This window comes from Micromonospora sp. NPDC048999 (genome assembly GCF_040649295.1).
GTDB lineage: Bacteria > Actinomycetota > Actinomycetes > Mycobacteriales > Micromonosporaceae > Micromonospora.
Genome location: NZ_JBEZFI010000001.1, coordinates 1 through 57,373, shown reverse-complemented (window position 1 = coordinate 57,373; position 57,373 = coordinate 1). Strand labels below are relative to the sequence as shown.

The following is a 57,373-nucleotide window of genomic DNA, read 5'->3' as shown; positions in this document are numbered from 1 at the left end:
GACCCTCGCGGTCGGAATGTTCGGGCTGGTGGCCGGCGAGCGTAACAACAACTTCGGGATGTTCGCGGCGGGCACTCTGCTCACCGCGATCCCCACGGTGCTGGTGTTCCAACTGCTCCAGCGCTACATCGTCTCCGGCCTCACCTCCGGAGCGGTCAAGGGATGAGCATGCTGCAACCGCACCACGACGGATCCGCCACCTACGTGCCCGAGCAGGAGCCCGCGCTCGGGCAGACCGTCCCGGTCTTCGTCCGGGCGCCGGCTGGCGCCGACGTCCGCCAGGTGCACGTACGCACCACCGGCGACGGCGAGCCGCGCTTCGTCGAGGCCGTGGTCGACCGGACCGAGGGCGGTGACGTGTGGTGGCGGGCCGATGTCGAGGTGCGCAACCCGGTCAGCAACTACCGGTTCCTGCTCGCCGGTGCCAAGGGCTACCGCTGGCTCAATGCCGCCGGCCTGGTCGACCACGACGTGCCCGACCACGGTGACTTCAAGCTGGTCAGCTACGCCCCGCCGCCGGCCTGGGCCCGGGACGCGGTGATCTACCAGATCTTCCCGGACCGGTTCGCCCGCTCCGCCGCCGCCGACGGCCGGGCGGTGCCGGACTGGGCCATCCCGTGCGACTGGGACACGCCGGTGATCGGGCGCGGCCCGGAGACGCCGTACCAGTTCTACGGCGGTGACCTGGACGGCGTTCGCGAGCACCTGGACCACCTGGACCGGCTCGGGGTCAACACCGTCTACCTCACCCCGGTCTTCCCGGCCCGCTCCAACCACCGGTACGACGCGTCGAGCTTCGACACCATCGACCCGCTGCTCGGCGGGGACGCCGCCCTGGCCCGGCTGGCCGGCGCGGTACGCGCCCGGGGCTGGCGGCTGCTCGGCGACATCACCAGCAACCACACCGGCGACGCCCACCGGTGGTTCACCGCGGCCATCTCGGACGTCCACGCCCCCGAGCGGGAGCTGTACTACTTCGACCAGGTGACCGGCGATTATGAGTCCTGGAACGGGGTCAAGTCGCTGCCGAAGCTCAACTGGGGCAGCGCCGAGCTGCGCCGCCGCTTCGCCACCGCCGAGGACTCGCTGCTGCGCCGCTGGCTGCGCCCGCCGTACGCACTGGACGGCTGGCGGGTGGACGTGGCGAACATGACCGGCCGGCGCGGCGCGGACGCGTACACCCACGAGGTGGCCCGCCTGCTGCGCGAGGTGGTCGCCGAGACCCGCGCCGACGGGCTGCTGCTCGCCGAGCACGGTCACGACCACACCGGTGACCTGGACCGGGACGGCTGGCACGGGACGATGAACTACGTCGGCTTCACCGACCCGGTCTGGTCCTGGCTGCGCCACGGTGACGATCCGCTGCCCAACTTCCTCGGCACTCCGGGCGGGGTGCGGCGGCGGGACGCGGGCGCGGTGCTCGCCACCATGAACACCTACCGGTCGCTGATCTCCTGGCGGTCGTACGTGCACTCATGGCAGCTGCTCGGCTCGCACGACTCGGCCCGGATCCGGACCGTGGTCGGCGACGCGGCCCGGCAGGAGGTGGCCGCCGGGCTGCTCGCCACGATGCCCGGCACCCCGGTGGTCTTCGCCGGCGACGAGTTGGGGCTGACCGGCACGAATGGCGAGGGCTCGCGTACCCCGATGCCGTGGCACCGGCCGGAGAGCTGGGACCGGCGCACGTTCGACGCGTACCGGTCGCTGCTGGCGTTGCGCCGCAGTGAGCCGGCGCTGCGGCACGGCGGCCTGCGCTGGCTGCACGCGGATGCCGACACGCTGGTCTTCCTGCGTGAGGCGCCGACCGGCGCGGTGCTGGTGCTGGCCCGCCGCGCCCCCGGCACCCCGGTCCACCTCACCGGCCTGCCCGCCGGGGAGAACGTCTACGGCGGCGCCCCCGCCCTCCGCCCCGCCCCCGACGGCACGGTGACCCTCCCCGCCGACGGTCCCACCTTCCAGGTCTGGCGCCTCGTCTGACGGGCTAATCCGAGGCTTCCGCTTCGTTTAGTAGGCCGGGCGGGCCGGCGGCCGGTCGGCGGGCCCAGCCGAGGAAGCGGTTGAAGAGCTGTCCCGGCTCGGGCCTGTCGTCCGGGTGCAGGATGCGCAGCTCGCCGGCTGCGTCGTGCAGCATTCCGCCGAGGTAGACCAGGAGCGCTACCCGGTCGTTGGCGTACTCGTGGAGCAGGGTGAGCCGGGCGGTCGGGCAGGGCGCGGTGCAGGCGCGGCAGAGCCAGAGTGGCCGGATCGGCGTGTGTGGCCTGGTCACCAGCGGCCGCCGTTGGCTCGCCAGGTTTGGGCCGGGGTGAGCCAGCCGGCTCGCCCGACCTGCGGGTTCGCGACGGTTACCTCGTTCCACCATCGGTTGTTCGGTGGCGGTGTGGGCGGTTCGGTGGGGACCGGCGCATGTCGGTCCGGGCAGGCGGTCCAGCGCAGGCCGCAGGAGCACCAGCGCCGTCCGCGGCGCCAGGTCCGTCGGTGCCGGGGGGCGAGCGGCACCGGCCCCGCGTTCCGTCGCGACCACATCGTCACCACCCCCGATCCGGTACGCGGACCAGCGCCTCGCTGTCGGCCGTCAGCTTGTCGATCACGTCGTCGGGTAGGCCGCGCGAGTGCAGCACCCGCCGTCCCCAGCGGTGCAGCAGGCAGGGGTACGGGGTCCGGTCGCTGCGGCACAGCGGGCCGGTGGGCCACTCCTCGGGTGCGTGGACCAGCACCGCCCGGATGGCGAGCTTGACGTCTTCTGCCGTGACGACCCACGGCATCGGTAGTTCGCCGATCACCTTTTCCATCGCGTCGATCGGTTCATCGACCACTGACCGCACGCTGTTCCACCTCTCGTCAGGGTGCGGCACCGAGACGGGCGGGGTCGGCCGTGCGCGCATGATCGGCCGGAGCCCGGCATCCGCCCCGGGCCAGTCCAAGACCGGAAGTCCGGTCACCTCTAGTCCTCTAGAGGACTATGTCTGGTCACGTTATGGTTGCCCGGGTCGGCCGTCAAGTCCTCTAGAGGATTAGGCTTCAGCGGGGAGGTGGCGATGACCAGTGATCTCGGCGCGAAGGCTCCGAAGTATCAGCGCATTGCGGATGAAGTGCGCCGTGAGATCAAGGACGGGATCTACCGCCCGGGTGAACGGTTGCCTGCCGAGGCCGCGTTGCTGGAGCGGTTCCGGCTGATTTTCCCCGGGCTGTCGCTGCAGACGCTGAGAAACGCGATCGGGGTGCTCCGAGGCGAGGGCTTGGTGGAAGCGCGGCACGGAGTGGGAACCTTCGTCGCCCAGAGCCGGCGGCTCCAGCGTCGTTCGCGGTTTCGGTACGGCCGGGCCCGAAACGATCATCAGTTGCTCACGTCCCACCTTCGCCACGAGATCACCGAGGTCGGGCGCGTCGCGCCGCCAGAACGCATCGTGTTGCTGGCCGCACTTGACCCCGATACCCAGATGCTCGTCCGTCGCCGCACTCTCTTTGACCGAGAGACCGGCAAGCCTCAGGAGTTGGGCGCAAGCTACCTGCCGCTGTCCTTCGCCGAGGGCTCCTTGCTGGAAGCACCTGAGGTCGTGCCGAAGGCGTTGTTCCTCTGCATGGAGGATCTGAGCGGTAAGCGATACGCGCACGCTCGCGATCACTGGTACTGGAGGATGCCCAGCACGGCCGAGGCGGAGGCGCTGCAGATCGCTCCGAGTAGGGGTGTCCTGCACCTCGTGCATGTCGCACGTGCGGCTGACCACACGCTGCTTGAGGTATCCGAGTCGGTGTGGCCCGCGGACTGCGTCGAAATCATCGACGAATATGAACTCCCCGAGCGGTCTGAGGACCTCCGTGGGCTCTCGGATGTCTAGCAGGGGTGAGATAAGCAGAGTCGACCACGTCGACAGGATGCGTGACCACTGGTGGTGGCGCCCTGGGTGGCGGCCGGGCCGGCACTTCTACGCCTGTCACCTCAGCATGGTTCGCCACACCTCATTGGTTCGGCTGGTCGAGGCGTACCAGGCCGGCCTCCGCAGACTCTCGACGCTCGACCTGATCCCGCCTGGCTGGCTTCACCTGACCTTGCAGGGGATCGGCTTCGTGGACGAGGTAGCGGACAGCGAGGTGGTCGAGCTGACAGGCAAGCTTCATGATCGCCTTGTCGCGCTGACTCCATCGGTGGTGACCTTCCACCGGCCGATTGTCCGGCCTGAGGCGGTCTATCTGCCGGCCGACCCGCCCGAGCCAATCAGGGCCCTGCGAGCCGTCGTGCACGAGGTCATCGCTGGCGTGCTGGGCGATGATCGAGTCGAGCAACTGCCCCGAGATGCCGCCGAGTACCGGCCACACGTCAGCATCGCGTACTCGAACGCGAGGCAGGACGCCGAACCGATAGCCAGTGCGCTCAACAACGTCGAAACCGAGCCCGTCCCGGTCGTGCTTGACCAGGTCGACCTGCTGCGGTTCGATCGCGATCATCGGATGTACGAGTGGACGGAAGCTGTCCCGCTTCGCATCGGCGCGGACGGGGAGGACAGATGCCCGCCAGGCCCGAGCGGGCGCAGCTCGCGGTTCTGATCCATGAGCGGATCAATCTGGCGAGCTCGCAGGCAGAGAGAAGGCGCCGTCAACCGGGCAGCTCAGATCGCTCCCGAATGCGAGTCGGCTCTCCGCACGGCACACTCGGACTCGGCGAGATCACGATATGACGGCGGCTCGGTGGCCGACTACTACAAGCCGTCGTTGATGCGGGAGGATGGGCGACGTGGAAACTCTTCGGCTGGTACTTCTCTACGTTCATCTGATCGGGTTCGCGATGCTGCTCGGTGGATCGATCGCCCAGTACGTCAGCGGCCGGCTGCGGATCAACGCGGCCATGCTCTGGGGCTCGGTGATCGGGTTGTTGACCGGAATCGGTCTGGCCGCGCCGTTGCGCGACGGGCACGAGCCGGCACCGGCGAAACTTGTTACCAAGTTGGCGCTCGCGCTGATGATCTTCGTCATGGTCTTCTTCTCCCGCAAGCGGGAGTCGGTCAACCGGGGCCACTTCCTCGCCATCATCGGCTTGACCCTGGCCAACGCGGCGGTGGCGGTCTTCTGGCACTGACGGTGCTCGGCGAGAGAAGGCGCTGGCAGTGGGTACGAACTTCGCGAGCAGTCTCCGGCATTTCGGGAAATTGTGCCGGAGGGATGGTTAAGCCAAGAGGGGAGCCAATGCGCGGGTGGGTGACGGTTCACACCCCGCCGCCTACCGGGCATTGACGATCATGCCGGCTCCTGCTAGCTTGATCTTTCGATCGACGTGTTTGGGTCGCCTTGATTCAAAGAACGGGGAGGCAAGTGATGGGTCGACTGCTTCGTAATGTATTGCTTTGCTCCGCCCTTGTGGCTGGAGTTTTGATGCCTGCTGGGCCTGTTCAGGCATCTAGTGCGACGATCCTGACTCTCGTCTGCGACGGGCCGCCGGCCCAGGCGCGCTCGATCTCCATCAAGTGTGACGGCACGAGGAGTGGTTACACCGAGTTTCGGGTCGAGGGCGAATTCTGTGATCAGCGCGGTTGTACGTGGCGTTTTGGTGCGTGGCAGAAGTACAACTCCGGGAAATACTCTACGGCGAGCGATTCGGTCTTGTACTACAGTGGTCTCATGGGTATCGACCACCGTTAAGATAATAGCGATTGGCTGAACTGCTAAGCGATTGAGCCGGGCCGCAGTGGCGGTCCGGCTCAATCGTGTATTTGGAAATTGGGAACAGCTGGTGTGCCTATCGGTGCTCAGGGCGATGAACGTTTCCGCGAGCGAGGCTGGCGTTAGTCCGGTCGCCTCTCGACGTTTGCGCTCTGTGGCGAACCTGTCTATCAGAGTGCTGGTCAAGCAGGCCAGGGCTGCCTGCCGAGCAGGCGGACATCATGGCGGGTTGGACTATGGGAGGTTTCGGTAGGTTCCGCAGAAGGATCAGTGATTTGCCCCACCCGAGGGTTACGTAGGGGTAACGGACGCCCAACAGTCGTGCACGATTGGCGGCCGGTGGGTGGGCGCGGGCGTACGCTCCCGTCCGTAACGTGGGACGCCGGCAGGCATACCGCAGGCCGGCGAAAGGGCTGCCACCGCGCACGACGCGGTGTGCAATGGGAAGGAGTCGTCTTGCGCTCTGTGCGTGGGATGCGGATCGTCGCCTCCGCTTTCGTGGCGGGTGGCCTCGTGCTGGGCGCCGCCGCGTGTGGTGAGGCCCCCAAGGACAACAACGCCGGTGGTGCCAGCGGGAAGAAGTACACCGCCTGCATGGTTACCGACACGGGCGGCATCGACGACAAGTCGTTCAACGCCGGCGCCTGGGCCGGCCTTGAGGCGGCCAAGAAGGCCAACAGCAACATCGACATCAAGTACGTCGCCTCGCACCAGGAGGCGGACTACGAGGTCAACCTCAACGGCTACGTCAACCAGAAGTGCGACTTCATCCTGGCCGTCGGTGGCCTGATGGAGAAGGCCGCTAAGAAGGCCGCCGAGGCGCACCCGGACCAGCAGTTCGGCATCGTGGACGCCAACCCGGGCCTGGACAACATCTACCCGATGCAGTTCGACACCACCCAGGCGGCCTTCCAGGCCGGTTACCTGGCCGCCGGGATGAGCAAGACCGGCAAGGTCGGCACCTACGGCGCCATCCCGATCCCGCCGGTGACCATCTTCATGGACGGTTTCGCCGACGGCGTGGCCTACTACAACCAGGCCAAGGGTAAGAACGTCCAGCTCCTCGGTTGGGACAAGGCGGCCCAGAAGGGCTCCTTCTCCAACTCCTTCGACAAGCAGGACGACGGCAAGAAGGTCTCCGACGCGCTGGTCGCCCAGGGCGCGGACATCGTCATGCCGGTCGCCGGTGGCTCGGGCCTCGGCACCACCGCCGCCGCCCAGGCCTCCGGTGGCAAGTACTCGGCGATCTGGGTCGACACCGATGGCTGCGAGAGCACCCCGAACTGCCCGGCGCTGCTGACCACGGTCGTCAAGAACATCCCGGGCGCCGTCAAGGACGCCGTGCTCAAGGCCGCCAGCGGCGAGAAGCTCCAGGCCAAGCCGGGCTACGTCGGCACCCTGGCCAACGACGGCGTGTCGCTCGCCCCGTTCCACGAGTTCGACGGCAAGGTCCCGGCGGACCTGAAGGCCGACCTCGACAAGATCAAGGCGGACATCGGCAACGGCACCATCAAGGTCACCTCCAAGTCCCAGCCGGTCACGGAGTGACCAGTCCGCCGGCCACCGCACCGAGGGCATCGGTAGCGGAGGCCGGCGGGCACCAGGCACGACGCATCGGCCGCCTCGACGTACGTGGGACAAGCCCCGCGGCGCCGGGGCGGCCGGTCCCCCCTTACCCGCAAGGAACCGATCCGGCTCGATGGCCGGCGCGGCAGCGGCTACGCTGCCCGATCGCTCGCACTCCCGGAGGTTGCGCTGAGACTCGAACTGCGCGGCATCACCAAGCGGTTCGGTGATCTGGTCGCGAACGACCACATCGACCTGACGGTGGAGCCTGGAGAGATCCACGCCCTGCTCGGCGAGAACGGCGCCGGCAAGTCGACCCTGATGAACGTGCTCTACGGGCTCTACCAGCCCGACGAGGGCGAGATCCTGGTCGACGGAGAGCCGCTGAAGCTGAAGGGCCCGTCGGACGCTATCGCTGCCGGGATCGGCATGGTGCACCAGCACTTCATGCTGGTGCCGGTGTTCACCGTGGCGGAGAACGTCATGCTCGGCGCGGAGCAGGTCAAGGGTGGCTTCACCGGCCTCCTCGACCGCCGCCGCGCCCGGCGCGAGGTCGCCGAGGTCTCCGAGCGGTACAACCTCCGGGTCGACCCGGATGCGGTGATCGAGGACCTGCCGGTCGGCATCCAGCAGCGGGTGGAGATCGTGAAGGCGCTCACCCGCGACGTCGACCTGCTGATCCTCGACGAGCCCACTGCGGTGCTCACCCCGCAGGAGACCGAGGAACTGCTCGCGGTCATGCGGTCGCTCAAGGCGGCCGGCAAGTCGATCGTCTTCATCACCCACAAGCTGGGCGAGGTGAAGGCCATCGCGGACCGGATCACGGTGATCCGGCGCGGGAAGACGGTGGGCACCGCCGAGCCGAGCGCCAGCCGCGACGAGTTGGCCGCGCTGATGGTGGGCCGCAGCGTCCGGCTGACGGTCGACAAGCAGCCGGCCAAGCCGGGCAAGCCGATCCTCGAGGTGGCCGGCCTGGTCGTCGACGACGACCGGCAGGTGCGCGCGGTCGACGGCGTCGACCTGACCGTGCATGCCGGTGAGGTGCTCGGCATCGCGGGCGTGCAGGGCAACGGCCAGACCGAGCTGATCGAGACGATCATGGGCCTGCGACCCGCGCTCGCCGGCACCATCACCCTGGACGGCGAGGCCGTGCACGGCTGGCCGACCAAGAAGGTGCTGCGCGCCGGCGTCGGCTACGTGCCGGAGGACCGCAGCGTTGACGGCGTGGTCAAGGAGTTCTCGGTCGCGGAGAACCTGGTGCTGGACATCTACGACCAGCCGCCGTTCGGCAAGGGCCTGTCGCTCAAGCCGGACGCCATCGCGAAGTCGGCGAAGGAGCGGATCGAGCAGTTCGACGTCCGCACCTCCTCGGCGGACTCGCCGGTGGGCACCCTCTCCGGTGGCAACCAGCAGAAGGTGATCGTGGCCCGGGAGCTGTCCCGGCCGCTGAAGCTCTTCATTGCCGCGCAGCCCACCCGGGGTGTCGACGTCGGCTCGATCGAGTTCATCCACAGCCGGGTGATCCGTGAGCGGGACATCGGCACCGCGGTCATGGTGGTCTCCAGCGAGTTGGACGAGGTGATCGGCCTGGCCGACCGGATCGCGGTGATGTACCGCGGCCGAGTCATCGGCGTGGTCGGCCCGGACACCCCGCGCGAGGAGATCGGCCTGCTGATGGCCGGCATCACCCCGGACACCGCCACGGCGACCACCGATGGCCCTGGCAACGAGGAAGAGGCATGAGCAACCCCAATGCGGTCTCGGGCTCTCCGGACCAGGAGTCGGCGACCGACACACGGGAGGCGCGGGCGATCCCGACCCCGCGCGCCGGCGACGGCGAGCATGCGGTGACCGCCACCGCGACCAAGGAGCCCGCCGCCGAGCCCCGCCCTTCGCTGGGCCGGCTGTTTCTGGAGAACCTCTGGGCGGCGAACACGGTCACCGTGACCGTGCTCGCCGTGCTGCTGGCGATGCTGGTCGGCGCGGTGCTGATCATCGCCTCCGCCCCGGACGTGCTGGCCACCTACAGTTACATCACCGCTCGGCCGGCGGACGCGCTCAACTCGAGCTGGGCCGTGGTCAGCGACGCGTACGCGAACCTGTTCAAGGGCGCCATCTTCGACCCGGACGCGTCCGGCTTCACCGCCGCGCTGAGCCCGATCTCGGAGACGCTCACCTACGCCGCGCCGCTGGTCTTCACCGGCCTGTCGGTGGCGCTCGCCTTCCGCGGCGGCCTGTTCAACATCGGCGCCCAGGGCCAGGCGACGATCGGCGTCGTCCTCGCCGCCGCCGCCGGCTTCGCGCTGCCGCTGCCGCCGGGGGTGCATCTGCTGGTGGCGCTGCTCGCCGGCGCGGTCGGCGGTGCGATCTGGGGCTTTATCCCGGGCATCCTCAAGGCACGGACCGGCGCCCACGAGGTGATCAACACGATCATGCTGAACTACGTCGCGGTCTACTTCCTGGCCTGGATCATTCTGCAGGACGGGGTGCACAGCCCGGACCGCGCCGACGCGATCAGCAAGCCGGTCGACGCCTCCGCCCAGCTGCCCCGGCTGCTCGGCGGCGACCTGCGGGTGCACGCCGGCATCCTGGTCGCGGTGCTGGCCACCGGGTTCGTCGCCTGGCTGCTCAACCGCTCGACGCTCGGCTTCGAGCTGCGCGCGGTCGGCGCCAACCCCGACGCCGCCCGGACCGCGGGCATCAGCGTCACGAAGACGTACGTGCTGGTCATGGTGATCGCCGGTCTGCTGGCCGGCCTCGGCGGCTCGAACATGGTGCTCGGCTCGACGGCCGACTCGCTCACCCCACAGGTGGTCGCGCAGATCGGCTTCGACGGGATCCTGGTCGCGCTGCTCGGCCGGGTGAAGCCGTGGGGTGTGCTGATGGCCGCGCTGCTCTTCGGCGCGCTCCAGGCCGGCGGCAACCGGATGCAGTCGTACTCCGGTATCTCTCTGGAACTGGTCACCGTGCTCCAGGCGCTCATCGTCATCTTCATCGCCGCGCCGGCCCTGGTGAAGGCGATCTTCCAGCTCCGGGCCGCCCGCGCGGCCCGGCTGCAGACGAGCCTCGCGAAGGGCTGGTGAGGCATGACCACCATGACTGTCCCCGACGTCGCCGTCACCACGGTCGACGAGGGTTTCTGGACCCGGACCCGAAAGATCGGTGCGGTTCTGCTGGGGCTGGGCGTGCTCGCGGCGGTGCTCTTCGGGGCGTTCGCCACCGACCAGGAGGCCCGGTTCACGCTTAGCGAGACCGAGGGCGGTGCCGCCCTGACGATCCACGGCACGACCGGCGCGATCCTGTTCGGGGTCATCGCCGCTGCGGCTGGCGCCGCGCTGCTCGCCGGGGTGCCGAAGCGCTGGTTCACCCTGTTGCTTGGCGTCGGGCTGGTCGCCTTCGTGGTGAGCTTCCTCTGCTGGCAGGTCTCCGCCGCTCCCGCGGGCAGCAACTTCATGCCGCTGGTCAACGTCGTCCGCGGCACGTTCATCCTGGCCCTGCCGCTGATCTTCGGCTCGCTGGCCGGCGTGCTCTGCGAGCGGTCCGGCGTGGTCAACGTGGCGATCGAGGGCCAGCTGCTGATGGGCGCCTTCTCCGGCGCGCTCTTCGGCAGCCTCTCCGGCAACGTCTGGGTCGGGCTGGTCGCCGCCGCCATCGGCGGTGCGTTCATCTCGCTGCTGCTCGCCGTGTTCGCCATCCGCTACCTGGTCGACCAGGTGGTCATGGGCATCGTGCTCAACCTGCTCGCGGTCGGCGTCACCGGCTTCCTCTACGAGCGGCTGATGCAGCGGGACGCGCTCAAGTACAACAACGCCCCGCGGTTCAGCAACTGGGAGATCCCGCTGCTCAAGGACATCCCGCTGCTCGGTCCGGCGCTGTTCCGGGGCAACATCTTCCTCTACCTCGGCCTGCTGCTGGTGCTGGTGATCCACATCGGGCTGTTCCGTACCCGGTGGGGGCTGCGGACCCGCTCGGTCGGGGAGCACCCGACCGCCGCGGACACGCTGGGCGTCAAGGTGCTGCGGCTGCGCTACCGCAACGTGATCATGGCGGGGCTGGTGGCCGGCGTGGGTGGCGCCTCGTACACCCTGGCGATGTACTCGTTCACCAAGAACATGATCGGCGGTAAGGGCTTCATCGCCCTGGCCGCGCTGATCTTCGGCCGGTGGAGCCCGACCGGGGCGCTGCTCGCGGCGCTCTTCTTCGGCTTCGCCGACCAGCTCGCCACGTACCTGGGCGCGGTCGGCAGCAGCATCCCCAGCCAGTTCCTGGCGATGCTGCCGTACCTGGCGACGATCCTGGCGGTGGCCGGGCTGGTCGGCAAGGTCCGGGCCCCGGCCGCCGACGGCAAGCCGTACATCAAGGGCTGACCGCCCGCGACGCAGCGTGCCCGGCGGGAAGGCTCGCCGGGCACGCCCGTCTCCGGGCCGTGCTCGGTGTCGGCGACCACCGTCGGCGCCCGGGCCGGGCCTGATCTGCAGGAATTGGGCAGAATGGGAGATGTGATGGAGATCGACTGGGAGCGGCTGCGGGCCGCCGCCACCGAGGTGATGCGGCACGCGTACGTGCCGTACTCGAAGTTCCCCGTCGGGGCGGCCGCCCTGGTCGACGACGGCCGGGTGGTGGTCGGCTGCAACGTGGAGAACGCCGCGTACGGCGTGGTCCTCTGCGCCGAGTGCGGGGTGGTCTCCTCGCTGCACGCCACCGGCGGTGGCCGGATCGTCGCCCTCTCCTGCGTCGACGCCACCGGCGAGCCGCTGATGCCCTGCGGCCGGTGCCGCCAGCTGCTGTGGGAGCAGGGCGGCCCGGAGTGCCTGATCGAGGCCAAGGGCGGCCCGCTGCGCATGGCCGAGCTGCTGCCGCATGCCTTCGGCGTCGAGGACCTGGAGGCGGTGACCGGCGAGCATCCGGTGCCCGTGGTGCCGGACCGGCTCGCCGCCTGGCGGGGCCGGGGCACCGTCTTCGTGCACCCGGACCTCTCCGCCGGGCAGCAGGTCTGGACGGCGTACTGGGAGCGGTCGGCCGGCGACACCGAGGGCGCCGAGACCGGCGTGCTGGAGGAGGGCCCGGCCTGGGGCGACCCGGCGGAGGCGATCACCTGGGGGCTGGCGCGTACGCCCCGGGTCGTCGTGGTCGACGCGTCGGGCACGATCTTCTGGGCCGGAGAAGGCGAGCCTCCGCTGGAGATTCCGGTTCGTTGGGGTTGAGCTGGTGGAATCGGGCCGAGGGTGCCCGGCTCCGGGCGGTCAGGCTTGATCCCTCCGCCGGTCACCCTCGGCCCGATTCCTCGGTGGTCACCGTTCGCGGGTGGGTTCGACCGCGCCCGATTACTGATTGGAACTTGTGGTGAGTGCTTTTACGGCGGTTGACGTTATCCGGGCGAAGCGGGACGGGGGTGTGCTGAGCGACGGGCAGATCGAGTGGGTCGTCGACGCGTACACCAAGGGGCTGGTGGCCGACGAGCAGATGTCGGCGCTGGCCATGGCGATCCTGCTGCGCGGCATGAGCGGGCCGGAGATCGCCCGGTGGACCGCCGCGATGATCGCCAGTGGCGAGCGGCTGGACCTCTCGCCGGTGACCCGGCCGACCGTGGACAAGCACTCCACCGGCGGCGTCGGCGACAAGATCACCCTGCCGCTGACCCCGCTCGTCGCCGCCTGCGGCGCGGCGGTGCCGCAGCTGAGCGGCCGGGGTCTCGGCCACACTGGCGGCACGCTGGACAAGCTGGAGTCGATCCCCGGCTGGCGGGCCGCGCTGAGCAACGCGGAGTTCATCGCCCAGCTCCGCGACGTCGGCGCGGTCATCTGCGCGGCCGGCGACGGGCTGGCCCCGGCCGACCGCAAGCTGTACGCGCTGCGCGACGTCACCGGCACGGTGGAGGCCATCCCCCTGATCGCCAGCTCGATCATGAGCAAGAAGATCGCCGAGGGGACCGGCGCGCTGGTGCTCGACGTGAAGGTGGGCTCCGGCGCGTTCATGAAGACCGTCGACGACGCCCGCGAGCTGGCCCGGACCATGGTCGAGCTGGGCAAGGCGCACGGGGTGCGGACGGTCGCCCTGCTCACCGACATGTCCACCCCGCTCGGCCTGGCGATCGGCAACGCCGTCGAGGTGACCGAGTCGGTCGAGGTGCTCGCCGGCGGCGGCCCGGCCGACGTGGTGGAGCTGACCCTGGCACTGGCCCGGGAGATGCTCGACGCGGCGGGCCTGCCGGACGCCGACCCGGCGGCGGCGCTGCGCGACGGCCGGGCGATGGACTCCTGGCGGACGATGATCCGGGCGCAGGGTGGCGACCCGGACGCGCCGATGCCGACGGCCAACGAGGTCGAGGTGGTCCGCGCCGACGAGGACGGCTATGTCGCCGGCATCGACGCGTACGCGATTGGGGTGGCCGCCTGGCGGCTCGGCGCTGGTCGGGCCCGCAAGGAGGACCCGGTGAGCATCCCGGCCGGCGTGGTGCTGCACAAGCGCCCCGGCGACCCGGTACGCGCCGGCGAGCCCCTCTACGAGCTGCGCGCCGAGCACGCGCAGCGGATCCCGGCCGCGCTGGCCGAGGCGGGGCGGGCGGTCCGGATCGCCCCGGCGGCCCCGGCCGCTACGCCACTGGTGATCGAGCGGATCGGCTGATCGTCCGCTCGGCTCCGGCCGTGGTGCCGGCCCCGACGAGCGGCTATTCTGCCTGGCCAAGGGGGGACCGATCGGCGCGAGCAGACAGGAATGAGCCGTGCGCGTACCTGCTCCCGACCCCCGGGCCGTTCGTGAGGCGAGCCTCGACGAGCTGTCCCGGCTGGGTCTTCCGCTGCCGCCGCCGCAGTTCCCGCTGGTGTGGGAGCCGGGGGACGAGGTCGAGCTGCGTCCGACAGCCGAGATCGAGGCGCGGATCGCGGTCCTGCACCTGATCCTGGCCCGTTGCTTCGGGATGCCCGCGCAGGCGGCGATGAGCTGGCTGCTGGAGTCGCACCTGGTCGACACGGTGACCCCACCCGAGTGGCAGTTCGTCATGGGCGGCAAGGGCGACCACCGCTCGTTCGTGCTGCACCACGACGCGCTCTTCTCGCTGGCCTGGGTGTTGGGGCTGGCCAAGGAGCTGGATCCGACCGTGCCGGTGGACCAACGGCTGGTCGAGCGGATGCCGAACCTCGTCGGCGGGGAGACCTTTTCGCAGTGGCGGGCCCGGATCCTGGCCGCGCCGCAGCATCCGGCCGACGCCGCCGCCCTGCTCGACCTGCACTACTGCCTGGACTGGGCCTACCTGGAGTCGGAGCGCACCGGCCGGGCACTGCCCGGGTTGGTGGACGCCAACGCGATCGGGCAGCGCCGGTGGGCGCTGGAGTGGGCGGTGGTGCTGCGCGGGCCGTACCACGACGAGCCGCCGGGCTGGGAAGAAGTCGACCTGTCCACGTAGGCAACGATCAGCGGGGCCGGTGCACGCCGAGCCGGACGGCGAGGGTCACCGGCACCGGCTCGGGCAGCGCGGCGATCCGTTCGGCGAGCCGGGTCGGGTCGGTGTGCCAGGCGCTCGGCCCCATGCCGACCAGGGTGGCCACCTCGGCGCGGCGCAGCGTCAGCCGGGCCCGGTGCTCGGTGGCTGATTCCTCGGTGAAGTGCGCGCCGAGGCTGCCGGCCACCCGGTCCGACTTGGCCGGATCCACCCGGAGCAGGTCGAGCGCGTCGACCAGTTCGGCGAGGTGATCCGCGGCCGGGGTGACCACCAGCAGCGCGCCCGCCGGGTCGAGCACCCGGTGAAACTCCGGGCCGTTGCGTGGCGCGAAGACGTTCAGCAGCACGGCGGCCGAGGCGTCGGCCAGCGGGAGTCGCTGCCAGGTGTCGGCGAGCGCCGCTGCCGCGCGCGGGTGGGCCCGTGCCGCGCGGCGCAGCGCCGGCTTGGCCACGTCCAGGGCCAGGCCGACGGCGTCCGGCACCGCCGCCAGCACCGCCGCGAGGTACCAGCCGGTCCCGGCCCCGGCGTCCACCACCATGGGGTACGGGGCGACCACCTCGGCGGCGGTGACGGCGAGCACCTCGGCGGTGGTGGCGGCGAGCACCTCGGCGGTGGTGGCGGCGAGCACCTCGGCGGTGGTGGCGGCGAGCGCGGCGGCGACGGTGTCGTAGTGGCCGGCGGCGAGGAAGTCGGCGCGGGCGGCGACCATGTCGGCGCTGTCCCCACTGTGTGGGGCGCGGCCGGCGAGCAGGTTGACGTACCCCTGGCGGGCGATGTCGAAGCTGTGCCGGCGCGGGCAGCGGAGCGCGCGGGCGGTGCCGGCGGTGGTTTCGGTGAGCGGCTCGGCGCAGACCGGGCAGCGCAGCCGGTCGAGGATCCGGCCGTCCATGACCCGACCCTAACCCAGTCGTTGACGCGTCAGCCAAACGGCTCGTGCGGCGTGACCGCTCCGGCCGCGTGGCCGACACCGCCGAGCCGGGGTCCGGTCCCGTGTGGGGGCCGGGCCGTCGGTGGATAGTGTCTGAGCATGGTCGCAATCCGGTACGAGGACATCGTCAAGGTCCCGAAGGCGCTGCTGCACGATCACCTCGACGGCGGTCTGCGGCCCGCAACGATCGTCGAGCTGGCCGCCGAGGTCGGCCACGAGTTGCCCACCACCGACGCGGCGGCGCTCGGCCAGTGGTTCGTCGAGGCGGCCAACTCCGGCTCGCTGGAGCGCTACCTGGAGACGTTCGCGCACACCGTGGCGGTCATGCAGACCGCGCCCGCGCTGCGCCGGGTCGCCCGTGAGTGCGCGCTCGACCTGGCCGCCGACGGCGTGGTCTACGCGGAGGTCCGGTTCGCTCCCGAGCAGCACCTGGAGCAGAACCTGACCCTCGACGAGGTGGTCGAGGCAGTGGTGGCCGGCTTCGCGGAAGGCAGCGCCCTGGCCGCCGAGGCGGGCACGCCGATCCGGGTCGGCACCCTGCTCACCGCGATGCGGCACGCCGCCCGCTCGCAGGAGATCGCCGAGTTGGCCGTCCGGCACCGGGACACCGGGGTGGTCGGCTTCGACATCGCCGGCGCCGAGGCGGGTTTCCCACCCACCCGGCACCTGGACGCCTTCGAATACCTCCAGCGGGAGAACTTCCACTTCACCATCCACGCCGGCGAGGCGTTCGGGTTGCCGTCGATCTGGCAGGCGATCCAGTGGTGCGGCGCGGACCGGCTCGGCCACGGCGTCCGGATCGTCGACGACATCACCCCGGGGCCGTCGCCGGTGCTGGGCCGACTGGCCGCGTACGTCCGGGACAAGCGGATTCCGCTGGAGCTGTGCCCCTCGTCGAACGTGCAGACCGGGGCGGCGCCGTCGATCGCCGAACACCCCATCGGGCTGCTGCGCGACCTGCGCTTCCGGGTGACAGTCAACACCGACAACCGGCTGATGAGCGGCACCTCGATGTCCCGGGAGATGGCGCTGCTGGTGGAGGCCTTCGGCTACGGCTGGAAGGAGCTCCAGTGGTTCACGATCAACGCGATGAAGAGCGCGTTCATCCCGTTCGACGAGCGACTGAAGATCATCGACGAGGTGATCAAGCCGGCGTACGCCAAGCTGATCGGCTGATCACGGCTGCGCGTGTGGGTGGCCGGCGAGCAGGGCGGACACCCGGCGCAGCACCTCCCGGGCCCGTGCCGCCTCGGCGCCCAGACCGGTCTGCCGGCGCAGCACGGCCGGCTCGGCACGCAGCAGGGTGATCCCGCGCCGGATCAGCACCCGGGGCGTCTTGCGCTGCTCGGACAGGTCGCGGGCGAGCCGGCGGACGAAGGTCGCCCCGCGCGGTCGGCGCAGCGCGTACGCCCCGGCGAGCAGACCGCGGCGACGGCACTCCTCGACGATCTCGGCGGCGAAGATCCCTTCGGCGACGAAAAGTGGCGACCCAGCGACGTCGAACGGCCGGGTGTCCACCTTTCGGTCCGCGCCGATCGCATAAACCGGCACATCGGCCTTGCCGTCCCGAGCCAGTCGGGCAATTGTTTCCACCGCTGCGCCCGCGTCCCAGGACAACGGTGACTCCCAGTCCGCATGTCCGTTCCGGCGTGGCAACGTAGGGTCATCGCCGTCCTTGTAGAAGTCGTCCAAGCAGAGCACCGGAAGCCCGGTTCGTTGCGCGATGTACGACTTTCCCGAGCCGGAAGGGCCGGCGAGAAGGACGACGCGGTGAGGGTGTTCCATTACTTCGAGTAACTCCGACCAGACGGATTGCTATCAAATTGCATCAACATCTCATCACACCTTCGGTGAGGGACAACCTGGGCTTTCTCTTTGGGGACCGGCGTGATGGAATCTCGGAGGTCCGACCCGCCGGGTCGGTCGCTCGGCGTTGCCCGCGGGTGACGTTCGGACGCGGAAATGCGAGGGCGGTGACGTGAGCAAACGACCAAAGACGGCGGGCTCCTTCCTGTCGCGTCTGCGCCGGCCGGCCAGCCGGCTCCGCGACATGCCGATCTGGTCCAAGCTCGGTCTGATTCTGATCGTGCCGACCATCGCCACGGTCCTGGTGGGCACGAACAGCCTGGTCAGCCACCTGGGGACACTCAACAATGCCAACCGGGCCGGCGACCTTGCCAACCTGATCGGCTACTCGGGTGACCTGGTCGACACCCTGCAGGACGAGCGGGTCTCCGCGGTGCTCTGGCTCGGCGCGGATCGCCCAGGCCAGAGCAAGGCCGAGCGGGTCCAGTCCAGCGCCCAATACCAGGAGGCCTACAGCCGGGCCACCTCCCGGGTCGACCAGAGCAAGGGGCCCTACTCCCGGCAGCGGGCCGCCATCGACAACCTGCCGAGGAAGTTCGAGGCCCTGCTCGCCGACATCGACAAGGGTCTCGCCGACCTCCCGGGCACCCGTAGCCAGGTCTACAACGGCAAACTGAGCATCAACGAGGCGGAGAAGTCGTACGAGGTTCTGATCAACAACCTCCTCGCGATCCGGGACTCGGGCACTCAGTTGGCCGGTGACAACGACCTGAGCGACCAGATGCGCGCCGCCGCCGCGGTTGCCCGGCAACGCGAGTACCTGTCCCAGCGTCGGGTGGTCGTCCACCAGGCGCTGGTGGGCAAGAGCCTCACCCCGATGCTGCAGCAGCAGTTCATCGCCAGCCAAACCGGCCAGACGCAGGCGTTGGAGACCTTCAGGGCGGTCGCCACCCAGGCCGACGCCGAGTTCTACGACCAGACCGTCGCCGAATCCGACCTGCGTGAGGCGAGGAAGTACACCTCCCAGATCACCGAGAGCGTCGACGGCAACCTGGCCGATGTGTCGTTCGGGCCGGACCAGTGGGACGCCGCCATGGTGGCCTACGCCCGGCAGATCCGTGCGGTCGAGTCGAAGCTCGACCACAACGTGGTCCGGCAGGCCGAGCAGCTCCGCTCGAACACGCAGAGTCAGGTGTTCCTGGAGACCGGCCTGCTGCTCGGCATGCTGCTCCTGTCCATCCTCTTCGCGTACCTGATCGCCCGCTCGATGGCGCGATCGCTGCGCGAGCTGCGGCTGGGCGCCCTCTCGGTGGCCCAGTACGGCCTCCCGCAGGCCGTGGCCCGCCTCCGGGATCCGCAGGTCACCGGCCAGCTCTCCCCGGTGCAGCTGGCCAACCAGATCGCCGAGCCGCTGCCGATCCGCAGCAAGGACGAGTTCGGCCAGGTGACCGAGGCGTTCAACGCCGTCCACCTGGAGGCCGTCCGCACCGCCGCCGAGCAGGCCGCCCTCCGGGCGTCCGTCGCGACGATGTTCGTCAACCTGGCCCGCCGGTCGCAGATCCTGGTCGACCGGTTGATCGGCCACCTCGACCGGCTGGAGCGCGGCGAGGAGGACCCGGACCGGCTGGCCGAGCTGTTCCAGCTCGACCACCTGGCCACCCGGATGCGTCGCAACGACGAGAACCTGCTGGTCCTCGCCGGCGCGGACTCGACCCGCGTGCAGCGCGAGCCGGCCGCCCTCATCGACGTGCTCCGCGCCGCCCAGTCCGAGGTCGAGCACTACACCCGGATCGAATTCGGCGTGATCGACCGGGACATCGAGGTCGCCGCGCATGCGGTCAACGACATGGTGCACCTGGTCGCCGAGCTGTTCGACAACGCCACCGCCTTCTCCCCGCCGGACTCGCACGTGATGGTGGAGGCCCGGCGGATGGGCGACCGTGCCTCGCTCTACGTCGAGGACCGGGGTATCGGCATCAGCCCGGAGCAGCTGCACGAGCTGAACGAGCGGCTCGCCACTCCGCCGCAGGTGGACGTCGCGGTCTCCCGGATGATGGGTCTGGTCGTGGTCGCACGACTGGGATCCCGGCACGGCGTCAAGGTCGAGCTGCGACCCGGTGCCGACCGCGGCACGGTGGCGGACGTCACCCTGCCCACGTCGGTGCTGGTGCCGCGTGCCCTGGCCGGCCGGGGCCAGCCGGCAGCCGCGCTGCCGGCCGGCGCGGCCGCACCCCAGCAGAGCGGTCCGGCCCCCGCGTTCGGTGCCCTGGCCGCCTTCGGCAGCGGCCCGAACACCCCGCCGCCCCCGGCCCTCGGCGCGTCCGGCAACCAGGTCACGGTCGGCGGACGCGCCTTCGACCCGGCGCCGCACAACGGCTCCGGCACCCCGGCCACAGCTGGCGGGGCCCGGTCGATGCCGGCCTGGTCCGACCTCACCGGCGCCACCGGGCTCGCCGGCGGCGACGCCTTCGCCCCGCGACCGTCCAACGGCCAGTCGATCGACCCGCTGCCGCAGCGGCGCAGCCCGGCCGAAGGTGACCCGACCAGCACCGGCCAGCAGCCGGCCGTCCCGCGGCAACTGCCGAGCAGCCCCGAGGCATGGCCGTACGGCCTGCCGCCGGTGTCCGCGCCGCCGGTGCCGCCGGTCTCCGCGCCGCCGCTGCCGCCGATCTCCGGCGCACCCGTCTCCGCCTTGCCGGTCTCCGGCCAGCCGGTGTCGGCCGCGCCCGCCTCGGTCCCGCCGGTCTCCGCGCCACCGTTCGGCCAGTTGCCGCCGCGTCCGGTCCCGCCGACCCCCGCGCCGACCGTCGGCGCGCCGCCGGCCTGGCCGCCGGTCTCCGCGCCCGATCCGGCCGCCGCCCCGCCGGTGCCGGAGCGCCTCGCCGCCGGTCTCGACATGACCACTGAGCTGCCCCGGGTGCCCCGCCCGGAGACGCCGCCGGCCGTCAGCCGGCCGGCGCCCGCGCCGCAGCAGGCGGCCAACCAGCAGCGGTACGCGGACGAGACGATGGAGCTGCCGATCTTCCGCGAGCTCGAGTCTGCCTGGTTCCGTACCCGGCGGCCGGGGCCGGAGGAGCCGGCCACGGCAACGAGCGCCCCGACCCAGCAGTTCGCCAAGGTCGACACCGCCGGTCGGGCCGTCCAGCAACCAACACCCGGGACGACAGGTAACACGCCGATGGCACACACTCCGATGGCCGGCGGAGCCCCGCGCGACAACGGATCGTCGAACGGGGGCCTGCGTCCCGGTTCCGCCGAGGCACTGCCGAACCGGCGGGTGCCGCAGCAGACCGCCGGCTGGCAGACCTCGGCCGACGACGGTTGGCGGGCCGCCTCGGCGGCCACCGAGGTGCCGGTTACCGAGACCACCCAGCAGGGCCTGCCCAAGCGGGTGCCGATGGCGCAGCTCGTGCCGGGTGGCGTCGAGAAGCCGAGCCCGTCGGCGCAGCGCCGGACGCCGGAGGGCGTACGGGGCCTGCTCTCGGCCTACCATCGGGGCGTGCAGCGGGGGCGTAACCACCCGTCCGACAGCAACACGACCGGCCCGGAGGCGACTCCGGGCGGGCAGTCCTCGCAGTCTGGCTCAGGCCCGGTGGCCGGGAGCGGGCAGAAGGAGCAACAAGGATGACTACTACGCAGGATCTTGGATGGCTGCTAGCCAACTTCGCCGACCGGGTACCCGGTGTGGCGCACGCGGTCGCGGTCTCCGCCGACGGCCTGCTCCTCGCCGCGTCCCGTGACCTTCCGCGGGACCGCGCGGACCAGCTCGCGGCGATTTCGTCCGGCCTGGTCAGCCTGACCCAGGGCGCGGCCCGTTGCTTCGAGGGCGGGGCGGTGTTGCAGACCGTCGTCGAGATGGACAACGGCTTCCTGTTCCTGATGTCGATTTCGGACGGCTCGTCGTTCGCGGTCCTCGCCGCGCGCAGCTCCGACGTCGGCCAGGTCGGCTACGAGATGGCCCTGCTCGTCGACCGGGTGGGCGACGCACTGACCCCGCAGCCACGTACGGCTGTCGGGATGATGGGCTGACCGACGCGCTGACCGGTGGGTCAGGAGCGGCAACAACTACGACAACGACGGGTTTCACCGGGTAGAGCCGGCAAGGGGTACGAAGGAGGTGAGCGGCGACATGTCCGATCGTGACGAGCCAACCGGCGCGTTGGTCCGTCCATACGCCGTGACCCGCGGCCGTACCCGGCCCCGGCTCGATATCGCCCTGGAGGCGCTCGTTGAGACGACGGTGCGCGGCCGGGCCGTTGCCACTGGCAACGGTGGTCAGGGCCGTGAGCACCAGTACATCGCCGCGCTGTGTGACGGACGTGTGCAGTCGCTCGCTGAGATCGCGGCGCGGATGCAGCTGCCGCTCGGCGTGGCCCGGGTGCTCATCGCCGACATGGCGACGGACGGCCTGGTCGCGGTCCACGAGCCGACCATCCTGGACGACTCCGACGACGCGGTGGGCACTGAACTGCTGGAGAGGGTGCTGAGTGGACTTCGCAGGCTCTGACATGTCGCACCGGCCGCCGGTCCCGAGCGGGCGCGTGACGTCGGCGAAGATCGTTATCGCCGGTGGCTTCGGCGTCGGCAAGACGACGCTGGTCGGCTCGGTCTCGGAGATCACGCCGCTGACCACCGAGGCGATCATGACATCCGCCGGTGTGGGCGTTGACGATACCCGGCAGGTGCCGGGCAAGACGACGACCACGGTGGCGATGGACTTCGGTCGTATCTCGATCGACCGCGACCTGATCCTGTACCTGTTCGGTACGCCGGGTCAGACCCGGTTCTGGTTCATGTGGGACGAACTGGTCCGCGGTGCCATCGGCGCCGTGGTGCTGGTCGACACCCGTCGACTGGCCGACTGCTTCGCCGCGATCGACTTCTTCGAGCACCGGCGGCTGCCGTACCTGGTGGCCATCAACTGCTTCGACGGCATGCAGTACCACAACCCGCAGGACGTTCGGGACGCGCTGGCGATCTCCAGCGACGTGCCGGTGGTGGCGTGCGACGCCCGGAACCGGGAGTCGACCAAGCACGTGCTGATCTCGCTCGTCGAGTACGTGCTCACCATGCGGCGTTCGCGGGCGGTCGCGCCCGCCTGACCGGCGCCCTGAAACGCCCGGTGACCAGTGCCACCGGGCGTTTCACGCTGCCCGCTGGCAGCCACGCCGGTGGCGACAGACAGCCGGTCAGGAGTACCGGGTCCAGGTGCCCAGGCTGACCACGTAGACACCGAGCGAGTCCCGCTCCATGCCGCCGTGCCGGATCGGGGCGAAGGCGTACCCGCCGGCGATGCCCTCGGCCACCTGGTTCTGCATGTACGCCCGCAGCCGGCCACGGTCGACGCTGGTCGCCGCGCGGGCCGCCGTGGCGAGCAGGTGAATCGCGTCCGAGCCGTACGGGGCGAAGCCGCTGAAGGTGCCGTGCTGCTGGATGTAGCGGAAGGTGAAGTCCCGTCGGGCGAGTTCCGCGGTGGTGGTCATGGTCATCGTGTTCGCGGCGAGACAGGCCGGGTGGACGGCGTACGCTCCCTCGACGGCGGCGGCGTTCGCCCCGGAGAGCGTGTCCTCGGCGACCGCGCCCGAATCGAAGAAGAGCAGGCCCCGGTAACCGGCCCGCCGCAGCTCCCGCGCTGCGGTGCCGGAATCCGGGGCGGTGCCCCAGATGATGACCCCGTCCAGATCGTCGGCCACGGCCCGCCGCGCGGCGGCGGTGAAGCTCTGCCCGGTGGCGGGCAGGCGTACGGTCCGCACCAGGTCCACGCCGGCGTCCGGCAGGGCCCGGCGTACCGCCTGCACGCCGGAGTCGCCGTGCAGCCCGTCGGCGGCCAGCAGGGCGACCCGCCGGACCTCGAGTGAGTTGATCAGGCGGGCCATGCGGCGGGCCACGTCACCGGCGTCGGGGGTGAGCTTGTAGATGAACGTGCGCCGGGCCAGCGGCAGCACGATGTCGTCCCCGGCCGCCAGCGACATGAATGGCACCTGAAGCTTCTGGGCGACGTCGATGATGGCCATGGAGGTCTCGGTGGAGGTGCCGCCGACCAGGGCGTGCACCTCGTCCCGCCGGGTCAGCTCGGTGGCCTGCCGGGCCGCCTCGCGGGGATCGCTGTGGTTGTCCCGGATCTCCAGGCGCACCGTACGCCGCAGGTTGCCCACCGGGATGCCGTTGAGGTTCAGCGACTCCACGGTGATCTCCATGGCCCGCCGCTGGAGCACGCCGAGGGCGGCTCCCTTGCCGCTCAGCTCCAGGATGACGCCGATCACCAGTTCGTGGCTGCGGCGCGCCGTGGTGCCGCCCGTCTGGCCGTCCTCCGACTGCTGGTCCTGCCGTCCGCACGCGGTGAGCAGCAGGGTGCCGGCCGCCGCGGCGAAGACACCCCGCCGGGTCAGCACGGAGGAGTCGAATGCCGCTGTCGCCATTGGAGTCGCCTTCCCACGCCCGGCGACGCCCGCCGCCAGCTGTCCCCGGGGTATGGTCCCGGCCGGCCCGACCCGTCGTCAAATCAACCGGGTGTGGGCATAAACACGCAGGTGGGAAGGGGAGTGGCGCCGATCAGGACCGGTAGCCGGCGGAACGGTACTCGTATTCGCGTTCGTCGTCGCGGTCGCCGGTGTCCCGACTGAAGTCCCAGCCGCCGGCTGCCTCCCGCCCCGGGCGGCCGCCGACGGCGAAACCGCCGATCTCCTGGCCGCGCCGCCAACCGCGGAAGTAGCCCGTCGTGTTCTCGGCGAGGCTGGCCGCGTTTCGCACGATTCGCAGTGGACGCTCGTCGCGCAGCGGCGAGCCCGGCACCAGGTTGGCCTGCGGTACGCGCTTTGGCAGGCCGGCCGTGGTCTCCGCGCCAACCGTCGGGCGGGCCGCCTGTTCGGCGGCCTGCCAGCCGGTGTCGGCGGTGCTCGCCCACTCCAGACCGGTCTCGTCGTCCTGCCCGACGAACCAGGCGGACTTCGCCTGGGCGAAGATCAGCAGGTCGCCGTCGCCCTCGTCGGAGACCGGCGGGGGCCGGTGCTCCTTGGGCTCGGGCGGCTGCTCCAGGTCGCGGCGCGGCGTCAGACGCGCCGCGCTGGAGTGGTCGAGGCGCTCCGGCGGACCGGGCAGCTCGGCGTGGGGCACCGGCCGGCCGGACCGGTCGGGCTGCTGCCGGTCGACCAGCCGCAGCGACCGAGCGTCCAGGCCCGGGTCGGTCGGTGGGTCCAGCTCGGCGCGCAGCGCCCGATCGGCCAGCGGCGGCGGCTCCACCAGCCGCAGCATCGGCGGCTCCTGAGGCAGGTCGTCGGCGAGCCACGGCGGGGTGACCCGGCTGGTGCCGGGGTCGCTCGGCGCGTCCACGCTCCGGCCGTCGTACGGGTAGCCGGCAGGGGGCTCCGTGGCTCGGTCGTCCTGGTCGCCGTTGTTGACCAGCGGCCAGTTTGCGCGGGAACCCGGGGGAGCGGACTCCTGCCCGGGGCGCGGTGTCGGCACCGGGACGCTCGGGTCGGTGACGCTGAAGCCCCCGGTCGGCAGCTCTTGGGTGATCTTGGGGCGCGGCGGGATGACCGTGCGCTGACGGTCGGCACGAGCCTTGTTGATCGCCGCGGTGGTCAGAGTCGGTCGGAACGGCTCGCCGGCCTCGGCCGGCGGCACCTTGCCCCGCTGCACGGGGGCGATCGGGGTGATCCCGGGGGGCGGCGGAGGCGGTGCGGAGATTGGCCGGTTGGTGGGCCCATCCACCCGCTGCGGCATCGGCGTGCGAGCCGACTCCGTAAGTGACGGGGGCGCCGACGTCGGCCTGCCGGCTGAGGCGGCCGGGGCGACCGGTGCGACCGGTGCGGGGGCGACGGGCGGCGGCGTGACCGGTGCCGGGGCGACCGGTGGCGGGCCGAGCGGCCGGGGCGACGCCGGCGCGGCCGGTCCGGAGATCGGCTCGGGGCGGCTGCGCCGGCCCACCGGCTCCGGCTCTTCGGGTCGGAGCGCACGCAGGCCGGTAGCGGCGTCGGTGAGCTCGGGCCGCTCGTCGACCGACTCGCCAAGCCGCGCCCCGGCCCGGCGGGCGGCCGCCGGTGCCGGTGTGGGTGTGGTGACCCGGGCGCTGAGCGCGGCCACCAGCGCCGCGCAGCCAGCGTCGCAGGCCCGGACGGAGGAGACCGCCTGCCGCACCGTCTCGGCGACGGCGGCGGTGAGCGCCCGGTTGACGGTGGCCCTTCGGGGCGTCTCGGCGATGGCGACCCGCAGCGCGGTCACCGCGTCGTTGATCGTGTCGGCATCGGCGACACCCTCGCCCGCCAGGTGCGCGGCGACGGCGTCCGCGGCGACCGCCACCTCGCGTCCCCGGGCCATCGTGCCGCTGAGCATGCCAGGCTCCGGCAGCGCGTCGAGAACGGCCAGGGAGATGGGCTCGGCCGGGTCCGGGTAGGCCCGGAGGGCGGCCGGGTAGAGCTCGCGGAGCACCTCGCGCAGCGCCACCGCGGCGGAGTGCCGCCCGCTGGCCAGCGCGGCGTGCGCGGCGAGCACCTGCTTGTAGCCGGCGAGGTCACGGGGGGCCGGCAGGGTGACCGCGGAAAGGGCGCCGGCCTGCAGCGCCCGGGCCAGGCCGACAGCCCGGCGCTCGGCCGGTGGCGACTGCATCTCCTCCAGCGAGTCGTCGTCGGCGAAGCGCTCGGCGAAGTCGTCGACCGAGTCGTCGTCCGCGATCGCCAACGGGCGACCGGCCGCGCTGAGCAGCGAGGTGACCGTGTGGTCGTCACTGTCGGCGGCGATGGCCGCACCGCTCGGCCCGCCCGACCGCTCCACGAGCAGCGCGACCAGCTGGGCGTAGCCAGCGGGGTCGTCGCCGATCTCGGAGACATGCAGCAGACGGCCTGCGTCGTCGACCACAGCGGACGTCAGCGTCGATCCGGCCGAAGCCAGCCGGTCGGCCGGATCCGCCGAGGCCAGACCGCAGTACACGCGCACGAGCGCCACGGCGTCGTCCTCCTCCCGGGACACAGGTCTTGCTCTGCCAGAGACTGATGCTCCCCGCTCCGGGTCAGTCGCGCCAGTCCACAACGGCAGAGATCTTGCCGACAATGGTGCGCCAACCCAAACTTGCGGTTTGTGCCCCGATTTTCTTCAGCCGGCGTCGACCCAGGAAGCCACCGATCCCGCCGTTGACGGTCGCCCGCAGAGCCTCGTCCAGGTCATCCAGGCTGGAGCCGGCGGAGAGCATGTCCAGCACGGCCGGAAGCCGGAGTGCGTACGCCACGTCACGGGCGACCTCGCCGGCCTCGATCAGGAGCGTGGGGTCCCACGCGTCGTGGCCGCCGCGGAGGTTCTCCACCACGAGGTCGAGCTCGTAGGTGTCCTCGTCCAGCGGGGCGACATCGGCCGGCTCCACCCGCTCGGACAGCTCGTTCCAGCTGTCCAGCTGGGTCAGGTCGCTGGGCGCGCCGGACCGGATGAAGCTGACCAGCGACTCCGGGCTCTTGAACAGGAGCAGACTGCCGCGGTGGCTGAGGAAGATCGGGACCTCCTCGTCGCCGGCGTCGTCCTCCTCGTCCTCGTCCGCCTCGTCCTCGTCGGCCGTCTCCTCCTTCGCCGCGGCCCCGCGGCGCCGGCGCTTCTCCGGCCGCTCGTCCTCGGCCTCCTCGTTCTCCTCGGCGGAGAGGGCGGCGAACTCCTCGTCGAGGATCACCACCTCCTCGTCGTCCTCGGTCTCGACGACCTGGCGACGGGCCAGGAAGGGGTCTTCCTGGTCGCGCTCGGTGGCGTCGGTCGGGGTCAGCTCCCGCGCCGGCCGGTACGCCCGCAGGGTGAAGCCGGTGCCGGCGGGCAGGGCGATCTCCACCGGGTCGATCCGCAGCTCCTCCCAGAGCGCGCGATCGGCGGGGTGGTCGACCTCGACCTCGTCTTCGGCGGCCGACGCGGTGGTGGCGTCGAGCTCGGGCTCGTCGGCGTCGGGCCGTTGGGGCGACTGGCTGGCCACGCTGACCTCCGTGTGCTTCGGGTTGCCCACCCGGCGAAACCTCCGTCGCCGAGTGACTCTGCGCACATACCCTAGTGGGCGACCCGGCATGGCCGGGAGTCCACCCCGGTGGCGTCCCGGCGGGCGACCGGGAGCCGGTCCACCGGCGCGATCTATCCGGGGGCCGGGCTCAGGGTGCCAGGGCCAGGTAGCCGCGCTCGGCCGCCGCCTGGAGCAGCCACTGCTCGCGGTACCAGCCCGGCTGTGCCACCAGCTCGTCGTGCCGGCCGCGCTGCACCACCCGGCCGGCGTCGAGCACCACGATCTCGTCGAGCCCGGCCAGCCCGCTGAGCCGGTGGCTGATCAGCAGGACGGAGTGGTCGGCCGGGGTGGCCGCCAGCGCCGAGGCGAGCACGGCGTCCGCGGCGGCCGGGTCGAGGCCCTCGGTCGGCTCGTCCAGCACCAGCACGGCCGGGGCGGCCAGCAGCGCCCGGGCCAGCGCGAGGCGCTGCCGCTGACCGCCGGAGAGCTGCCCACCCTGCTCGCCGACCACGGTGTCCCAGCCGTCGGGCTGGGCGCGTACCCAGTCCAGCAGGCCGGCCGCCCGAGTGGCGGCGGTCAGCTCCTCCTCGTCGGCCCCGGGCCGGCCGAGCAGCATGTTGTCGCGTACCGAGGCGTGGAAGACGTACGCCTCGGCGAGCAGGCCGCCGACCAGCCGGGGCAGCTCGTCGGCCGGGTACGCGGACACGTCCACCCCGGCCAGGGTGACCCGGCCGGCGTCGGGGCGTACCGCGCCGGTGAGCACGGCGGCCAGGGTGCTCTTGCCGGCGCCGCTGGGCCCCACCACGGCCACCCGGCGACCCTTGGACAGGTCCAGGTCGACCCCGGCGAGGGCGGGCGCCGCCCCCTTTCGGTACCGCACGGTCACCCCGGCGAACCGCACGTCAGGCCGGGTCGCCGCCGGCTCCGGGCCGAGCGCCGCAGCGGGGCCGGGTTTCGGGGCGGGAGCGTTGAGCAGGTCGGCCACCCGGGCCAGCCCGGCACCGAGCTGGGTGCGCTGCCGGGCGGCCCCGACCAGGGCGAGAGCGATCTCGATCGCAGCCAGCGTGCCGACGGCCAGTACGCCGACCAGCACCCCGCCGACACCCGCGCGCAGCGCCACCAGGACCACCGCGGCGGCGGTTAGCCCGGCGACCAGCACCCCGGCCGCGTCGACCGCGAAGCCGGTCGCGGCGAGCCGGCGTTCCAGCCGGGCGAGCCGCCGGGCCCGCCCCTCGGCGGCGGCCAGCGCCGTGCCGGTGGCGCCGAAGGCGGCCAGGTCGGCGGCGCCGTGGGTCAGGTCGACCGCGTCCACGGCGAGGGCCCCGCGCAGCGGAGCCACCTCGTCGGCGGCGCGCCGGGTGAGCGCGGTGGCCAGCGTGGGCAGCCCCACCCCGGCCACCAGCAGACCCGCGGCGAGCGCCCCGGCCGCCGGCACCGAGATCAGGGCGGCGGCCCCGACCGCCAGCAGACTCACCAGCGCTGCGGCCGACCCCGGTACGAGCACCCGGAGCAGCAGGTCCTGCACCGCCTCGACGTCGGAGACGAGCCGGCTCAACGCGTCCCCGGTCCGCTGGGCGGCGGTGTCCCGCCGGGCGGCGAGGGCGGCGAAGACCCGGGCCCGGACGTCGGTGATCATGCGGAGCACCGCGTCGTGCCCGGCGAGCCGTTCGGTGTAGCGGAACACGCCCCGGCTGACGGCGAGGGCCCGGACCGCGACGATGGCCACGGTCAACCGGTCCAGCGTGGGCCGGCCGGCGGCGGTCATCAGCAGCCAGGTGGCCGTCGCCATCAGGGCCAGCCCGGCGAACTCGGTGGCCGCGGCGAGCAGCCCGGCCCGCAGCAGCCGGCTCAGGTACGGTCGCGCCAGCCGCAGCACCGCCCGCTCGGCACCCGCCCGAGTACGGGTGCCGACGGCCTCCGGTCCGCCGGCCATCACGCCGCCCTCCCCGCCGGCACCGGACTCAGCTCGGTGACCCGGCCGTCCTCGACCCGCAGGATCCGGTCGGCGTCCTCGAGCAGCGCGGGCCGGTGCGCGACCAGCAGCGCGGTACGCCCGGCGACCAGCCGCCGGGTGGCGGCCAGCACGACGGCCTCGCTGGCGGTGTCCAGTCGGGCGGTCGGTTCGTCGAGGAGCACCAGCGGGGCGTCGCGGAGGAACGCCCGGGCCAGCGCCACCCGCTGCCGCTGCCCGCTGGACAGGCCGTGCCCGCGCTCGCCGAGCGCGGTGGCCAGCCCGTCGGGCAGGGCGGCGACCACCTCGTCCAGCGCCGCGTCGGTGACGGCGCGGGCGAGCGCGGCGTCCGGGGTGTCGGGCGCGCCGAGGCGGATGTTGTCGGCCAGCGAGCCGGCGAAGAGGTGGGCCCGCTGCGGCACCCAGGCCAGCTGGCGCCGCCAGGCGTCGAGGTCGACGTCGGCGAGGTCCACCCCGTCGACGGTGACCCGGCCGGCGGTCGGGCTGACGAACCCGAGCAGCAGGCTGAGCAGAGTGCTCTTGCCGGCGCCGCTGGGCCCGATGACGGCGACCCGCTCGCCCGGGCGGATGGTGAGGCTGACGTTGCGCAGCGCGGTGGTCCGCTCGTACTCGACGGTGACGTCCTCGAAGCGGATCTCGCCGGGCCCGTCCGGGGCCGCCCGCCCGCCGGTCGGTGCGGCGCCCTCGGGCGCGGCGGTCTCCGGGGCGGCGGTCTCCGGGGCGGCGGTCTCCGGCGTGGCGGAGATGGTGAGCGCCTCGTCGAGCGCGGTCAGCCCCTCCATGCTGGCGTGGAACCGGCTGCCCGCCGCCCGCAGCGGCAGGTAGGCCTCCGGGGTGAGCAGCAGCACCAGCAGCGCGGTGGAGAGGGTGATCCCGCCGCCGAGCAGCCGGATGCCCACCGGCACCGCGACCAGCGCCACCGAGAGGGTGGCGACCAGTTCGAGGACCAGCGCGGAGAGGAACGCGATCCGCAGGGTCTTCATGGTGGCCTGGCGGTGCCCGTCGGCCATCCGGCGTACCACGTCGACCTGGGCCCGGGCCCGGCCGAACGCGCGCAGCGTGGGCAGCCCGGCCACCATGTCGAGGAAGTGCCCGCCGAGCAGCGACAGGCGACGCCACTGCCGCTCGGTGGCGGCCTGCGCCTGCCAGCCGAGCAGCGCGCCGAAGACCGGGATGAGCGGGAGGGTCAGCGCGATGATCACCGCCGAGCTCCAGTCGGCGAGGACGATCCGGGCCAGCACGGCCAGCGGCACGGTCACGCTCAGCACGAGCTGCGGCAGGTAGCCGGTGAAGTAGGGGTCCAGCGCGTCCAACCCGCGCCCGGCGAGGGTGGCGAGCTGCCCGGCCCGCTGGCCGGCCACCCAGGTGGGGCCGTGCCGGGCGACCGAGCCGAGCAGGTCGGCGCGGAGCGCGGCCTTCACCGTCGCCGCCGCCCGGGCCGCCACCGTGCCCTGCGCCCAGCTCACCAGCGCCCGGGCGGCGACCGCCGCCACGAAGCCGGCCAGCGCCGGCCGGTGCAGCCGCCCGTCGACCGCCGTCGCCAGCAGCGTGGCCAGCGCGGTGGCCTGGGCGACCACCAGCAGCGCGGTCAGCCCGCCCAGCACCGCGAGCATGGCGAGGTCGCGCCGGGCCGCGGGGACCCGGCGCAGCAGCCGCGGGTCGAACGGGCGGCGGTTCACCAGTACACCGGTGCCCTGCCGTCGGTCCGTCCCCGGAACACCCACCAGCACATGGCCTGAAAGCCTAGTAGGGCCGGGAGCAGCGGCAGCGCGAGCCAGCCGAGCAGGGACAGCGTGGGCCCGCTCGCCGCCGCGTCGGCGACGGTCAGCGAGGCGGCCGGGTCGCCGGTCGAGAACAGCACCCGGGGCCAGAGGGCCGCCCCGATCAGCAACACCGGCAGCGCCAGCGCCGCGCTGGTCGCCGCGAAGGCCACCCCGGCCCGCCCTCGGCCGAGCGCCGCGCGGGCCGCCAGCAGCGCCGCGACAAGTGCCAACGGTAGGAGTACGGCGAGCGCCGGCCGCGCCACGGCGGCGCGTACCCGGTCGGAGAGCAGGCCCAGGACGGTGGCCGCGGCGAGCGCGGCGAGCGCCGCCAGCACCAGGCCGCGAGCCAGCCGGGCGACCGGCGGGACGTCGGCGGCCGGCAGCCGGAGGGTGAGGAAGGTCGCACCCTGCACGGCGACCAGCGCCACCATCGCCAGCGCGGTGGCGGCCACGAACGGGGTGAAGAGGTGACTCACCCCGGCGACGTGCCCGTCGGCCCGCAGCGGTACGCCCTGCAGCAGCCCGCCGAGCAGGGCGCCCCAGCCGAGGGCGGCGAGCGCGCTGCCGGCCACCACCACCCGGTCCCAGGCGGCGCGGGCCGACTCGGCGCGCGGCCGGCTGCGCAGTTGCACCCCGGCCGTCACCAGCACCACTCCGGTCACCGCGCCGAGCACGGCCGGGTAGAACCCGGCGAGAAGTTCCCCTTCCAGCAGCGGGAACGCGCCGAACAGGATGCCGACGGCGGCGACCAGCCAGACCTCGTTGCCGAGGAAGAACGGGCCGACGGCGTTGAGCGCGGCGCGACGGTCTCGCGGGTCGCCGGGGCGGGTCAGCAGCAGCCCGACGCCGTAGTCGTAGCCGCCGAGCACCAGGTAGGTGGCGAAGAAGAGCCCGAGCAGGGCGTACCAGATGGTTGCCACGAGGCCTCCTCTCAGGCGAACAACGACTCGGGGCGGGTGTCGGACCGGTCGGCGTCCGCGCCAGGTGCCCGCCCGATGGCCGGATCGGCGGCGCCCCGGGCGGCGTGCCGGGCGAACAACACCCAGTTGGCCACGGCGAGGGTGCCGAGTAGGAGGCTGAAGCCCAGGAAGGAGGCGAGCATCACGCCGCCGTCGACCGGGGAGACCGCGTCGCGCGCCTGGAGCAGCCCGTACGCGGCCCAGGGCTGGCGGCCGACCTCACGGGTCAGCCAGCCGCAGATCGCGGCGATGAACGGCAGCGGTACGGCGAACAGCAGCAGGTAGAGCGGGAACCGGAGCCGGATGAGCCAGTCCCGGTAGAGCAGGGGGAGCAGCAGCACCGCGCACCAGATGGTGAAGCCGATCATGATCATGATTTCCATCGCGGTGCCGGCCAGGGCCGGCGGCAGGTAGTCGCCGGGGCCGAAGCGGGCGGTGAAGTCGGCGACCGCCGCCGCCTTGGCCTGCTCGTCGCCGAGCTTGGTCGGCTGCGCCAGCGCGACCCCGTCCTCCTGTGCGAAACCGAACCAGAGGGCGAAGGTGGCCGACACCACCGCGGTGGGCAGGCCGATCCGCAGCGAGGTGCGGAACAGCTGATGGTCCGTGGTACGCCGGAGCAGGTGCCAGGCGCTGACCGCCGCCATCAGCGTGCCGCCGGTGGTCAGCGCGGCGAAGATCACGTGCCAGATGGCCACGGTGAAGGTCGGGTTGCTCAGCAGTGCGGAGAAGTCGGTGAGGTGGGCGACCCCGTCGCGCAGCTCGTAGCCGACCGGGTGCTGCAGCCAGGAGTTCGCCACCATGATCCAGAAGACCGAGGCGTACGCGGTGATGGCGACGCCGTAGAGCAGCGCGAGGTGCACGCCCCGGCGTAGCCGGTGCCAGCCGAAGATCCACATCCCGAGGAAGGTGGATTCCAGGAAGAAGGCGACCAGCGTCTCCATGGCGAGCGGGGCGCCGAAGACGTTGCCGACGTACCGCGACAACCCGCTCCAGTTCAGCCCGAACTGGAACTCCATCACGATGCCGGTCGCGATGCCGAGCACGTAGTTGATCACGTAGAGGGTGCCCCAGAACCGGGTCAGCCGTTGGTACGTCTGCTTCCCGGTGATCACCCAGGCCGTCTGGAGGCCGACCAGCAGGGTCACCAGCCCGAGGGTGACCAGGACGAAGAGGAAATGAATCGAGGTGGTGGTGGCGAACTGCAGGCGGGCGATGAGCAGGGGGTCCATGGCCGGTCAGTTCAGGAAGAGCGAGATCGGCAGGGCGACGAGAGTGGCCGCGACGGTCAGCGCGGTGGCGCCGAGCACCCGGGGCGGCCGGTCCGGAAGCAGCAGCCGCTGCACGCGTACGTCGAGGTCGCGGTCGCCGAGGCCGAGCGTGCCGGCCGGCGTGATCCGGTGCCCGGCGGCGGCGAACCGGCGTAGCGCCCCGGCCAGCGGTGCCTCGGCGTGCAGCTCGCGGGCCTTGTCGTCGGCGCGCATCTCGACCAGCAGCGCCACCCGGTCGTGCGCCTCGTGGACCCGGCGGAGCCAGGGCAGCGCCCGGCGGAGCGCGGTGAACGGCAGCAGCACCAGGTCGTGCCGCTCCTCGGCGTGCGCCCGCTCGTGGGCGAGCACCGCCGCCAGTTCGGCGCGGTCCAGCAGGCTGAGGGTGCCCGCGCTGACCACCACCCGGGGCTTCACCCCCGGCAGGCAGTACGCCGCCGCACTCGGGTGGTCGAGCACCAGTGCGCCGGGCACGGTCGGGTCCCGGCGGGCGACCAGGCTGAGCAGTTCCCGGTGCCGGCGTTGGGCGCGGATCGTGCCGTAGACGCTGCGGACCGTCGTGGTGAGCAGCACCGCGCCGATGCCGAAGCCGACCCCGACCAGGCCGAGGCCCACCACCCCGACCCCGGCCGGCAGGTCGCCGTGGGCCAGGTCGCTGGCGAGGGCGAGCAGCGCGCCGCCGGTCGGCCGGTCGTACGTGATCAGGCCGAGCGCCATCGGCAGGCCCATCGCGGAGAGGCCGAGCGCCAGCCCGACCGCCTGCCAGCAGACGATCGCCACCCGCGGGGCGCGCCAGGTCCACCTCGAAGCGGCGAGGACCTGCGCGGTCAGCCAGCAGGCCAGAATGCTCGCGGTGAAGTGCACGGCGTACGCCATGGCCGTCGCCCTACCGGTCCGTCGCCTCGTCGGCCAGCGCCGGCCGCCCGGCCGCCGGGTCCTCGACCCGGTCCGTCAGCCCGGCCTCGTGCCCGGCCGGCCCGGAACCGGTGAGCCCGGCCTCGGCGCTCAGCGCCGTGCGTAGCACCTCCGCCTCGGTGCCGGTGACCGAGCGGGCGAAGCGCACCAGCGCGGCGTCCCGGCTGCCGCCGAGGTCGAGCGCGTCGAGCATGAGCTGGGCGATGTGCGCCTCCCGGCTGGCCGCGGCCCGGTACCGCCAGGCTCGCCCCTCCCGTCGGCGCTGCACCATCCCCTTGCCGGCGAGTCGGTCCAGCACGGTCATCACCGTGGTGTACGCCAGATCCCGCCCGTCCAGGGCGTCGGCCACCTCGCGCACGGTCACTCCGTCGGACGTGCCCGGATCCAGGTCCCACAGCACGTCCATCACCGCACGTTCAAGATCACCCAGCCGAATCACACCGGTAATCCTACCCCCCGTAGTAGTCACCCTCGGCGATTGCCTCGTTGATCATGAGGTTAGCGGCATTTGGGGAGATCCACATCGCCGCTAACCTCATGATCGACGGAGGGGTGGGGTGCCAGCGCGGGGCACCCAGGGGGTCAGACGCCCTTGGGGTGCCAGACGGTCTTGGTCTCCAGCAGGGCGGTCATCCGGGTGATGCCGGGGTCGGCGTACCAGTCGTGGTCGGCCGGGGCCGGCCGGAGCACCCGCTTGAGGTTCTGCGCCGCCTTGACCTCCAGGTCCGCCGCCAGTTCGGCTTCGGTCACCCCGGTCAGGTCGATCGCGTTGACGTCCATGTGCGCGGCCAGCGTCGGCACCGTCTCGGTGATCCGGCCGGTGAGGAGGTTGACCACCCCGCCCGGCAGGTCGGAGGTGGCCAGCACCTCGGCCAGGGTCACCGCCGCGAGCGGCGCCGACGGGGAAGCGGCCACCACCACCGTGTTGCCGGTCACGATCGCCGGGGCGATGACGCTGACCAGACCGAGCAGCGCCGGCGCCTCGGGGGCCACCACGGCCACCACGCCGGTCGGCTCGGGCGCCGACAGGTTGAAGTACGGCCCGGCCACCGGGTTCGCGCCGCCGTAGACCTGGGGGAGCTTGTCGGACCAGCCGGCGTACCAGACCCAGCGGTCGATCGCCGCGTCCACCTCGTCGGCCGGCACGCCGAGCGCCACGAACTGCTCGCGGCGGCCCTCCAGCATCTCGGCGACCCGGTAGAGGATCTGACCCCGGTTGTACGCGGTCGCCCCGGCCCAGCCCTTCACCGCGGCCCGCGCGGCGACGACCGAGTCCCGCGCGTCCTTGCGGGAGGCCAGCGACACGTTGGAGTCCTGCACGATGTACGACCGTCCCGACTCGCTGCGCGGGAACTTCCCGCCGATGAAGAGCTTGTACGTCTTGCGTACCGCGACCCGCTCAGACATTGAGGTACGCCTCCAGCCCGTGCCGGCCGCCCTCGCGGCCGTAGCCCGACTCCTTGTAGCCGCCGAACGGCGAGGTGGGGTCGAACTTGTTGAACGTGTTGGCCCAGACCACGCCGGCGCGCAGCCGGTCGGCCATCCACAGGATCCGGGAACCCTTGTCGGTCCAGATGCCGGCCGACAACCCGTACGGCGTGTTGTTCGCCTTCTCGACCGCCTCGGCCGGGGTGCGGAAGGTCAGCACGGACAGCACCGGGCCGAAGATCTCCTCCCGGGCGACCCGGTGCGCCTGGGTGACCCCGGTGAAGATCGTCGGGGCGAACCAGAAGCCGCGCTCGGGCAGCTCGCACGGCGGCGACCAGCGCTCGGCGCCCTCGGCCACGCCGGCGTCGGAGAGCTCCCGGATCCGGGCCAGCTGGGCGGCCGAGTTGATCGCACCGATGTCGGTGTTCTTGTCCAGCGGGTCACCGACCCGGAGCTGGGCCATCCGGCGCTTGAGCGACTCCAGCACCCGGTCGGCGACCGACTCCTGGACCAGCAGCCGGGAACCGGCGCAGCAGACGTGCCCCTGGTTGAAGAAGATGCCGTTGACGATGCCCTCGACCGCCTGGTCGATGGGGGCGTCGTCGAAGACGATGTTGGCGGCCTTGCCGCCCAGCTCCAGGGTGAGCTTCTTGCGGGTGCCGGCGACCGCCCGGGCGATGGCCCGGCCCACGTCGGTGGAGCCGGTGAAGGCGACCTTGTCCACGCCCGGGTGCTCGACCAGCGCCCGGCCGGTCTCGCCGGCACCGGTGACGATGTTGACCACGCCGGCGGGCAGGTCGGCCTGCTGGCAGATCTCCGCGAACAGCAGCGCGGTCAGCGGGGTGGTCTCGGCCGGCTTCAGCACCACCGTGTTGCCGGCGGCCAGGGCCGGGGCGATCTTCCAGGCCAGCATGAGCAGCGGGAAGTTCCACGGGATGACCTGCGCGGCCACGCCGAGCGGCTGCGGGTTGGGCCCGAAGCCGGCGTGCGGGAGCTTGTCGGCCCAGCCGGCGTAGTAGAAGAAGTGCGCGGCGACCAGCGGGACGTCGACGTCCCGGGACTCCTTGATCGGCTTGCCGTTGTCCAGCGACTCCAGCACGGCCAGCTCGCGGGAACGCTCCTGGATGATCCGGGCGATCCGGAACAGGTACTTGGCCCGGTCGCGGCCCGGCATGGGACCCCAGACCTTCTCGTACGCCGTCCGGGCGGCGCGAACCGCGCGGTCCACGTCCTGGGCGCCGGCCTCGGCGACCTCGGCGAGCACCTCCTCGGAGGCCGGGTTGATCGACTTGAAGCTGCCGCCGTCGGTCGGATCGACGAACTTGCCGTCGACGAAGAGCCCGTACGAGGGCTTGATGTCCACCACCGAGCGCGACTCGGGGGCGGGGGCGTATTCGAACATCACGCTCAGTCCAGGGTGAAGTAGTCGGGACCGGAGTAGACGCCGGTCTTCAGCTTGGTCCGCTGCATGAGCAGATCGTTGAGCAGGCTCGACGCGCCGAACCGGAACCAGTCCGGGTCCAGCCAGTCCGCGCCGACGGTCTCGTTGACCATGACCAGGTACTTGATCGCGTCCTTGGTGGTCTTGATGCCGCCGGCCGGCTTCACGCCGACCTGCCGTCCGGTGGCGGCGCGGAAGTCGCGGACCGCCTCCAGCATCACCAGGGTCACCGGCATGGTGGCCGCGACCGGCACCTTGCCGGTGGAGGTCTTGATGAAGTCGCCGCCGGCCAGCATGGCCAGCCAGGAGGCCCGCCGCACGTTGTCGTACGTGGTCAGCTCGCCGGTCTCCAGGATCACCTTGAGGTGGGCGTCACCGCAGGCCTCCTTGGTGGCCACGATCTCGTCGTAGACCTCCCGGTAGCGGCCGGCCAGGAACGCGCCCCGGTTGATCACCATGTCGATCTCGTCGGCGCCGGCCTCGACGGCGGCCCGGGTGTCGGCGAGCTTGATCTCCAGCGGCGCCTGGCCCGACGGGAACGCGGTCGCCACGCTGGCCAGGTGCACGCGACTGCCGCGCAGCACCTCGGCCACGTACGGGACCATGGCGGGATAGACGCAGACCGCTCCGACGTGCGGGCAGGACGGGTCGGCCGGGTCGGGGCGCAGCGCCTTGGTCGCCAGCGCCCGCACCTTGCCGGGGGTGTCGGCCCCTTCCAGGGTGGTCAGGTCGACCATCCGGATCGCCAGGTCGATAGCCTGGGCCTTGGCGGTGGTCTTGATGGAGCGGGTGCCGAGTTGTGCCGCCCGCTGCTCCGCGCCCACCTGGTCCACGCCCGGTAGGCCGTGGAGGAAGGTCCGCAGAGCGGTCTCGGATCGTCCCAGCTCGGAGAGGTCCGACCGGGCCGACGTCGGTGTCGCCGTCATGTCGTGAATAGTACGCATATCAGCTGAGTGTGATCTTGGTCACGGTGTCCGGTCGTGAGTGCCACGCGTGAGCGGGGTCGCTGGTCAGCCGGCACACGCGGTGCGCGGCCGGCGCGCCGGGTAGGTTGAGCGTTCGTGGATGTAACCGTCATTGATCACCCGCTCGCCCAGTCGCGGCTGACCGCCATGCGGGACGCCCGGACCGACTCGGCGTCGTTCCGGGCCGCGCTGCGCGAACTCACCACCATGCTGGTGTACGAGGCCGCACGCTCCTTCCCCGTCGAGAAGTACCCGGTCCAGACCCCGGTCACCGCCACCGAGGGCACCCGGCTGGCGAACCCGCCGCTGCTGGTGCCGGTGCTGCGGGCCGGTCTCGGCATGGCCGACGCCGCGCTCGACCTGCTGCCCGAGTCGTCGATGGGCTTCGTCGGCCTGGCGCGCGACGAGGAGACGTACGAGCCCCGCGCGTACATGGAGTCGCTGCCCCGCGACCTGAGCGGCCTGCCGGTGCTGGTGCTCGACCCGATGCTGGCCACCGGCGGTTCGCTGGAGCACTGCTGCCGGCTGCTCGCCGACCGCGGCTGCACCGACATCACGGTGCTGTGCGTCCTCGCCGCGCCGGCCGGCGTCGAGCGCCTGGAGCGCTCCGGCCTCCCCCTGCGCCTGGTCACCGCCTCCATCGACGAGGGCCTGAACGACCACAAGTTCATCGTCCCCGGCCTCGGCGACGCCGGCGACCGCCAGTTCGGCGGCATGCCCCGCTTCTAGTCTCCCTTTCGATGGCCCGCCTCCCCGGCCACTGCCGGGGGTAGCGGGCCATCGCCGTTGCGCCCGTCCCACGCCTGTCGGTAACGATCCGCCCCGCCTGCGACACATACCTGGTGTCCATGTCAGGAACTCCGGTCGGGAGAGCGATCAGATGAAACCCGTGGGTGAGCGGAGTGAGGACTGGTTCACCAGCCTCTACGCCACGCACTACCCGGACATCGTCAGGTACGGACTGCGGCGGCTCCCGGATGCCGACGCGGCCGCCGAACTCGCCCAGGACGTGTTCATCGTCGCCTGGCGTCGGCGGAGCGAGGTCCCCGAACGCCCCCTTCCGTGGCTCTACGCCGTCGCCCGGAACACCGTGGTGAACCGCTGGCGGCGCGGGCGCGGCGCTCCCACACTGGTCCCGCTCACCGAGGCGGACCAGGTGCCGGCGGGGCTTGTCGGGCCCGACGCCATGGCACCCGTGCTCGACCTGCACCGGGCGCTGCGCGAGCTGCCCGAAGCCGACCAGGAGATCCTCCGGTTGGTCGGGTGGGAGGACCTCAGCGTCTCGGACGCCGCTGCCACCCTCGGCTGCACCCGCTCCGCTGCGGCAGTGCGGCTCTTCCGGGCCCGGCGTCGCCTGCGCTCCGCGCTGGCCGCCCGCCCGCAGCTTCCCGACCCTCGGCCGGCATCGATCTATGTCTGAAAGGAGCAGCATGCGTACACAGCAGCAAATCCGGGACCTCCTGGGCCCGGCCGACCCGGCGCGTGGCGTCGTGGTGTCACCGGCACGGCTCTCCGCGCACCAGGTGATCCTCCAGGTCGAGAGCTCGGCGCCTCCCGCGCGGATGGCGCCGAGCCGCCGTGCGAGCCGCCGCACCGTCCTGGTCGGCGCGGCCGTCGCGGCCGCCGTGGTGGCGTCCGCCGGCTTGCTGCCGGTCATCGGGGATCGCGGAGCACCCACCGAGCCGACGCCGCGGCAGCCGGTCGACGGGAGCGTGCTGCAACTGGTGGGTTACGAGATCGCCACCGACGCAGAACCGGCCGGGCCGCACCTGCGGGCGCTCGCCGGACGTATCACGGACGCGCCCTACGACCGGGAGGGCGGCCGCTACGCCTACCACCGGGTCAAGTCCTGGGGCGGCGCGATGCAGCAGTCGAAAGAAGGGTACGTGGCCAGTTACGTGGAGGAACGTCAGAGCTGGGCCACGTCCGACGGCCGCCGGTGGACGGATATGACGGTGCTGGGCATGGAGTTCCCCGACGCGGCGTCCCGGGACTACTGGACGAAGCAGCTGCCCGGGCCTGCCGTCGGCCTGGCGACCCCACCGGCCGCTGGGCCCGTCGAGGAACCACGGGATCGGGAAGACCGGCGATTGCCGACCGACCGGGCGGGCCTCGCTCGTCTGCTCCGGACCGACCTTCCGGCCCTCGACATGGCCGATGCCGTGTACAACACGTACGTCCGGCACCTGGTGCCGCGGCGGACCCGCGCCGACGTCCTCACCATCCTGGCCGACAAGCCGGGGTTCGTGTGGCGTGGACGGGTCGTCGACCGGGCCGGCCGCCCGGGCCTGGGCGTCACCGCCGACCTCACCCTGCCGGCGGAGCGGCCGGAGGACGAGCAGCGCTACCAGATGTTGTTGATCTTCGATCCGAACACCGGTGAACTGCTCGCCCAGGAGTACCTGGAGCAGGCCCCCAAGCAGCGCGTGCTCCGCTACGGGCTGCTGCTGCAGGCCAGCCGTACCGACACGCTCGGCTGACCGGAACGGGGGTCCGGCCGGCGTGGGCGGGACATGCGTCCCGTCCACGCCGGCGGTCGGCGACTGACTCCCGCCTGCCCCGCCGTGGGCCGGGCGGGTCAGAGGCCGAGGGCGGTGGCGATCTCCGCGCGCAGGGCCGCCACGGCGTCCGTCGCGCGGGCGCGGGCCGCCGGCACGTCACCGTCCGCGACCGGCTCCACCACTTCCAGGTACGCCTTGAGCTTCGGCTCGGTGCCGGACGGGCGGATCACCACCCGGGCCGCGTCGGTGCGCAGGATCACCACGTCGGCCTCGGGGAGCAGGTCGGACGTCTCGGTGACCGAATGACCGAGCAGGGCCTGCGGGGTGGCGGCCCGGATCCGGGCCATCATCGCGGCGATCTCCCGCAGGTCGTCGACCCGTACCGAGAGCTGGTCGGTGTGGTGCACGCCGAACTCGGCGGCCAGCTCGTCCAGCCGATCGGTGAGCGTCCGGCCCTCGGCCTTCAGGCCGGCCGCCAGCTCGGCGACGGTCAGCGCGGCGGTGATGCCGTCCTTGTCGCGTACGTGCTCGGGCGCGACGCAGTAGCCGAGCGCCTCCTCGTAGCCGAAGACCAACGGCTGGACCCCGGCACCGCCCCGGACGATCCACTTGAACCCGGTCAGCGTCTCGTCGTACGGCAGGCCTCGCGCCGCGCACATCGCCCGCAGCAGGGACGACGACACGATGGTGGTGGCGTACAGGCCGGTGACCCCGCGGCGCATCAGGTGGTCGGCGAGCAGCGCGCCGACCTCGTCCCCGCGCAGCATCCGCCAGGTGCCGCCCGAAGGGACGGCCACCGCGCAGCGGTCCGCGTCCGGGTCGTTGGCGATGGCGATGTCCGCGCCCGTCGAGCCGGCCAGCGCGACCAGCTTGTCGACCGCGCCCGGCTCCTCAGGGTTGGGGAAGTTGACCGTCGGGAAGGCCGGGTCCGGCTCGGCCTGGTCGGGCACCACGCCGGGGGTCGGGAAGCCGGCGCGGGAGAAGACGGCGGTCAGCACCGCGGCTCCCACCCCGTGCAGCGGGGTGTACGCCACCTTCAGGTCGCGCGGGCCGGCCGGGTCGATCACCGCGACGGCCCGCTCCACGTACGCGGCGACCAGGTCGTCGCCGAGCACCTCGCCGGCCGGGCCGAGCGGCACCTTCAGCAGCGAGCCGACCGAGCGGATGGCGGCCTCGATGCCGGCGTCGGCCGGCGGCACGATCTGCGCGCCCGCGCCGAGTTCCCCGCCGAGCTGAGCGCCGAGGTAGACCTTGTAGCCGTTGTCCTGCGGCGGGTTGTGGCTGGCGGTGACCATCACGCCGGCCACCCCGCCCAGGTGCCGCACCGCGTACGCCAGCACCGGGGTGGGCAGCGGGCGGGGCAGCAGCAGGGCCGGGCGACCCGCGCCGGTGGCGACCTGCGCGGTGCGCTCCGCGAAGGCCCGTGAGCCGTGCCGGGCGTCGTACCCGATGACCAGCGGACCCGTACCGCCCTGGTCGGCGAGCCAGGCGACCAGCCCGGCGGCGGCCTGGGTGACCACCGCGAGGTTCATCCCGTTCGGGCCGGCGCGCAGCGGGCCGCGCAGCCCGGCGGTGCCGAAGGTCAGCGGCCCGGCGAACCGGTCGGCCAACTCCGGCGCGCTGCCCGGCAGCCCGTCGAGGACCGCGCGCAGCTCGTCCCGGCTGGCCGGGTCGGGGTCGTCGTCGAGCCACCGAAGGGCCTGCTTGCGAAGTTCGTCAAGGTCAGTGGTATCCGCCGCCATTGCCCCTTGATAGCACGACGGCGGAGCACCACTGCCCGGCGGTCTCGGCTCAGTTGCTCCCGGGAAGCTGGAACGACCGGACCATCGAATCGAAGATCGGCTTGCTCTCGGCGAACCGGGCGTCGGTGGAGGTGAGGTAGAACGAGTAGACCTTGCCGTCCTTCACCACCCCACGCCACACCCCGTGCCGCATGCTGTCGCCCTCGCCGCAGGTGTATTCCAGCTCGCCCGCCGGCTCACCGGCCAGCTCCTGCTCCGACACCGACAGCTCGGTGTACGGCTTGGGGCAGGTCTTGCTCTCGGCGGCCTTCTTCCGGAGACTCCGCGAGGCGAACTCCGCCCAGCTGATGGAGCTGCTGCCCCATTTCTCGGCGAGGACACGGACCTTGCGCCCGCCGTCCTCGGGGTCGACGAAGTCGACGTACACGCCGCCGGTCTGCCGCTGCCAGCCCTTGGGCACCTGGACCGTGATGCCCTTGACCGTCTGCTCCTGCATCGCCACGGGCGGGGCCTCGGCCGTGGCGGTGGGCTGCGTGCCCACGATCGCCGGGGGAGTGTCGTCGCCGCTGGTGAGGGCGATCACGCTGATCAGCAGCAGCACGGCCACCCCGCCGGCCACCGCTAGCTGCACCTTGCGCGGCCAGCCCCTGACCGTGCTGACGAGCTGGGTGCCGACGCTGCGGGCCTTGCCCAGCGCGCCGCCGTCGGCCGGTGCCGGGGTGGCCCACGGCTGACCGGTGCCGGGCACCGACCACTGGTTGCCGGCGTAGACCGGCTGGGTGGCATCGGCGCCACCGTGGACCGGCTGGGTCGCGTTGGCGCCTGGGGCGTAGACGGGCTGGGTGGCGTTGGCGCCAGAGGCGTACACCGGCTGGGTGGCGTCGCCACCGTAGACGGGCTGGGTGACGTTGGCGCCTGGGGCGTAGACCGGCTGGGTGGTGTCGGCGCCACGGCCGTAGACCGGTTGGGTGGCGTCGGGGTGGCCGGCGCCGAGGCGCTGGGTGGCGTCGGGGGAGATCCGCTGGGTCGCCTCCGGGGCGGCTGCCGGCGCGGGCATCGCCCCGGTGGGCGTGTGGAGCGGGCCGGCCAGCGCGTCCGCGCTGGTGTCGTCGAGCGCCGCGGCGGCCTGGATCGGCGTGGGCTCGGGGCGCTCACCCCGGCGCAGGGCGGCGAGCCGGTCGGTCAGCGACTCGCCGGGGCCGATCATCGCCCGGCCGCCGATCTGGCCGGTCGGCTTCGGCTCGGCCGTGATCGCCGGCGGCGTGGACGGCCGCTGCACCGGCACCACCGCGTACGGGTCGGTGACCGAGTTGACCGCGGTGGCGTTGCTGGTCAGCGGACCGGCGAGGAGCTGACGCAGCATGCCTCGGGCGGAGTGCACGTCCAGCCGCCGGGCGGGGTCCTTCTCCAGCAGGCCCATCAGCATGCCGGTCAGCGGGCCGCTGCGCTGTGGGATGGCCGGCGGATCCTCGACCACCGCGTGCATGGTCTCGATCGGGTCGCCCCGGTCGAACGGGGGACGCCCCTCGACCGCGGTGTAGAGCGTGACGCCGAGTGAGAACAGGTCGCTCGGCGGCCCGAAATCCTGCCCCATCGCCCGCTCGGGGGAGATGAAGTGCGGCGACCCGAGCACCATGCCGGGCGTGGTGAGCTGCACGTCGGTGGGCATCCGGGCGACACCGAAGTCGGTCAGCACGCAGCGGCCGTCGGAGCAGATGAGCACGTTGGCCGGCTTGACGTCGCGGTGCAGCACGCCGATCGCGTGCGCCACCTCCAGCGCGCCGAGCAGCGCGATGCCGATCTTGGCGACCGCCCGGGGCGCGACCGGCCCGTCCTCGATCACCATGTCGGCCAGGCTGCGCGCGTCCAGCAGCTCCATCACGATCCACGGCCGGCCACCCTCGGTGACCACGTCGTACACCTGGACCACGGCGGGGTGCTGGATCGCGGCGGCGGCGCGGGCCTCCCGGAGGGTCCGCTCGTACATCGCGTCACGGTCGCTGGGAGCCAGCCCCGGGGGAAGGACGACCTCCTTGACCGCCACATCGCGGCGCAGCAGGGTGTCTGTGGCACGCCACACCGTGCCCATTCCGCCGTTGCCCACCGGAGACCGCAGAGAGTAGCGATCGCCGATGGTCGTGCCGGGTGCCGCGCGTCCAGTGGGGGGACTGACCGGTCCGCCGCTCCACGTCGGGATCTGAGTCACAGAAAAGCCACCGGGGGGATATCGAGGGGGCTGGGACACAACCTCCCTATCTTGCTGGTTCCGACGCCCGATGCGAAACCCGACGCGGCGGTCGTTTACCTACTTGACGGTATGCGGTCGGCCGTTCACCCCTGGTCGGTGCTCGTCGGGCCCCGGAGTGTGCGCCATCCCTCACCCATCGACGGCCCGACAAGTCCTACCATCCGGTGATGAGCGAACGGCGGTCGAGCGAGTCCGGTTTCCCGATCAAGGGCGTCTACACGACGGACGACGTCCCCGGGGGGCTGGCGGAGCGGCTGGGCGCCCCGGGCGAATACCCGTACACCCGTGGCGTCTACCCGACGATGTACACCTCCCGCCCGTGGACCATGCGGCAGTACGCCGGTTTCGGCACCGCCACCGAGTCCAACGCGCGCTACCACCAGCTCCTGCGTGCCGGCACCATGGGACTGTCGGTCGCCTTCGACCTGCCCACCCAGATGGGGTACGACTCCGACGACTCGATCGCGCACGGCGAGGTGGGCAAGGTCGGGGTCGCCATCGACTCCATCGAGGACATGCGGCTGCTCTTTCACGGCATTCCGCTGGACCAGGTCTCCACCTCGATGACCATCAACGCGCCCGGCTCGGTGCTGCTCCTGCTCTACCAGCTCGTGGCCGAGGAGTCCGGGGTGCCGGGCGCGGCCCTCAACGGCACCATCCAGAACGACATCCTCAAGGAGTACATCGCCCGGGGGACGTACATCTTCCCGCCGAAGCCGTCGCTGCGGCTGGTGGCCGACACCTTCGCGTACTGCCGGGCCGAGGTGCCGAAGTGGAACACCATCTCCATCTCCGGCTACCACATGGCGGAGGCGGGTGCGACGCCCGCGCAGGAGATCGCGTTCACCCTGGCCAACGGCGTGGAGTACGTGCGCGCCGCGGTCGCCGCCGGGCTGGCCGTGGACGACTTCGCGCCCCGGCTGTCGTTCTTCTTCGTCGCCCGGACCACGCTGCTCGAGGAGGTCGCCAAGTTCCGGGCGGCCCGACGGATCTGGGCGAGGCTGATGCGCGACGAGTTCGGGGCGAAGAACCCGAAGTCGATGATGCTGCGGTTCCACACCCAGACCGCGGGTGTGCAGCTCACCGCCCAGCAGCCGGAGGTGAACCTGGTCCGGGTGGCGGTTCAGGGCCTCGGCGCGGTGCTCGGCGGCACCCAGTCGCTGCACACCAACAGCTTCGACGAGGCGATCGCGCTGCCCACCGAGAAGGCGGCCCGGTTGGCGTTGCGTACCCAGCAGGTGCTGGCGTACGAGACGGACCTGACCGCGACCGTGGACCCGTTCGCCGGGTCGTACGTGGTGGAGGCGATGACCGCCGAGATCGAGGCGGCCACGGACGATCTGATGCGGCGGGTCTTCGACCACGGCTCGGCGGTGGACGCGATCGAGGCGGGCTTCCAGAAGCGGGAGATCGAGCAGTCCGCGTACCGGATCGCCCAGGAGATCGACTCGGGCGAGCGGGTGGTGGTCGGGCTCAACCGGTTCCAGATCGACGAGGAGGAGCCGTACGAGCCGCTGCGGGTGGACCCGGCGATCGAGGCCGCGCAGGCCGACCGGCTGGCGAAGCTGCGCGCCGAGCGGGACTCCGGCGCGGTCGAGCGGACCCTGGCCGAGCTGCGTGCCGCCGCCGAGGGCACCGGGAACGTGCTCTACCCGATGAAGGAGGCGCTGCGCGCCAGGGCCACCGTCGGCGAGGTCTGCGGGACGCTGCGCGCGGTGTGGGGGACGTACCGGCCGAGCGACCGGTTCTGAACTGATCCGACGGCGGCTCCGGCGGTGCCCCACCCGGGCGCCCGGCCGGGCCGCCGTGCGCTGTCCAAAACTAGTCTGAGCTGGGAAGACGCCCTCGCCAACCGGGGCCGGCGCGGCGTACAGTCGGTGGTCTCCCCTCATATCGGCGGAAGCGGCGGCGGCTCGGCGAAGGTGCCGTCGGGCAGTGGGGCCCGGCCGTGGCGCGCGTGTGGATCGGGAATGCGGGTAACCCGATCGGGTGAACGGAACGGACAGCCTGTGCGGCCGCATCGCGGACCGGCCTGTAACTCTCGGGAGCCGTTCGGCAGCGTGCTGTTGTTTCGCACTTGTCGGAGTGGCAGTTAATTGCCGCGACTAATGCGACAATTCGGGCCAGCGGCCCGTGATTTGGTGATCGCCAAATCGGTTACGCGTTGTAGGAGGTGTGGGGCAGATGACGGCGTCCGACCGCGATCTACCTGCTGTCCCGCAGATACTTGAGCCCTCCCACCAGGGCATTCGTGACGCTGCGCGGTCCGACCGCTACGCGAAAGAGGTTGCCCAGCGTCACCGTCGGAGGTCTAGGCTGTCTGCTGTTCTGCCCGAAGATCCATCCACTTCTAGTGATCGAGAATTCGACGTGACGAGTGCGTTGACGCTGCCTTCTTCCGGCAGCCCGCTGGCGTCGTCCTGGCCGGAGGCGCCATCCGGATCCCAGCCCCTGCCTTTCGAGCTCGACCATCTGCTGGCCCTCCGGGTACCCGGCCTGATCGACATCCGCCGTCACCTTCACGCCCATCCCGAGCTGTCCGGCGAGGAGTACGAGACGGCCGCCCTGATCCACCGGGAGCTGTCCCGTGCCGGGCTGAAGCCGCGGCTGCTGCCCAAGGGCAACGGCGTCATCTGCGACATCGACGGACGCCCGGACGGCCCGGTGATCGCGCTCCGCGCCGACATCGACGCCCTCCCGCTGACCGACGCCAAGGACGTCCTCTACCGCTCCACCGTGGAGGGCGTCTGCCACGCCTGCGGACACGACGTGCACACCACCGTGATGCTCGGCGTCGGTCTGCTGCTCGCCCGGCTCGCCGAAATCGGCCAGCTCGACGGCCGGGTCCGGCTCATCTTCCAGCCGGCCGAGGAGATCCTGCCCTGCGGCTCCCTGGAGGTCATCGAGGCCGGCGGCCTGGATGACGTGGTGCAGATCTTCGCCGTGCACTGCGATCCGAACCTGCCGGTCGGCCGGGTCGGCCTGCGGGTCGGCCCGATCACCGCCGCCGCCGACAACGTCACCGTCCGGCTCACCGGTCCGGGCGGGCACACCGCGCGCCCGCACCTCACCGTCGACCTGGTCGACGCGCTCGGCCGGCTGGTCACCGAGGTGCCCACCCTGGTCAGCCGCCGGGTGCCGGCCAACAGCGGGCTGCTGCTGGTGTTCGGCCACGCCTCGGCCGGCACCCGTTACAACGTCATCCCCTCCGAGGCCTACGCCGCCGGCACGCTGCGCGTGATGGACCGCGACACCTGGGACCAGGCCCCGAAGATCGTGGCCCAGGTGGTCCGGGACGTCATCGCCCCCACCGGCGCCACCGTCGACCTGGAGTACCTGCGTGGCCGCCCGCCGGTCACCAACGACGCCCGGGCCATTGGCGTGCTCACCGCCGCCACCGCCGCGGCCCTCGGCCCCGAGGGGATCGCGGAGACCCCGCAGAGCATGGGCGGCGAGGACTTCTCCTGGTATTTGGAACACGTGCCGGGCGCGCTCGCCCGCCTCGGGGTCGGCCGAACCGGGCCCAACGTGGACCTGCACCGGGCCTCGTTCGACCCGGACGAGCGCGCCATCCCGGTCGGCGTACGCCTCATGGTCCAGACCGCGCTGCGGGCACTGGCGGCGGCGCGCTAGGCGTCGGACCACCCACCGGCCCGGCCGGCCCCGGCACCATCGGCGCCGGACCGGCCGGTGGAGTCCGCCGCGTCCGCCGCCGTCGGGCCAGCCCGAGCAGCACCGCCACCGGTACGCCGATCACCAGCGCGAACGGCAGCACCGCGCCCAGCACGGTGAGGGTCACGGTCAGCGCGTCCCGGAACGCCGACCAGCCGCCCCGCAGCCCGACCAGGAAGCCCAGGTCGCGCTTCTCCTTGACGGGAGCGGGCGCGGCCGTGGCGTGGGGGCCGACGAAGGTCACGGTGATCGTGGAGAGCGCGGTCAGGTCCGCCAGCTTGCGCTTCTTCGCCTCCAACGACGCCAGGTCGGCCTCCCGCCGGCCCACCTCGTTCTCCAACGTGACCAGGTCGTTGATCGAGTTGGCCCGGGCGAGCAGCTTCCGGGCGCTGTCCACCCGGGCCCGCTGAGTGGCGATCCGGGCGTCCAGGTCGACGGTCTCCTCGGTGACGTCCTCGGTGTGGATCTCGCGCCGCTCCTGCTCGCCGAGCCCGGCGAGTCCGTCGATGACCGCGATGAACCGGTCGGCCGGCACCCGCAGGGTCAGCTCGGCCCGAGCGTCCGCCGACCCGCTGGTCCGCTGGTCGCCACCGATGAATCCACCCGCCTCGCGGGCCCGGGCGGTCGCCGTGCGGGCTGCCCCGTCCACGTCGTCCACCCGGACCTGCATCGTTCCGGTGTAGATGATCGACCGCTGGTCCACCCGCAGGTCGGCCGCACCCGACCCGCCCGCCGAATCCTGGTCGGTGCCGCCTTCCGCCTTGGCGTTCCCGCCCGCGTCGGCGACCCCGCCCACGGCAGGTGCCGCGGAGTCACTGGCCGTCCGCTCGCCGCCCGCGCTGCAGGCCCCCGCGGCCAGCACCGCCACCAGTCCCACCGCCGCCAGCGCCAGCGCTCGACGATGTCCTCCTCGTATGCTCATTTCTTCTCTCCGATCCTTGGCGACCCCGCTCCGGGGTCGATACGTCGGACGCGGCGCGCATTCGCGCCGGTTCCGGCAGACTGCGCTCAGGACGTCACGATTCGATAATCGAGGAGTCACGATGCAGCTCACCAAGTACGGCCACTCCTGTCTCCGGCTGGAGCACGACGGGGGAGTGCTCGTGGTGGACCCCGGGGTATACAGCGAACCGGAGGCACTGGACGGGGCGGACGCGGTGCTGATCACCCACGAACACCCGGACCATGTGAACGTCGAGGCGCTGAACCGGGCGCTGGAGCGCCGCCCGTTCAGCGTCAACGGGCCGGCTTCGCTGGCCGACGTCCTCGGTGCCGCCGCCGAAGCGCTGGTCGTGGTCGCGCCCGGCGAGTCGTTCACCGCCGCCGGCGTCCCGGTCCGCGCCTACGGCGGGCAGCACGCCGTCATCCACCCCGACATCCCGGTGATCCAGAACCTGGGTTACGTGTTCAACGACGTCGTCTACCACCCGGGCGACTCCCTGGTCGTCCCCGACGACGTCCAGGTGGACACCCTCTTCGCGCCGATCCACGCGCCCTGGTCCAAGTTCTCCGAGGTGGTCGACTTCATTCGGGCGGTGGCCCCACGCCGCGCCTACGCGCTGCACGACGGGCTGCTCAACGCCACCGGGTTCGGCATCTACGACCGGCAGTACACCGCGCTGTCGAAGACCGACTACCGCCGTCTCGAACCGGGCACCCGGATCGACGCCTGACCGGCGATGGCCGGTCCGTCCCCGGAGCTGGTCCAGCGGCTCTACGCGGCGCCGCCGGACCGGTTCGTCGCGGCCCGGGACGCCGCGGTCGCCGAGGCCCGCCGGGCCGGCGATCCGAAGGCGGCCCGGGAGATCGGCCGGCTGCGCCGGCCCACCGTCGCAGCCTGGCTGGTCAACCTGCTGGCCATCCGCCGGCCCGAGCTGGTGGCCGACCTGGCGCAGCTCGCCGAGTCGCTGCGTACCGCCCAGCGTGAGCTGCGCGGCGGCAAGCTGCGTGAGCTCTCCGCGCAGCGCCGGGCCGTCGTCGGCGCGCTGGTCAGCGAGGTACGCAAGCTGGCCGCCGCCGAGCCGGCCGCCCCACCGGCCGGGAAGCTGCCGCTGGCCGAGGTGGAGGCGACGCTCAACGCCGCCCTGTCCGACACCGAGGTGGCCGAGCAGATCCGGTCCGGCCGGCTGCTCCGGGCCACCCACTACGCCGGCTTCGGTGAGGTGCCGCGCCCGCAGTTACGGCTGGTCACCGGGGGCGCGGAGGAACCGCCCGAACCCGAGCGGGCCGACACCCGGCGTACGCGCGACGAGCGGGCGGCCCGGGCCGAACGGGCGAACCGCCGCCGCGCGTTGAACCGCGAGCTGACGAAGGCCCGCAGCGACCAGGACCGGGCCGAGCAGGAGCTGGCCGAGGCCGTCCGCTCCGAGCGGGACGGCGGCGCGACGCTGGACCGGATCGAGACCGAACTGGCCGAGCTGGAACGCCGCCGGGCCGTCGCCGAGCAGGATCTCAGCCGCGCCAGGCTGGCCCGGCGGGGCGCCGAGCGGTCCGCCACCGCCGCCCGGCGGCGCACCGGCGAGGTGGAGGCGGCGCTGGAGGGGCTGGACGCCGAAGAGGAGGATGCCGACGCGGGCGGTAACCGGGCAGACTGACTGGAGTGATTGACCACGATGGACGGACGGAGGTACCCCGTCGATGACCCCGGAGCAGGTCGCCGCCGCCAGCAAGCCGCTGGCGCTGGAACTCGGGGAGACCTTCTCCCGCCGTCCGGCGACGCTGCGCCGAGCCCGGCTGCTCGGCATCTCCGGCTGGGCGTTCTACATCACCGGCCGGGCCGGGGCGCTCGGTGACGTCCGTGCCGAGACGGCCGCCGCCGCGCTCGGCTTCATCGCCCCGGAGGCGGTCGCCGACGGCTGGGACGCCGCCGCCCGTACGGTCCGGCCGCTGGACGTGGCCGGCGCGAACCTGGCCGAGTGCTGCCGGTGGGGCGTCGAGCAGTTGGGCGACACCCCGCAGGTGTCCTACCTGGCCGGCCTGCTGGAACGGGCGGTCGACGCGGCGGACGCCAGCGGGATGCCACTCTTCGCCGCCTGGCGGTCCATGCCGGTCCCGGACCGTTCGCCGGGCGCGCGGGCGGCCGTCGCGTTGCTGCTGCTCCGTGAGCACTTCGCCGGGGCCTATCTGCTGGCGGTCCGGGCCGCCGGGATGACCCCGCTCGAGGCGGTGCTGGCCGGGCCGGAGGGGGAGGCGGGCGCCGCCGCCTGCGGCTGGTCGCCGCCGTACCCGCCGCCGGGTCCGCTGGTACGGCGGCGCCTCTGGGCCGAGGCGGTGACCGACCGGCTGGCCGCCACCGCGTTCCAGGGGCTCGCCCCGGGTGAGGGGGCGGAACTGCTCAACCTGCTCAGCGCCGCGCGGTTGCACCTCGGCGGCGGGCAAAAATGAGGGGCGCGGCCGCCGGACGGGCTGCCAGGATCGGCGGCGTGACGCTCCCCGCCGGCTGGACCGCCCGCCGCCCCACCCTCGACGACGTCCCGGCGATCCTGAAGGTGGTGCACGCCTCCGACGTCTTCGCCGTCGGCTATCCGGACTTCGACACCGAGGACGTCGAGTCCGCGCTGACCGGTCCGTTCTTCGACCCGGCGCGTGACTCCTGGCTGGTCACCGACCCGGACGGGGCCGCGGTCGCCTGGACGCTGCTGAACAACCCGACCGGCGTGGGCCGGGAGTGGGTGGACGTCCTCGTGGACCCCGAGCGCGGGGCCGACCTGCGTGCCCCACTACTGGCCCGGCTGCTCGACCGGGTCGCCGAGCGGGCCGCCGAGCGTGGCCTGCCCGCCCTGACCATCCGCACCGGCGTTTTCGCACCGGAGACGCGCTGGGCGGCCGAGCTGGTCGAGGCGGGTTTCACCCGGATCAAGCGGTACATCAGGATGACCCGCTCGCTGACCGACCTGTCCGCCGAGCCGGCCCTGCCGGCCGGGGTGACCGTCCGGTCACTGCGTCCCGGCGACGAGGCCGACCTGCGGCAGTTCCACGGGATCTTCGACACCGCGTTCCGGGACACCCCCGACTACGAGCCGCTCGGCTTCGAGGCGTGGCAGGAGCGGATCCCGTCGTACGGCAAGGTCTGGGACGAGTGGTTCGTCGCCGAGGTCGACGGGGAGCCGGCCGGTGCCCTCCAGTCCTCCGACCAGGCCCTGGAGCACGACATGGGCTGGGTACGCACGCTGTCGGTGCTGCCCGAGTACCGGCGGCGCGGGGTGGGCGCGGCGCTGCTGCGCCGGGCCTTCGCGGTCTACGCGGCGAAGGGTCGGGCCGCCGCCGGGCTCGGCGTCGACCTGGCCAACCCGACCACCCCGGTGACCCTCTACCGCTCGGTCGGGCTGGGCGAGGTGCGCTGGACCGACATGTACGAGCGGACGGTCACCGCCACGCATGTGTGATAGGCGACCCGGCCCGGGGTCGCCCGCCCGGCCCGGAAAACGGCCGGGGAGACTGAAGGCGTGCGATACGCGCTACGCCGACGCGGTGCCGGTGGGGCGGGACCGCAGGTCGGCGACATAGTCGTCCGGCGCGCCCGCCTTCTCGGCGGCGTTCGCGATCTCCGACAGGTACCACGACGTCGGCAGGCCGCCTTCGTACCCGTCGAAGACGTAGACCCACGCGGTCACGTCCCCGTCCAGTGTCGAGATGCGGACGGTGAGCCGTCGGTACGTCTCCGCGGCCACGCCCTCGATCTCGTCGAGCTGCGCGGCGTCACCCGGGTGGATGTCGTAGAGCGCCACGAAGACCCGGTCGCCCGGGGACTCGACCACGGTGCTGACCGAGCCCTCCCAGCCGATGACGCCCTCACCGGCGAAGGTGAGCCGCCACCCCTCCAGCCAGCCGACGCCCACCATCGGCGAATGCGGGCAGTAGGCGCGCATGCGAGCGGGGTCCAGGTTTGAGCCATAAGCGGCGTACAGACGCACGGCGATGACGATAGCTCGGCTGGCGGGTGGGGGAGAATACGACGGTGCGTGTCGAACGCGACGGGGAGAAGAAAGTCACTGTGAGCACTGACGAGGGGCGAGCGCTGTGAGCCAGATCGTGATCATCGGCGGGGGGCCGGCCGGGTACGAGGCGGCGCTGGTCGCCGCCCAGCTGGACGCTGATGTCACCGTGGTCGAGGCGGAGGGGGCCGGCGGTGCCTGCGTGCTCTCCGACTGCGTCCCGTCGAAGACCTTCATCGCCAGCTCAGAGGTGGTCACCGGCTACCGGGACACCGAGGAGTTCGGGGTGCACTCGGATGGGCTGGAGGCGGTCACCGTCGACGCCCGGGCGGTGCACGAGCGGGTGAAGCGGCTCGCCCTGGCTCAGTCCTCCGACATCCACACCAAGCTGGTCAAGTCCGGGGTGGAGTTCGTGGCCGGCAGCGCCCGGCTGGGCGAGGACACGCTCGGTCACACCCACCGGGTGGTCGTCACCCCGGCCGGTGGTGGCGCTGAGTATTCGATCGACGCATCCACCGTCCTGATCGCCACCGGCGCCACCCCACGGCAGCTCCCCACCGCGCTGCCCGACGGCGAGCGCATCCTCACCTGGCGCCAGGTGTACGACCTGCCGGCGCTGCCGGAGCACCTGATCGTGGTCGGTTCCGGTGTGACCGGCGCCGAGTTCGCCAGCGCGTACCTGGCGATGGGCGTCGCGGTCACGCTGGTCTCCAGCCGTGACCGGGTGATGCCGCACGAGGACGCCGACGCCGCGATGGCGATCGAGCGGGTGTTCCGCAACCGGGGCATGACCATCCTCAACAACTCCCGTGCCGAGGCGGTCCGCCGGATCGGCGACGGCGTCGAGGTGGTGCTCGCCGACGGCCGGGTGGTGGTCGGCTCGCACGCGCTGATCGCGGTCGGCTCGATTCCCAACACCGCCAACCTGGGCCTCGCCGAGTACGGCGTCGAGCTGGCCCGGGGCGGCTACGTCAGCGTCGACCGGGTGTCCCGGACCAACGTTCCCGGCATCTACGCGGCCGGTGACTGCACGGGGGTGCTGCCGCTGGCCAGCGTCGCCGCCATGCAGGGCCGGATCGCGATGTGGCACGCGCTCGGCGAGGCGGTCCGGCCGCTGCGGCTGCGTACCGTCGCGGCGAACGTCTTCACCGACCCGGAACTGGCCACGGTCGGCGTCTCCCAGAACGAGGTGGACGCCGGCAAGGTGCCGGCCCGCCAGGTGATGCTGCCGCTGGCCGGCAACGCCCGGGCCAAGATGGCCGACCTGGCCGACGGCTTCGTCAAGCTCTTCTGCCGCCCCGCCAGCGGTCAGGTGATCGGCGGCGTGGTGGTGGCGCCGAAGGCCAGCGAGCTGATCCTGCCGATCACCATGGCGGTGGAGAACAACCTCACCGTCAATGAGCTGGCTCAGACCATCACCATCTATCCCTCGCTGTCGGGCTCGATCACCGAGGCGGCCCGCCAGCTCATGCTCCACGAACTGGAGTGACCCGTCGTCACCGCCGGGCCGCCCACACGGAGGCCGGCCCGGCGGGACACGCCGTCAGCGGAAGGCGGCGGCGTGGTCGGCGGCCCATTCGGCGTACGCGTGAGCAGGCCGGCCGGTCAGCCGCCGTACCGTGTCGGTGACCTGCTCTGGGTGGTGGACGAAGGCGGCCCAGCCGGCCAGCGCGGCGTCGGCGAAGGCCGGGTCGCCGAAGGCGGCGGAAAGCATCTGCCGAGCCTCGTCGACTGGCATCTCCGACCAGCGCAGCTCCCGGCCGATCGCCCGGCCGATGGCGCGTACCTGGTCCTCCTGGGTCAGCGTCTCCGGCCCGCTGAGCAGGTAGCGGGCGCCGGCGTGGCCGTCCGAGGTCAGCGCCGCAACGGCCACCTCGGCGAGATCCCGCTCGTGGATCAGTGACCGGGCCGCGCCCCCGTACGGCCAGTGCACCACGTCGCCGGCCCGGATCTGGTCGGCCCACATGAGCGTGTTGGCGGCGAAGCCGACCGGCCGCAGGAAGGTCCACTCCGCGCCGGACGCCTCGACCGCCCGCTCGACCTGCGCCCAGAACGACGCCGGCTGGTCGGCGGCACCCGGAGCGGACAGGTACACGACCCGGGCGCTCTGCTTTGCGATGAGCTGGGCGACCTCGGGGGCGGCCCGGCGGGCCACGGCCGGGTCGGTGAACGGCCAGATCAGGAAGACCGCGTCGACGCCGGTCAGGTGGGGCGCGAGCGAGGCGGGGTCGCCGAGATCGGCCGCCACCACCTCGACCCCGGCCGGCAGTTGAGCCCGGGACGGGTCGCGGCTCACCGCCCGGACCTGCTCGCCCCGCGCCAGCAGCAGCGATACCACCTCTCGGCCGACCGTGCCGGTCGCCCCCGTCACCAGGATCATCTCCGCCTCCTCATCCGATAGGCCGCCATCGACCCACCAGTTGGACGCTAGGAGCTGAAGCCTCCTTGAGGTCAAGGGCATCAGGCGACGTCGAGGCGAATATTCCCGATCCGAGCGACGACATCAAGGTGCCCACCCAGGCCCGTCACGTACGCCCGGAGGGTCTCGAGACTTGTGCTCTCGCCGTTCTCGATCTGGCTGATCCGTGCCTGCGACAGCCCCGCCGCCTCAGCCAGTTGGGTCTGTGTCATGCCCAACTGCTTCCGGATCTCCGCGAGCTGGGCACCGCTCACCGAGGCGAGCATCTGCTCGCGCATCCGTTCCCGTCGCGCAGCGCGTTCAGGCTCGTCCCACGTCGGGTCGATCTCCCTGGCCTTCGCCTTTACGTCTCGCCAGTTGACTCCACCGCTCATCGCTAAGCTTCTTTCAGGCTAATCAGGTGCTCCTGAAACCGAGCGTCAGCCAAGGGTATGGCCGTCCGGTACCAACTCTGCCACTGTCCGGACTTGTCGCCTGCCACTAGGAAGACGGCCTCCCGCAACGGGTCGAACGCGAAAATCATCCGTACCTCCGTGCAGCCGGTCGAGCCTGGCCGTAGTTCCTTCATGTGGTGAAAGGCGCTGCCCTTGAGGCGGTCGACGAGGGGCCTGCCCAGTGCTGGGCCATGCTCCCCGAGCAGGTCTATCGCTTCACTGACCAGGTCGGCTGTAGTGGGATCACTCCTGCACAGGTCGAGAAACCATGATTCGACCTCAGGATGCAGCCCGATCTTCCACATGTCGTCAATATAAGGTCAGCTTATATGGCTTGCCGGAAGACACGCGAGTGGAACGCGGAGTAATCCGGTCAGTCTGCCCCGACCCGAACCTTGGCCTTGGCCTCCGTGGGGGTGTGGCGGGCGGTGAGGGCGCTCACCGCCCAGCCGGCTGCCGCGAACCCGGCCGCCGCCACTCCGCCGATCACCGCGAGTCGCCACACCGAATGGGTCAGCGCCGTGCCGCCCAGGTGCCCGACCAGGGTTCCGTACGCCGCCCAGCCGGTCGCCGCCATGGCCTCGTAGAGCAGGAAGAGCCGGGCCGGGTAGCGGCTGCGCCCGGCCGCGAAGCAGGCCGCCATCCGCCCGCCCGGTACGAATCGACAGAGCAGGATCACCAGCGGCCCCGGCTCGCGCAGCCCTCGGGTGACCCGGGCGGCGGCGCGGCGGGCCCGGCCGGGCATGGCGCGCCGCGCCCGGCGGCGGCTCGGGGCGCTGCGGCCGAGCAGATAGCAGGCGACATCGCCGGCGAAGACGCCGGCCGTGCCGACGACGATGGTGAGCGGCAGGCTCAGCCCGCTGTAGACGGTGAGCGCGCCGGCGGTGATCATGACGACCTGGGTCGGCACGACCGGCACGAAGGCGTCGGCGGCCAGCAGCCCCAGCAGCACAAGGTACGCCCACGTCGGCGACGCGACGTTAGCGATGAGTTCGGGCACGACTGCCACCTCGCCGGATCTCCCCGTTCGACCGCACCGAGCCTGACGGCCTGTCTCGCCTCACTGTGCGCTGCCCCGCCCGGTGGTGACCAATGACACCAGAGGGCCAGCCGTTGCCAACGATGCGGCCGGGCCGATTGTGTCGACCGCTCGGCGTGGCGGCGCTCATCGAGGCGGGCGGCGAACCGTCGATTCCAGGCGTACCGTTGTCGGCGCGCGGCTCCGCCGCCGTCGGATCCCCCGTTGCCGACGACCGGGCCGCCGCGGGTCGCCGGCAGGTCCCGTGCCGGCGACCCGCACTTTTGCTGCCTGGCCCGATGCCCCTATTGCCGCTGTGAGCTGGGCAAACGGTCATCTTGATTTA

Annotated in this window: 51 protein-coding genes (1 of these 51 cut by a window edge); 27 read left to right on the top strand and 24 right to left on the bottom strand. The window is 72.2% G+C overall.

All coding sequences use genetic code 11. From position 1 onward, the window contains the following. A protein-coding gene (locus AB0C02_RS00255) for a sugar ABC transporter permease (protein WP_357539503.1) crosses the window boundary here: on the top strand, positions 1-166 show its 3' end. The gene continues 707 nt to the left of window position 1, outside the view; the window shows 166 of its 873 coding nt (coding positions 708-873); its start codon lies off the left edge, out of view; the stop codon is at positions 164-166. After that, the gene (locus AB0C02_RS00250; protein ID WP_357539501.1) at positions 163-1,977 is read left to right on the top strand and encodes a glycoside hydrolase family 13 protein; all 1,815 of its coding nucleotides are present in this window, start codon (positions 163-165) and stop codon (positions 1,975-1,977) included. The genes AB0C02_RS00255 and AB0C02_RS00250 overlap by 4 nt, the downstream gene beginning before the upstream one ends. A gap of 4 nt (positions 1,978-1,981) precedes the next feature. On the opposite strand, the gene AB0C02_RS00245 is transcribed toward AB0C02_RS00250, so the two are convergent. Both AB0C02_RS00245 and AB0C02_RS00240 read right to left on the bottom strand, forming a co-directional pair. After that, a complete protein-coding gene (locus AB0C02_RS00245; protein ID WP_357540946.1) occupies positions 1,982-2,269 on the bottom strand; it encodes a hypothetical protein in 288 nt (95 codons plus the stop codon). 256 nt (positions 2,270-2,525) lie between these two features. Beyond that, entirely contained in the window at positions 2,526-2,813 is a 288-nt protein-coding gene (locus AB0C02_RS00240) for a hypothetical protein (protein ID WP_357539499.1), read from the bottom strand. A 222-nt stretch (positions 2,814-3,035) separates the two neighbouring features. Between AB0C02_RS00240 and AB0C02_RS00235 the strand changes: the two genes are divergently transcribed. The 10 genes from AB0C02_RS00235 to AB0C02_RS00190 all read left to right on the top strand — a co-directional run bounded on the left by AB0C02_RS00235 (position 3,036) and on the right by AB0C02_RS00190 (position 14,620). Then, on the top strand, positions 3,036-3,836 hold the full coding sequence (locus AB0C02_RS00235; RefSeq protein ID WP_357539497.1) for a GntR family transcriptional regulator: 801 nt from the start codon (positions 3,036-3,038) through the stop codon (positions 3,834-3,836). After that, positions 3,787-4,542: a 2'-5' RNA ligase family protein gene (locus AB0C02_RS00230; protein ID WP_357539495.1), complete on the top strand. Its 756-nt coding sequence runs from the start codon at positions 3,787-3,789 to the stop codon at positions 4,540-4,542. The genes AB0C02_RS00235 and AB0C02_RS00230 overlap by 50 nt, the downstream gene beginning before the upstream one ends. A gap of 187 nt (positions 4,543-4,729) precedes the next feature. Continuing rightward, positions 4,730-5,071 (top strand): hypothetical protein, encoded by a 342-nt coding sequence (locus tag AB0C02_RS00225; protein WP_357539493.1) that lies wholly within the window; start codon positions 4,730-4,732, stop codon positions 5,069-5,071. A 1,055-nt stretch (positions 5,072-6,126) separates the two neighbouring features. Next, positions 6,127-7,200 (top strand): BMP family ABC transporter substrate-binding protein, encoded by a 1,074-nt coding sequence (locus AB0C02_RS00220; protein ID WP_357540943.1) that lies wholly within the window; start codon positions 6,127-6,129, stop codon positions 7,198-7,200. An 84-nt stretch (positions 7,201-7,284) separates the two neighbouring features. Beyond that, entirely contained in the window at positions 7,285-8,961 is a 1,677-nt protein-coding gene (locus AB0C02_RS00215) for an ABC transporter ATP-binding protein (protein ID WP_357539491.1), read from the top strand. Beyond that, positions 8,958-10,301, top strand: a complete 1,344-nt coding sequence (locus AB0C02_RS00210; RefSeq protein WP_357539489.1) for an ABC transporter permease — start codon at positions 8,958-8,960, stop codon at positions 10,299-10,301. Before AB0C02_RS00215 ends, AB0C02_RS00210 begins: the two co-directional genes overlap by 4 nt. A gap of 3 nt (positions 10,302-10,304) precedes the next feature. Continuing rightward, positions 10,305-11,585, top strand: coding sequence for an ABC transporter permease (locus AB0C02_RS00205; RefSeq protein ID WP_357539487.1), 1,281 nt, complete (start codon positions 10,305-10,307; stop codon positions 11,583-11,585). A gap of 135 nt (positions 11,586-11,720) precedes the next feature. After that, complete coding sequence (locus AB0C02_RS00200; protein ID WP_357539485.1) at positions 11,721-12,422, top strand: cytidine deaminase; 702 nt, start codon at positions 11,721-11,723, stop codon at positions 12,420-12,422. A gap of 139 nt (positions 12,423-12,561) precedes the next feature. Beyond that, a complete protein-coding gene (locus AB0C02_RS00195) occupies positions 12,562-13,842 on the top strand; it encodes a thymidine phosphorylase (RefSeq protein ID WP_357539483.1) in 1,281 nt (426 codons plus the stop codon). A gap of 97 nt (positions 13,843-13,939) precedes the next feature. Further along, complete coding sequence (locus AB0C02_RS00190; RefSeq protein ID WP_357539481.1) at positions 13,940-14,620, top strand: DUF4272 domain-containing protein; 681 nt, start codon at positions 13,940-13,942, stop codon at positions 14,618-14,620. A 7-nt stretch (positions 14,621-14,627) separates the two neighbouring features. On the opposite strand, the gene AB0C02_RS00185 is transcribed toward AB0C02_RS00190, so the two are convergent. Continuing rightward, positions 14,628-15,545 (bottom strand): putative RNA methyltransferase, encoded by a 918-nt coding sequence (locus tag AB0C02_RS00185; RefSeq protein ID WP_357539479.1) that lies wholly within the window; start codon positions 15,543-15,545, stop codon positions 14,628-14,630. A 138-nt stretch (positions 15,546-15,683) separates the two neighbouring features. Between AB0C02_RS00185 and AB0C02_RS00180 the strand changes: the two genes are divergently transcribed. Beyond that, on the top strand, positions 15,684-16,760 hold the full coding sequence (locus tag AB0C02_RS00180) for an adenosine deaminase (protein ID WP_357539477.1): 1,077 nt from the start codon (positions 15,684-15,686) through the stop codon (positions 16,758-16,760). On the opposite strand, the gene AB0C02_RS00175 is transcribed toward AB0C02_RS00180, so the two are convergent. Further along, positions 16,761-17,201, bottom strand: coding sequence for an ATP-binding protein (locus AB0C02_RS00175; RefSeq protein WP_357539475.1), 441 nt, complete (start codon positions 17,199-17,201; stop codon positions 16,761-16,763). It lies immediately after the preceding gene. 361 nt (positions 17,202-17,562) lie between these two features. Between AB0C02_RS00175 and AB0C02_RS00170 the strand changes: the two genes are divergently transcribed. The 4 genes from AB0C02_RS00170 (at position 17,563) to AB0C02_RS00155 (ending at position 22,492) form a co-directional block, all read left to right on the top strand. After that, entirely contained in the window at positions 17,563-21,018 is a 3,456-nt protein-coding gene (locus AB0C02_RS00170; protein WP_357539474.1) for a nitrate- and nitrite sensing domain-containing protein, read from the top strand. Further along, positions 21,015-21,419: a roadblock/LC7 domain-containing protein gene (locus AB0C02_RS00165; RefSeq protein ID WP_357539472.1), complete on the top strand. Its 405-nt coding sequence runs from the start codon at positions 21,015-21,017 to the stop codon at positions 21,417-21,419. The genes AB0C02_RS00170 and AB0C02_RS00165 overlap by 4 nt, the downstream gene beginning before the upstream one ends. 100 nt (positions 21,420-21,519) lie before the next feature. Further along, the gene (locus tag AB0C02_RS00160) at positions 21,520-21,897 is read left to right on the top strand and encodes a DUF742 domain-containing protein (RefSeq protein ID WP_357539470.1); all 378 of its coding nucleotides are present in this window, start codon (positions 21,520-21,522) and stop codon (positions 21,895-21,897) included. 1 nt (position 21,898) lies between these two features. Continuing rightward, entirely contained in the window at positions 21,899-22,492 is a 594-nt protein-coding gene (locus AB0C02_RS00155; RefSeq protein ID WP_357539468.1) for an ATP/GTP-binding protein, read from the top strand. Between the two features lie 87 nt (positions 22,493-22,579). Here the strand turns inward: AB0C02_RS00155 and AB0C02_RS00150 are convergent, their stop codons facing one another. The 12 genes from AB0C02_RS00150 to deoC form a co-directional block, all read right to left on the bottom strand. Then, entirely contained in the window at positions 22,580-23,809 is a 1,230-nt protein-coding gene (locus AB0C02_RS00150) for an ABC transporter substrate-binding protein (RefSeq protein ID WP_357539466.1), read from the bottom strand. Between the two features lie 133 nt (positions 23,810-23,942). Next, positions 23,943-26,354 carry a transposase gene (locus AB0C02_RS00145; protein WP_357539464.1) on the bottom strand — a complete coding sequence of 804 codons (2,412 nt, stop codon included), beginning with the start codon at positions 26,352-26,354 and terminating at the stop codon, positions 23,943-23,945. A 40-nt stretch (positions 26,355-26,394) separates the two neighbouring features. Next, positions 26,395-27,360 carry a DNA primase gene (locus tag AB0C02_RS00140; RefSeq protein WP_357539462.1) on the bottom strand — a complete coding sequence of 322 codons (966 nt, stop codon included), beginning with the start codon at positions 27,358-27,360 and terminating at the stop codon, positions 26,395-26,397. Between the two features lie 139 nt (positions 27,361-27,499). Continuing rightward, complete coding sequence (gene cydC, locus AB0C02_RS00135) at positions 27,500-29,284, bottom strand: thiol reductant ABC exporter subunit CydC (protein ID WP_357539460.1); 1,785 nt, start codon at positions 29,282-29,284, stop codon at positions 27,500-27,502. Then, positions 29,284-31,002, bottom strand: a complete 1,719-nt coding sequence (gene cydD, locus AB0C02_RS00130; protein WP_357539457.1) for a thiol reductant ABC exporter subunit CydD — start codon at positions 31,000-31,002, stop codon at positions 29,284-29,286. The genes cydC and cydD overlap by 1 nt, the downstream gene beginning before the upstream one ends. After that, entirely contained in the window at positions 30,999-32,006 is a 1,008-nt protein-coding gene (locus AB0C02_RS00125) for a cytochrome d ubiquinol oxidase subunit II (protein ID WP_357539455.1), read from the bottom strand. The genes cydD and AB0C02_RS00125 overlap by 4 nt, the downstream gene beginning before the upstream one ends. A gap of 11 nt (positions 32,007-32,017) precedes the next feature. Further along, entirely contained in the window at positions 32,018-33,274 is a 1,257-nt protein-coding gene (locus AB0C02_RS00120; protein ID WP_357539453.1) for a cytochrome ubiquinol oxidase subunit I, read from the bottom strand. A 6-nt stretch (positions 33,275-33,280) separates the two neighbouring features. Next, positions 33,281-34,186, bottom strand: a complete 906-nt coding sequence (locus AB0C02_RS00115; RefSeq protein ID WP_357539451.1) for a M56 family metallopeptidase — start codon at positions 34,184-34,186, stop codon at positions 33,281-33,283. 10 nt (positions 34,187-34,196) lie between these two features. Then, on the bottom strand, positions 34,197-34,664 hold the full coding sequence (locus AB0C02_RS00110) for a BlaI/MecI/CopY family transcriptional regulator (protein ID WP_357539450.1): 468 nt from the start codon (positions 34,662-34,664) through the stop codon (positions 34,197-34,199). Between the two features lie 143 nt (positions 34,665-34,807). Continuing rightward, positions 34,808-35,632 carry an aldehyde dehydrogenase family protein gene (locus tag AB0C02_RS00105; RefSeq protein ID WP_357539448.1) on the bottom strand — a complete coding sequence of 275 codons (825 nt, stop codon included), beginning with the start codon at positions 35,630-35,632 and terminating at the stop codon, positions 34,808-34,810. Beyond that, entirely contained in the window at positions 35,625-37,055 is a 1,431-nt protein-coding gene (locus AB0C02_RS00100; RefSeq protein ID WP_357540941.1) for an aldehyde dehydrogenase family protein, read from the bottom strand. Before AB0C02_RS00100 ends, AB0C02_RS00105 begins: the two co-directional genes overlap by 8 nt. A gap of 5 nt (positions 37,056-37,060) precedes the next feature. Next, the gene (gene deoC / locus AB0C02_RS00095; protein WP_357539446.1) at positions 37,061-38,020 is read right to left on the bottom strand and encodes a deoxyribose-phosphate aldolase; all 960 of its coding nucleotides are present in this window, start codon (positions 38,018-38,020) and stop codon (positions 37,061-37,063) included. Positions 38,021-38,155: 135 nt separating this feature from the next. Between deoC and upp the strand changes: the two genes are divergently transcribed. The 3 genes from upp to AB0C02_RS00080 all read left to right on the top strand — a co-directional run bounded on the left by upp (position 38,156) and on the right by AB0C02_RS00080 (position 40,539). Next, positions 38,156-38,788, top strand: coding sequence for a uracil phosphoribosyltransferase (gene upp / locus AB0C02_RS00090; protein WP_357539444.1), 633 nt, complete (start codon positions 38,156-38,158; stop codon positions 38,786-38,788). Between the two features lie 151 nt (positions 38,789-38,939). Continuing rightward, on the top strand, positions 38,940-39,479 hold the full coding sequence (locus tag AB0C02_RS00085) for a sigma-70 family RNA polymerase sigma factor (RefSeq protein ID WP_357539442.1): 540 nt from the start codon (positions 38,940-38,942) through the stop codon (positions 39,477-39,479). 10 nt (positions 39,480-39,489) lie between these two features. Continuing rightward, positions 39,490-40,539, top strand: a complete 1,050-nt coding sequence (locus AB0C02_RS00080) for a CU044_5270 family protein (RefSeq protein WP_357539440.1) — start codon at positions 39,490-39,492, stop codon at positions 40,537-40,539. A gap of 98 nt (positions 40,540-40,637) precedes the next feature. On the opposite strand, the gene AB0C02_RS00075 is transcribed toward AB0C02_RS00080, so the two are convergent. Together AB0C02_RS00075 and AB0C02_RS00070 are read right to left on the bottom strand one after the other, a co-directional pair. Then, positions 40,638-42,302: a phospho-sugar mutase gene (locus tag AB0C02_RS00075; RefSeq protein WP_357539438.1), complete on the bottom strand. Its 1,665-nt coding sequence runs from the start codon at positions 42,300-42,302 to the stop codon at positions 40,638-40,640. A 49-nt stretch (positions 42,303-42,351) separates the two neighbouring features. Continuing rightward, positions 42,352-44,508 carry a protein kinase gene (locus AB0C02_RS00070; RefSeq protein ID WP_357539436.1) on the bottom strand — a complete coding sequence of 719 codons (2,157 nt, stop codon included), beginning with the start codon at positions 44,506-44,508 and terminating at the stop codon, positions 42,352-42,354. 209 nt (positions 44,509-44,717) lie between these two features. On the opposite strand from AB0C02_RS00070, the gene AB0C02_RS00065 reads away from it, so the two are divergent. Further along, positions 44,718-46,301: a methylmalonyl-CoA mutase family protein gene (locus tag AB0C02_RS00065; protein ID WP_357539434.1), complete on the top strand. Its 1,584-nt coding sequence runs from the start codon at positions 44,718-44,720 to the stop codon at positions 46,299-46,301. Positions 46,302-46,920: 619 nt separating this feature from the next. Next, entirely contained in the window at positions 46,921-48,183 is a 1,263-nt protein-coding gene (locus AB0C02_RS00060) for an amidohydrolase (protein WP_357539432.1), read from the top strand. On the opposite strand, the gene AB0C02_RS00055 is transcribed toward AB0C02_RS00060, so the two are convergent. Then, positions 48,140-49,144: a DUF4349 domain-containing protein gene (locus tag AB0C02_RS00055; protein WP_357539430.1), complete on the bottom strand. Its 1,005-nt coding sequence runs from the start codon at positions 49,142-49,144 to the stop codon at positions 48,140-48,142. The genes AB0C02_RS00060 and AB0C02_RS00055 overlap by 44 nt on opposite strands. 121 nt (positions 49,145-49,265) lie before the next feature. Here AB0C02_RS00055 and AB0C02_RS00050 point away from each other — a divergent pair, with 121 nt between their 5' ends. From AB0C02_RS00050 to AB0C02_RS00035, 4 genes are read left to right on the top strand one after another with little or no spacing between them, the layout of a single operon-like run. Further along, positions 49,266-49,895 carry an MBL fold metallo-hydrolase gene (locus AB0C02_RS00050; protein WP_357539428.1) on the top strand — a complete coding sequence of 210 codons (630 nt, stop codon included), beginning with the start codon at positions 49,266-49,268 and terminating at the stop codon, positions 49,893-49,895. Between the two features lie 6 nt (positions 49,896-49,901). After that, positions 49,902-50,816 (top strand): hypothetical protein, encoded by a 915-nt coding sequence (locus tag AB0C02_RS00045; protein WP_357539426.1) that lies wholly within the window; start codon positions 49,902-49,904, stop codon positions 50,814-50,816. Positions 50,817-50,859: 43 nt separating this feature from the next. Continuing rightward, complete coding sequence (locus AB0C02_RS00040; RefSeq protein ID WP_357539424.1) at positions 50,860-51,606, top strand: hypothetical protein; 747 nt, start codon at positions 50,860-50,862, stop codon at positions 51,604-51,606. Positions 51,607-51,644: 38 nt separating this feature from the next. Continuing rightward, positions 51,645-52,607, top strand: a complete 963-nt coding sequence (locus tag AB0C02_RS00035; protein ID WP_357539422.1) for a GNAT family N-acetyltransferase — start codon at positions 51,645-51,647, stop codon at positions 52,605-52,607. Between the two features lie 72 nt (positions 52,608-52,679). On the opposite strand, the gene AB0C02_RS00030 is transcribed toward AB0C02_RS00035, so the two are convergent. Beyond that, on the bottom strand, positions 52,680-53,135 hold the full coding sequence (locus tag AB0C02_RS00030; protein WP_357539420.1) for a gamma-glutamylcyclotransferase: 456 nt from the start codon (positions 53,133-53,135) through the stop codon (positions 52,680-52,682). A gap of 106 nt (positions 53,136-53,241) precedes the next feature. Here AB0C02_RS00030 and AB0C02_RS00025 point away from each other — a divergent pair, with 106 nt between their 5' ends. Beyond that, positions 53,242-54,645, top strand: coding sequence for an NAD(P)H-quinone dehydrogenase (locus tag AB0C02_RS00025; protein WP_357539418.1), 1,404 nt, complete (start codon positions 53,242-53,244; stop codon positions 54,643-54,645). A 54-nt stretch (positions 54,646-54,699) separates the two neighbouring features. Here the strand turns inward: AB0C02_RS00025 and AB0C02_RS00020 are convergent, their stop codons facing one another. The 4 genes from AB0C02_RS00020 to AB0C02_RS00005 form a co-directional block, all read right to left on the bottom strand. Further along, a complete protein-coding gene (locus AB0C02_RS00020) occupies positions 54,700-55,536 on the bottom strand; it encodes an NAD(P)H-binding protein (RefSeq protein WP_357539416.1) in 837 nt (278 codons plus the stop codon). A gap of 80 nt (positions 55,537-55,616) precedes the next feature. Next, positions 55,617-55,949 carry a helix-turn-helix transcriptional regulator gene (locus AB0C02_RS00015; RefSeq protein WP_357539414.1) on the bottom strand — a complete coding sequence of 111 codons (333 nt, stop codon included), beginning with the start codon at positions 55,947-55,949 and terminating at the stop codon, positions 55,617-55,619. A gap of 2 nt (positions 55,950-55,951) precedes the next feature. Continuing rightward, positions 55,952-56,314: a type II toxin-antitoxin system RelE/ParE family toxin gene (locus AB0C02_RS00010; protein ID WP_357539412.1), complete on the bottom strand. Its 363-nt coding sequence runs from the start codon at positions 56,312-56,314 to the stop codon at positions 55,952-55,954. Between the two features lie 68 nt (positions 56,315-56,382). After that, a complete protein-coding gene (locus tag AB0C02_RS00005; protein ID WP_357539410.1) occupies positions 56,383-57,009 on the bottom strand; it encodes a VTT domain-containing protein in 627 nt (208 codons plus the stop codon). Positions 57,010-57,373: the final 364 nt, after the last annotated feature.

Bases quoted from the DNA above. Each gene is read 5' to 3' on its own strand.
- AB0C02_RS00250 (WP_357539501.1), top strand. From the start codon at position 163: ATGAGCATGCTGCAACCGCACCACGACGGATCCGCCACCTACGTGCCC.
- AB0C02_RS00235 (WP_357539497.1), top strand. From the start codon at position 3,036: ATGACCAGTGATCTCGGCGCGAAGGCTCCGAAGTATCAGCGCATTGCG.
- AB0C02_RS00230 (WP_357539495.1), top strand. From the start codon at position 3,787: ATGAACTCCCCGAGCGGTCTGAGGACCTCCGTGGGCTCTCGGATGTCT.
- AB0C02_RS00220 (WP_357540943.1), top strand. From the start codon at position 6,127: ATGCGGATCGTCGCCTCCGCTTTCGTGGCGGGTGGCCTCGTGCTGGGC.
- AB0C02_RS00210 (WP_357539489.1), top strand. From the start codon at position 8,958: ATGAGCAACCCCAATGCGGTCTCGGGCTCTCCGGACCAGGAGTCGGCG.
- AB0C02_RS00205 (WP_357539487.1), top strand. From the start codon at position 10,305: ATGACCACCATGACTGTCCCCGACGTCGCCGTCACCACGGTCGACGAG.
- AB0C02_RS00200 (WP_357539485.1), top strand. From the start codon at position 11,721: ATGGAGATCGACTGGGAGCGGCTGCGGGCCGCCGCCACCGAGGTGATG.
- AB0C02_RS00185 (WP_357539479.1), bottom strand. From the start codon at position 15,545: ATGGACGGCCGGATCCTCGACCGGCTGCGCTGCCCGGTCTGCGCCGAG.
- AB0C02_RS00180 (WP_357539477.1), top strand. From the start codon at position 15,684: ATGGTCGCAATCCGGTACGAGGACATCGTCAAGGTCCCGAAGGCGCTG.
- AB0C02_RS00165 (WP_357539472.1), top strand. From the start codon at position 21,015: ATGACTACTACGCAGGATCTTGGATGGCTGCTAGCCAACTTCGCCGAC.
- AB0C02_RS00160 (WP_357539470.1), top strand. From the start codon at position 21,520: ATGTCCGATCGTGACGAGCCAACCGGCGCGTTGGTCCGTCCATACGCC.
- AB0C02_RS00155 (WP_357539468.1), top strand. From the start codon at position 21,899: ATGTCGCACCGGCCGCCGGTCCCGAGCGGGCGCGTGACGTCGGCGAAG.
- AB0C02_RS00150 (WP_357539466.1), bottom strand. From the start codon at position 23,809: ATGGCGACAGCGGCATTCGACTCCTCCGTGCTGACCCGGCGGGGTGTC.
- cydC (WP_357539460.1), bottom strand. From the start codon at position 29,284: ATGGCCGGCGGACCGGAGGCCGTCGGCACCCGTACTCGGGCGGGTGCC.
- AB0C02_RS00120 (WP_357539453.1), bottom strand. From the start codon at position 33,274: ATGGACCCCCTGCTCATCGCCCGCCTGCAGTTCGCCACCACCACCTCG.
- AB0C02_RS00115 (WP_357539451.1), bottom strand. From the start codon at position 34,186: ATGGCGTACGCCGTGCACTTCACCGCGAGCATTCTGGCCTGCTGGCTG.
- AB0C02_RS00105 (WP_357539448.1), bottom strand. From the start codon at position 35,632: ATGTCTGAGCGGGTCGCGGTACGCAAGACGTACAAGCTCTTCATCGGC.
- AB0C02_RS00100 (WP_357540941.1), bottom strand. From the start codon at position 37,055: ATGTTCGAATACGCCCCCGCCCCCGAGTCGCGCTCGGTGGTGGACATC.
- deoC (WP_357539446.1), bottom strand. From the start codon at position 38,020: ATGACGGCGACACCGACGTCGGCCCGGTCGGACCTCTCCGAGCTGGGA.
- AB0C02_RS00085 (WP_357539442.1), top strand. From the start codon at position 38,940: ATGAAACCCGTGGGTGAGCGGAGTGAGGACTGGTTCACCAGCCTCTAC.
- AB0C02_RS00080 (WP_357539440.1), top strand. From the start codon at position 39,490: ATGCGTACACAGCAGCAAATCCGGGACCTCCTGGGCCCGGCCGACCCG.
- AB0C02_RS00075 (WP_357539438.1), bottom strand. From the start codon at position 42,302: ATGGCGGCGGATACCACTGACCTTGACGAACTTCGCAAGCAGGCCCTT.
- AB0C02_RS00065 (WP_357539434.1), top strand. From the start codon at position 44,718: ATGAGCGAACGGCGGTCGAGCGAGTCCGGTTTCCCGATCAAGGGCGTC.
- AB0C02_RS00055 (WP_357539430.1), bottom strand. From the start codon at position 49,144: ATGAGCATACGAGGAGGACATCGTCGAGCGCTGGCGCTGGCGGCGGTG.
- AB0C02_RS00050 (WP_357539428.1), top strand. From the start codon at position 49,266: ATGCAGCTCACCAAGTACGGCCACTCCTGTCTCCGGCTGGAGCACGAC.
- AB0C02_RS00045 (WP_357539426.1), top strand. From the start codon at position 49,902: ATGGCCGGTCCGTCCCCGGAGCTGGTCCAGCGGCTCTACGCGGCGCCG.
- AB0C02_RS00040 (WP_357539424.1), top strand. From the start codon at position 50,860: ATGACCCCGGAGCAGGTCGCCGCCGCCAGCAAGCCGCTGGCGCTGGAA.
- AB0C02_RS00020 (WP_357539416.1), bottom strand. From the start codon at position 55,536: ATGATCCTGGTGACGGGGGCGACCGGCACGGTCGGCCGAGAGGTGGTA.
- AB0C02_RS00015 (WP_357539414.1), bottom strand. From the start codon at position 55,949: ATGAGCGGTGGAGTCAACTGGCGAGACGTAAAGGCGAAGGCCAGGGAG.
- AB0C02_RS00010 (WP_357539412.1), bottom strand. From the start codon at position 56,314: ATGTGGAAGATCGGGCTGCATCCTGAGGTCGAATCATGGTTTCTCGAC.